Source organism: Yersinia alsatica, assembly GCF_025133195.1.
Lineage (GTDB): Bacteria > Pseudomonadota > Gammaproteobacteria > Enterobacterales > Enterobacteriaceae > Yersinia > Yersinia alsatica.
The window spans coordinates 1,384,115-1,441,785 of the sequence record NZ_CP104006.1 but is presented as its reverse complement, the minus strand read 5'-3'; the positions used below and the strand labels follow the sequence as shown (position 1 = coordinate 1,441,785).

Below are 57,671 nucleotides of genomic sequence, written 5' to 3'. Positions count from 1 at the left end.
CGGGCAGCGGACAACAAGATGATGGCTTCGTCGCTAAAAATAGTTCAACCGGCACCAAAACCGATACCCCACTGATCCGCACTCCGCAATCCGTTGCCGTTATTACCAGCCAACAAATGCAAGATCAGGGCGCAACCTCAGTGGCTCAGGCATTGCGCTATACCGCAGGTGTGGTACCTGAATATCGTGGCGGCTCCAACATGAATGACGAAGTTATCATTCGTGGTTTCGGCTATGCACCGCGCTTTCTTGATGGCTTAAGTTATAACTCTCTGGGTGGCGCTCGTCGTGGTGGTCAAATTGATCCCTGGCTGCTGGAGCGAGTTGAAGTCATTCGTGGCCCCGCATCCGTGCTGTACGGCCAGGTCAACCCAGGTGGCCTGATCAATATGGTCAGCAAGCGCCCGACCGCAGAAAGTATTCATAAGGTACAGGTCGGTGCCGGTAATAATAGCCTGGCAGAAGCCGCCTTCGACTTCGGCGGTGTATTGGATGATGAAGGGAAAGTTCTCTATCGCCTGAATGGGATTGGCAGAAAACAGGACGATGCGGTTAATAGCTATAAACAAGAGCGTTTTGCTATTGCACCGGCATTAACTTTTATCCCGAACGAAGACACAACCTTTACCCTACTGACCAGTTATCAGAAAGAGCCCAAAGCCGGCTCGCGTAACTTCTTGCCAGCAACCGGCACCGTGTTTGGTACTGCGTACGGCAAAATCCCTTACGATTTTAACGTCAGCGACCCTTCATTTGATCAGTCTGAACGCGAGCAAACTTCTGTCGGCTATGCGCTTGAGCACTACATCAATGACACGTTTAAATTCCGTCAGAACCTGCGCTACAGCTACAACAAGCAAGACTATAAATACTTAGTCTTTATGAATTTACTGGCCGATAACCGCACCATGACTCGTCGTCCACAAATTGAGCGCCAAACCACAGCTGAGTTTGCCGTTGATAACCAGCTGCAAGCCGATTTCTGGACCGGCCAATTGAACCACACGGTATTGACCGGGTTGGATTACAAACGTACTCGTATTGATAGCCAATTCTTTATGGGCACAGTGCAGACAAAATATAATCTGGACTGGGTGTCACCGGTTTATGGCCTGAATATTAAAGACAGTGATTTATCACTTAATAGCAGTGATCTGACCAAGCTCGATCAGGTGGGTATCTATTTACAAGATCAGATTGAACTGGATAAGTGGAACTTCCTGTTATCCGGGCGTTATGACTGGTCGCAGTTGAAAACTCTGAGCCGCAAAACCGTCACGCAAGATCAACAAGATGACCATGCTTTCACCGGCCGCGCTGGGGTGCTCTATGCCTTTGATTCCGGTATTTCTCCGTACGTCAGTTACAGCACCTCATTTGAACCTAGCACCGCCAAAGGCGCACCGGGCACCGGGGCATTGGACCCAGTAACCGCACGTCAGGTCGAGATTGGTCTCAAATACCAACCACCGGGCAGCAGTACTCTGTTGACCACCGCCTTGTATGATTTACGCCAGAAAAATATCAGCCAATACGATCAGGCGCTGGCCTACAACGTCCCCATTGGTGAAGTGCAATCCCAGGGGATCGAAACTCAGTTAAACAGTGAGATTAACGACAATATCAACCTGATTGCCGCTTATACTTACGCCAAAGGGAAAGTTCGCGAAACCAAGACACCGGCGGAATTAGGCAAAATGCCAGCCCGTACACCTAACCATTCCGCCTCATTATGGGGAATGTATACCTTTGATAAAGGTGTCGTCGATGGTTTATCCACCGGTGTTGGCGTGCGCTATATCGGCACCAGTTGGGGTGATGCGAAAAACAGTTTTAAAGTCCCGGCGGTAACGCTGTATGACTGGATGATGCGCTATGAACTGGGGCAAGCTTTACCTGCAATGAAAGGCACCAGTTTGCAAGTTAACGTCAACAATGTGTTTAACAAAGAATATGTTGCCAGTTGCGCACAAACAGCGGCCTGTTTCTACGGTAGTGGCCGTGTAGCTACCGCGACAGTCAGCTATTCCTGGTAAGGTTAACGGATACTTAACTCTCCGCGCCGGTGTAAACTGGCGCGTTTTTTACCGCAAAAACTATTTAAAGATACGTAAATTTTCACCCTTGACCGACTCTCTTTTGGCACTTAGCTTAATGATAAAGTGAATAAATTCAGCCAACTAACGTTTCAGTAACCTTTCATTTCATTCGGTGCAACCGGACAAAACCATTCTAAAAACAGGGGGATAGTCCTATACTCGCTGACAGCATTATTTAATGCCGCCACTTATTCAGGGTAACCATGCCAGCTTTTAAGGGAATACCACAGCTTATGCACCGGATGCGCGCCAGTAAAATGCGCCTGTGCGGTATGCTGCTGGTTGCCTGCTGGCTGATCCTCAATGCACAATTGGCCATTGCGGGCCATCAATGCGATATAACCCCGACCGCCTCACCGGTATTTACCCAGCATCAAGGGCATTTACAGCCGGGTAATGTGCAACACTCAATGCACGCCATGCCATCAATGATGGATATGTCGCATGGTCAGGCGCAAAACTCACTATGTGATAAACACTGCCTGCCAGATTCTATTCAATCTGATAGCGGGATGCTGGTGCTGGCAGCATTGCCGACCCACACCGAATTAGTGTTGGCGAATGTACAACAGACGCCACGTGTTCATCATTTTGACTGGCACAGCCCGCCCATTGTCGGCCCCCCCACTGAAATCGCCTTCTGCCGATTTAGAGAATAGATCCAGACATTTTTAACCACGTTATTCACGCCATTTTGTCGTGTTGTGTTTACTTTATGTTTTGGAGCTATTCCTATGAGTACCTTATCTAACGCTGTCTCCGCTACTGCGGGCATTATGCTCTGCGCTGCGGCGCTGTTCTCGACCCCTGTTTTCGCGGCCTCTACTCCTATGGCTGACAGCATGCCAATGTCCCATGACCACGGGGCGATGATGGCCGATACTGCAACTGCCAACAATGCTGTAACTGACAACCACAGTTACCACTCTCGCGGGCAAATAAAAGCCTGGAATGCCGCCAGTGTTTCCATCGCCCACAGTGCAATTGCGGCCCTGAACTGGCCCCCCATGACCATGACTTTCGACCTGCCGGATAATCTGGTGGCCGCCCCTCTTCCTGTGGGTGCCCAGGTCACATTCAGCTTCCGCCAGACCGAACAAGGCTATCAGCTCACCGCCATTTCAGCCCAGCAACCGTAAGGCGGGAGCCAAAATGAACCCTCAATTTAATCACCCTCAGCAGGTGCGGCCTTCGGCTACCTTGCGTTTGAGATTCGCCAGTCTATTGATGGCGGCAGCATTTAGCCTGCCCGCCATTGGCTATGCCGCCGATATCACACTGGAGCAGGCGCTGGTTTCCGCCGAGCGCTACTCTGCTGAATTGTCGGCTAATCAGCACCAAGTCAATGCCTTAGAAAACATGGCAAGCTCTGCCACCCAATTACCGGACCCCAAACTGAAATTTGGCATTGAAAACCTGCCGGTAGGTGGCAACAATGCCCGCCGTTTTACCCGTGAGGGTATGACGATGCAGCGGGTGGGTATCATGCAGGATTATGTCAGCAGTGATAAACGCCAGAGAAAAGCCGATACCCTGAGTGCTGAAGCCCGTAAAACAGCGGCGGGCAGTGAAACCATTCGTACCCGACTACAAAAAGAGACGGCGCAAGCCTGGCTGGATCTGGCGCTGACCGAGCAAGCAGTGAGTGATGCCAAAATCTTGGTGCAGGAGAGCGAAAAACAGGTCGGGCTGCAACGTGCCGGCGTTGCCAGCGGCGGTACTTTACCCAGTAACGTGTTGGATGCACGTCTGACACTCTCTGCCATGCAAGACAGGCTAACCACCGCGCAACGCGATGTGGCTTTGGCGCAGACCCAACTGACTCAGTTGACCGGTATTGAGGTCCAGCACATCAATGGCCCACTGCCCTCTTTCACCCGCCTACCGGCTGATATCACTGTCTTGCGTGATGCCATCAAGCAGCATCCAGAAATCTTACTCGCCAGCCGTGAGGCCGAAGTCGCCAAAGCGCGCTCGGCACAATCGGCTATTGCCGCCACCCCCGATGTCGGCATTGAAGTCTATTACGCCAAACGTGCGGACGAATATGAAGATATGGCTGGCGTGATGATTACTGTCGATCTGCCGCTGTTCCGCTCACAGCGCCAGGATAAAGACTATGCCGCCGATGTCTCGCGCACGATGGAAGCCAATGACCAACTGACATTACTGACCCGTGACCATCGGGCGCAGCTCGACACTCTGCTGGCGCAGTATCAGGCCACGCAACAACTATGGCAGCGGCAGACTAATGAGGTTTTACCGCTGCAAAAACAACGTGTTGATTTGATGATGGCGCAGTACCAAGCCAATAAAAGCGATTTGAGCTCAGTGCTGGAAGCACGGCGCGCCCTACTCGACAGCCAGCTAAATACCAGCAATGCCGCCCGTGAATTAGCCCGCACCTGGGCCGCCATCCGTTATCTGACCCCGCAGGAGAGCGTGCGATGAAAAAGTTATTTAGTCTGACCTTAGTCGCGGTTGCCGTGATTAGCGGCCTCACTGGCTATCTATTAGGCAGGCCTGCGCCCCATGCCACATCTGCGCTTGCCACTGACGTCCCCGCTGAAAACAGCCGCAAAGTGCTCTACTGGTATGATCCGATGTCCCCCGGCCAACGTTTTGATAAACCGGGAAAATCGCCCTTTATGGATATGGAACTGGTGCCGCGCTATGCCGGTGAAACCGAAGAAGATGGCGGCGTGACGATCAGCGCCCGTCAGCAGCAAAACTTGGGGGTGCGAACCGCCCCGGCAGAGATGCGCGCACTCAACTATCGCCTTGCTGGCTACGGCACAGTGGCGACGGACGAACGTGGTGTGCAGGTTATCGCGGCGCGGGCCAACGGTATTATCGAGCAACTCTATGTTCGAGCCGACCAGCAACCGGTCACGAAAAACCAACCATTGGCTCAGCTATGGGTGCCCGATTGGAGTGCCGCTCAGCAAGAATATCTGGCCATTCGGCAATTAGGCGACAGCTCATTAACCGCCGCCGCCCGTCAACGGCTACAACTGCAATTTATGCCAGAAGAGGTGATTCGTAGTGTAGAGAAAAGCGGCCAACCACAAACTCGAGTGACATTGCGCTCCCCTGCCGATGGTTATGTGAGTAAGTTGGATATTCGTGCAGGCGCACAAGTGACAGCGACCCAATCACTGTTTGAATTAGCCAGTCTCGATCCGGTGTGGATCGTCGTGGATTATCCACAGTCACAGGCCAGTTTAGTCTCTATTGGCAGTGAAATTTCCGCCACCACCGCCAGTTGGCCGGGGGAAACTTTCCACGGTAAAGTCAGTGAATTATTACCCAATATGGATCTCGCCACCCGCACGCTGAAAGCAAGGATCGTACTCGAGAACCCGCAACATAAGTTGAAACCGGGTATGTACCTGAATGTGCAATCGGCACAACCAGATAACCTTGAATCAGTGCTGGCTATTCCGCAGGAAGCTTTGCTGATGACAGGCAACCGCAACCGCGTGTTGCTGGCGCAAGGAAATGGTCACTTTAAGCCAGTGGAGGTCAGTGCTGGACAAACTCAAGATGGCTGGGTTGAGATCAAATCCGGGCTGAGCAGTGGCCAACGGGTGGTGACGTCTGGGCAATTCTTGATTGATTCGGAAGCCAGTTTGCAAAGTGCTCTGCCACAAATGGATGACTTGCCAGAAACCCCAGATCCGGTCATGGATAACAGCACAGCGACCCCCGTCGATATCTATTCAGTACAAGGGGAAGTCAACGCCATTAACGGCGCCACCATTACCTTATCTCATGGCCCAATTGCGGCATTGAAATGGGGAGCGATGACCATGGACTTCCTCCTGCCTCCGGGCGATTTATCACCAGAGATTAGGGTTGGCAGTCAGGTTAATTTCACCTTTACCTTAAGTGATGAAGGGGCACAGATCCGCCACATCAAGCCAGTAAAAACCAATAACAGCACGGATATTCATGGGAGCCACTTATGATTGCTGCCATTATCCGCTGGTCATTACGTAACCGGCTGTTGGTGCTATTGGGGGCAGTGATGATGGCGGCATGGGGAATTTGGTCCCTGCAACAGACACCGCTGGATGCCCTGCCGGATCTGTCAGATACACAGGTGATCATTCGCGTCAGTTATCCCGGCAAAGCACCACAAGTGGTGGAAGATCAGGTGACTTACCCGCTAACCACCACCATGCTGTCAGTGCCCGGAGCCAAAACGGTGCGCGGCTTTTCTATGTTCGGCGACGCCTATGTCTATGTATTGTTTGACGATGGGACCGATCCTTACTGGGCGCGCTCACGAGTGCTGGAATACCTTAGCCAAGTACAATCCACGCTACCAGCCGAAGCCAAGGCCTCACTGGGGCCGGATGCCACTGGCGTCGGCTGGATCTATGAATATGCCTTAATTGATCGCACCGGCAAACACAGTCTGGCGGACTTGCGCGCACTGCAGGATTGGACACTGAAATTTGAGCTAAAAACCGTGCCAAATGTCTCTGAAGTCGCCAGTGTCGGCGGTATGGTGCGCCAGTATCAAGTGGTGTTAGACCCCGAACGGATGCGAGCGCTGAATCTCTCCCATCAGCAAATAGCCAGCGCCATTAGCGACAGCAACCAAGAAGCTGGGGGTTCAGTATTAGAGATGGGGGCCGCCGAATACATGGTGCGAGCCAGTGGCTACCTGAAAACTCTGGATGACTTCAGGAATATTGTGATAACTGCCCGTGATGGCATTCCGATTTTGCTGTCCGATGTTGCCAGCGTGCGTATGGGGCCAGAGATGCGGCGCGGCGTGGCAGAGCTGAATGGCGAAGGCGAAGTGGCGGGCGGCATCATTGTGATGCGCTATGGCAAAAACGCACTGGAAACTATCAATGGCGTGAAAGAGAAACTGCAACAGATTCAGCGCAGTTTGCCCGCTGGAGTAGAAATCGTGCCGGTTTATGACCGCTCACAACTGATAACTCAGGCCATCGATAGCTTGTCGTTTAAATTATTGGAAGAATTTTTAGTCGTCGCCGTCATCTGCTCACTGTTTTTGTTCCACTTCCGCTCGGCGTTGGTGGCCATAATCACCCTGCCATTGGGGATCCTCGGTGCCTTTATTGTGATGCACTATCAGGGGGTTAATGCCAATATCATGTCCCTGGGGGGGATTGCCATTGCTATCGGTGCCATGGTCGATGCGGCGATCGTCATGATCGAAAACATGCACAAAGTATTGGAGCAATGGCGACGGGATCACCCCGGACAAACGCCCGTCAGTCAGGATTATTGGCGCATTTCAGAACAGGCGGCAACCGAAGTTGGCCCAGCGCTATTTTGCAGTTTATTGATAATTACCTTGTCATTTATTCCGGTATTTACCTTACAGGCACAGGAGGGGCGCATGTTTTCTCCACTGGCCTTTACCAAAACCTATGCCATGGCGGTTTCTGCCGGTTTAGCCATCACACTGGTGCCGGTGTTAATGGGCTATTTTATTCGCGGAAAGATCCCTGATGAAAATGCCAACCCTATTAACCGTGGTTTGATTGCCCTTTATCATCCGGTGTTAACCGCCGTGCTGGCGCGGCCAAAAACCACCTTGGCGATTGCGGGCATATTATTACTCGCAACGCTCTATCCGCTCAGCCGTCTGGGTAGCGAATTTATGCCCGCGTTGGATGAAGGCGATTTGCTGTATATGCCCTCGACCTTGCCGGGGATTTCCGTGCGGGAAGCTAGCCATTTACTGCAACAAACCGATCGCCTGATCAAAACTGTGCCGGAAGTGGATACAGTATTTGGCAAAGCTGGGCGTGCAGAGACAGCCACTGATCCCGCCCCACTCACCATGATCGAAACCACCATTCGTTTTAAGCCCAAAGATCAGTGGCGGCCCGGCATGACCATGGATAAATTGATCGAGGAACTGGATGCAACCGTTAATATTCCCGGAATTGCTAATCTGTGGGTACCGCCAATCCGTAATCGATTGGACATGCTATCTACCGGGATTAAAAGTCCGGTAGGGATCAAGGTCAATGGTAAGAATGTGCAGCAGATTGAGCAGGTTGCACAACAAATTGAGCAAGTGGTGCGCAAAGTACCGGGCGTAACCTCGGCTCTCTCTGAGCGCTTGGCCGATGGGCGCTATGTGGATATTGATATTGATCGCCAGCGGGCTGCCCGTTATGGCGTTTCAGTCAAAGAGTTGCAATCACTGGTGGAAACGGTGATTGGCGGGCAAAACATCGGTGAAACCATTGAAGGGCGTGAGCGTTATCCCATCAACTTGCGTTACCCGCGAGAAATACGTGATTCACTACAGAAATTACGTGATTTACCGGTCGTGACTGCCAGTGGTGGGCAAGTGGCATTATCAGAACTGGCAGATATCAAGGTAGCTGAAGGCCCGCCAATGCTAAAAAGTGAAAATGCCCGTCTATCGGACTGGGTTTATGTTGATCTACGTGGGCGGGATTTGAAATCAGCCGTCACCGATATGCAACAGGCTGTCGCGCAACAAGTGAAGCTGCCAGAGGGAGTGTCACTCAGTTGGTCTGGGCAGTTTGAATATCTGGAGCGGGCCACCGCGAAACTGAAAATTGTGCTGCCGGTGACTCTGATGATTATTTTCGTGCTGCTGTATGTCACTTTCAGCAGTGTCCGCGATGCCGCCCTGATCATGGCAACGCTACCCTTTGCCTTAATTGGCGGGGTGTGGCTGCTTTATGGTTTGGGATATAACTTTTCAGTAGCTGCGGCGGTGGGCTTTATCGCTTTGGCGGGGGTCGCAGCAGAGTTTGGCGTGATTATGGTGCTGTATCTTAATCAGGCGGTGAAAAAACATCAGCGGCCAGGAATGGCGATGACGGCCAGTGAGATGAGCGCGGCTATTCATGAAGGTGCGGTACTGCGCGTGCGGCCAAAAGCCATGACTGTCGCCACTATTATGGCTGGCTTGCTTCCCATTATGTGGGGAGGAGGAACCGGTTCAGAAGTCATGCAACGTATTGCTGCGCCAATGATCGGCGGGATGGTCAGTGCACCGCTGCTTTCGATGCTAGTTATTCCGGCGGTGTATATGTTGCTGCATAAAAAGGACCGCCAACAGCAGTAAAGATCTCAATAAGCATCATCTAGCCCTCAGTTCTGCCAGGCAGGACTGGGGGTTATCTATTTAGAACCTCATAACTTCTCAGCGCCCCGGTACAACGAAAGGTCAAATTAATCCGATACGCACCCGCCCCGGGAGAAAAACCCGGTTTAATGGGCAATACACCATGATAATTCAGACGAGACGGCCCGCCCCACACCACAACATCCCCTTCGGTCAGTAAAACTCGTTGGCATTTTGCCTCACGAGACAATCCACCAAACTGAAATATTGCGGGTAATCCTAACGAGACCGAAACAATGGGTTGGCGTAAATCCAGCTCGTCTTTATCTTGATGTAATGATAACTTAGCGCCGACTTCGTAACGGTTTATCAAGCACGCGTCGGGTTGAAAATGTGCAAAACCCGCTTCGCGCGCAGCAGAAATAGCTAGCGCCATAAAATGGGGTGGTATAGCGGGCCAAGGATTTGTTGTTAATGGGTCAATTGGACTGTAGCGATAACCCTGTGCATCGCTGACCCAGCCCACCGAGCCGCAATTACTCATGGCAACCGACATTCGATAACCACCGGGGGTAATTAAATGCCGAAAAACAGCAAGTTCGGTAATTGCCGTAACTTCTGCTAACAATAGCGGCGCTTGCTCCTGCGCATAATGATGCAAAACCATTGCCCCCGGAGCCAACTCTTCAGTCCAAGGTTCGCCCGGTAACTGGGAAAACAGATCCATAGTCATAATGGCCCCACTCCAATTCAAGGTATTGCATAATTAAGGCTATTACAGTTTACCTCAATGCTCATAAGGTAGATATGCAACAACAGATTCGCCAACCATGCCACTTAATTAATAACAAAAATCATATTTAACATATTAAAATTAAAAAATATAAAAAAACATGAAAAATACAGAAGAGTAGTAAAAAGTCATCAATGATGATAAAGGATATAATATACAAATAAGAAATAGTGATAACTAAAAATAACAAATATTATATTTACGACCAATACCATCTTGTTAATTAAAATGGCATCATGCAGAATATGCCGAGTTACCATTACAGAAGATTGAGAATTAAAAAAGACAAATCAATAATAAATTAATAATCTTAATCTTGTTATCACATAGTAAAAACCAAATTCCCGATACAAAATATCAAAGAGAAATATTCATTCAGGATAAACTTAACTTACCCACGGCAAGATAAAATCTTAACGTACTCAAAGAATAAATAAACACCTTATACAGGATAGGTAGCAGTCAATATGGAGACAAATGAGATTGTGTTTAAATTAGAAGGAACGGTGCTATTTTCCCCCACACAACGTTGTTTAAATGGTCCTGATGGTTCAGTTGTCATATTGACTGAGAATAACCTGCGATTCTTGCAACTGTTGCTTAATGGGGTAACTGAGAAAGAACAAATTATTAATCAGGTATGGAAAGAACAACGTGGGGCAGTTAGCGAAAGCAGCTACTACGGGCAACTCTATATGCTGCGTAAAGCATTTATTCAAGTCGGGCTTAAAGAGTCTCTTATCCATACTATTCCACGCAAAGGTGTGCGCTATACTGGCTCTGTTAGCCAGGTAGCAGTGGGTGAAAAACCACAAAACTTACAAGACGGTGGTGATCCTGGCTCAATAACAACTATGCCCGAACAACCGCAGGCAAATTCTCTTCCTCTACCGGCAAATAGTATGGTGACAGTGGCGACTCATACTCACACCAAGCAAAGTTTCTTGCAAAGTCATCGTTGGAAAAAATTGATCTCTTTACTCGCCCTCTTTTCTTTCTGCTGGCTCTCATTCCTCTCAGTCTTAGTCATTATTATCTTATTCAATGGAGATAAGCCTAATTATTAATACTCTCATTGAAACAAGCATGATTTTAAAAGATTAAATGATGATGATAAAAATGAATTTCGTAAAAAAAAACCGTTAAATAGCTACCACTACGAACGAGGCGAATATAAAACATATCTATTCGGGTAGTAGCGACATACCTAATCAGAACTTAATATAACGGGAAATTCCCAACACATCTAACAAGGAAAATAAGTCATGATGTTCTCAATCACCAAAGGCTGTGCAACTGTTCAACGTAAATCTCAAGAGTTTCTAAAAAACCAACGAGGTTCTGTTATTGAATATGTGATGATCATTGCATTGGCAGGCGTTTTTATTGGCATGGCAAGACCAACTTTAACAACGCTGGTTGAAAATACAGTGAAACAAGCAGAGACTGCTATTAAAACAGGCACAGCACCTGAAAAAAAAACTAATTAGTACTATCTCATAATATGGCAACTGTATGTTGCCATATTACCTTTCATATATAAGGATATAACATTGGATATTGTTAAGACACTATTAACCATATCGTTAATGATGCAGCTTCTGGCTATCTGCTATAGTGATATCCTCCAACGGATTATTAGTAATAATTTTGTTATCACTATTGCATTCAACGCGATAGCCTTGGGTTTTACTACACACAATACAGTTAATATTATCATTCCATTATGTGCATTGTTGGTTGGTTATATCATTTTTCATTTCAGCGTTATTGGTGCTGGTGATGTTAAATTAATAATTGCACTACTATTCTCTTTAAATTATTTAGAATCATTAAATTTCATTATTTACACTGCAATTATGGGTGGCGTCGTCATGATTATAGGTATGATAATTAATAAAAAAGATATTCAACAGAGAGGTGTCCCTTATGCTGTTGCTATTTCCAGTGGTTTTTTATTATCTCTATTTAACTAGTTGTGAAGTAAGCTATTTCAGCATAGCGAGAGGTGATTACTATGAATCGTAAATTTCTTTTATTATTTTCAATTCTTATTATCGCAATAGGAATTACTGGCATATTGACAAGTGTTGGGGATAATGAAAAAGAAACCAATAACTTAATGAAACAAAATAAAGAAAAAGAAGTCATCATTTCACTAGTACAAGCAGCGCGTGATTTATCTGCAGGAACTCTATTAGACAAGGCTGATTATACTATGAAAAAAATAGCAGTCCCGGAATCAAGCGTTCTAATGAAACATGACATATCCGAAGTGTCCAACATTAATAGTTATTTGCTGAAAAGTAATATTGTTATTGGATCTTATATTACTAAAGATATGTTAATTTCACCTGATAATGATGAATTTATCCATTTGAGCCTACAAAAAGATCAGATTATTTATAAATTCAGTATCTGGCAGCAAGATGAATATTTGTTAAACACATTAAAAATTGGTGATAATATTTCATTACAATTAAGAATTCTTGAAACTGATAAAAATAAAGGCGTGAGAAGCGAAATAACCATTAATACAAAAAACATGAATAATAACAGCAACTATTCATTAAATGAAATTATATCCAATATGAAAGTAGTAAGAATAAAAAAGTACTCTGCGGAGGAATTATCAGAAAAAAACAACAAAAATCAAAAGACTAATGAAACGCCAAAAGGTTATATTTCCGTCATAATAAAAACTAAAGATCTTAACCGAATACGTCTAGTCGAAAAATCAGGTGATATATTTTTAACACCAAGCCATAACATCGAAGATAACACCAAACATAGTAATTTATATGAAATTATCCCTAAACTTCGTACAACAAGAGAACTGAGAGGATGAAAAAAAAAGGATTAGTCTATATAAGTTGGCATTTTTTGTTCGCCACTATAGCTTGCTTGATAACAGCACAAGGAGCAAATGCCAAACCAGTGTATCTATCTGCTGGCGAGTCATACATTATTAATACGCAAGATGAAATAAATACAGTTTTTGTTTCTGCTGCAACCATCGCTGACTATGAACTTATTGGTAAAAATAGCGTTATTGTATACGCTAAAAATGAAGGAAGGGCAGAGTTTACTTTGTTCAATCATGACCATAAGGTAATCACTAAATCCGTTGTAATGGTTAATAATATTATTACTGTAGCACATAAAAGAATACAGGCTGAATATCCAGGCAGCGATATAGATATTAATAAAATAGGCAACAGTTACATTCTGACTGGAGCCGCAGAATCAGAAGAGGCTAAAGATACCATTGCTAACATTATTGGTGAAGCTATGGGGAGTAAAAAAATAAATAGCAACAACCAGTCCTTTGATAGTAGTAACTATGCAGGAATTATCAATAAAATTAAATTATCCCAGTCTAATCAGGTGAATGTAAAACTGACAATTGCAGAAGTCACCAAAGATTTCACTGAAAATATAGGGATAAACTGGAGCACTATCGGTGAATCTGTCGGTTCTTTTCAATTATTTAAATTTAATGCAAAAGGAATTAGTACATTAGTTCATGCTATTAACGATGATGCTATTGCTCGCGTTTTAGCCGAACCTAACCTCTCGGTATTATCAGGTGAAAACGCATCTTTTCTCGTGGGGGGCGAAATACCCATTGTCAATACGACGCAAAATAGTACAGGGGTTAATTATAAAGAATTTGGGATAAAATTAAATATCGGTGCCAAAGTTAATGATAAAAAACGTATCCGTATCACTTTAAATGAAGAAGTTAGCAGCATAGGTAAGACATTCAATGTTAATGGTGGAGACTCTTATCCTTCCATAAGAACACGTAAAGCTGCGACAACACTAGAATTAGGGGATGGCGAAAGTTTTATATTGGGTGGCCTCATCAGTAGGAACGAAAGAGAATCACTTAAAAAAATACCATTAATGGGTGATATCCCGTTATTAGGCGCATTTTTTCGTAATGCGCAAACCGAGCAAAGTCAAACTGAACTGGTTGTCATCGCCACGGTAAATTTGGTCAATCCCGTTGCTGAAAAAGAAGTCGAATTGCCTGATTTTATGCATACCTCAACACTTGAACGATTTTTTAACTTTACACACATACTGGAAATAAAAAGACAGAAAGTTGCCAGGGCATTTTTACGTAAAGGAGGATTTATTAAATGAAGTTATTAATAATAGGTAGCATAATAATTTTCTCAAGTACAACTCATGCAGCGCTAACAATCCAACCGAGTGATAATGAGCGATCATATATTCTAGTAAATAACTCACATTCAAAAACAAATACTTTATTAAATCACAAAAATAGCATTTGTGACATAAAACAGAAAGTCTGTAATTATAGTGTTAATGACTATCGTCACTTTAAAGACAGTGAAATGGGATGTGCTGTAAACAATAATAGGAAAAAATCCATTAAAGACGGTGGCATATGCAATTAATCCTAAACAAAGATTTAATAAACAAGAAAAACGGTAAAACAAAAAACACCATTGCAATTATATCTCAACGTGCATGGCTAATAGAAAAAGTATCTGAAAAAATACGGCTAGCTGACTTTAATAGTATTAAAGAGATCGATAAAGATATATTTATTACACTATCAGTTAATTTACCTGAACAAACTATCGGTATGATTATTGATATCGGAAATAATGATAATATAGAGAAAATACTAAGTTTAATAAAGAGTCATACACCGCGAGATTGTTGGTGTTTATTAGTTGGAGATATTGATTCAATTAGTATTGCACAACAGTTCACAGAGCGAGGGATATTATATTTAAATATACAATCACAATCATCAGAGATAACACAACTGTTACTTAAAGGTATTCAGATAGAATTAGAACGAAAAGCTTTTTTTATTAGTGTCCTTGGATGTAAAGGAGGTATTGGTACTACACTGCTTAGCTATCATTTAGCTAATGAGATTAATCAAATAAAAAAATCCCCAACTCTATTGTTACAAGGTAATCAGGGTTCTCAGGATCTTGACCTCATGACCGAAAAAAAGATGAATGCAGAGCTAACCGAGTATCAGAAAAATTTTGACCTCATGTTCTGTAAAGAGAAAAGATTCAGCGAGCTTGATGCTCGAACAAATAAAAAGCACAACTTTATTGTATTCGATCAATCTGTTCATAATGCATCAAAAGAAAATATAACAGAATATATTGAACAATCAAATTGCATCATTATATTACTTGATAATAGTATGATATCAGTTCGTGTAGCTAAAGAGTTTATTGGCATATATGACCGTTTCAAACGAGATAATAGGAAAGTAATTCGATTAATAGTGTGTCTAAACGAAAGCAGGCCAGTGACAAAGAATATGTTAGATACTGCTGACATACAGTTATTATTAGATCGCCCTATCGATATACATATACCTTATATACATAAAACAAAAAGTTCACTAAGTGACCAAAATTACTTTGGTAGAAGAAAAATAAAAATAAACACCTTGGCTAAAAATACATTAGGTATAAAAGTTGATTCCTCAATACGAAGTCAAGAATGGAAAGATAAAATAATATTATCACTAAAAGGTATTAAATAAATCATGAAAGTATCATTAACTATTCAAGAGTTGATCCGTGAAAAAATGCTGGCTAATATTGATATAGATGAAGTAGAGCATCTTGTTGATGACTACAATAAACTTAGTAACCTATTAACTCAGACATTTTATGAATTATTTAATGATAATGAATACCAGATAACCACTCAGGATCAGAAAAAAATTATTGCAATGATTGCTGATGAAATTACTGGCTTTGGGCCGTTAAGGGAGCTGATGGAGGATGATTCTATCAGTGACATTATGGTGAATGGCCCAGATAAAATATTTATTGAACGTTATGGATTGATATCCTTAACTGATAGCCGTTTTATTAATAACACTCAGCTGACGGATATTGCCAAGCGTTTAATGCAAAAAGTCAATCGTCGAATTGATGAAGGCCGCCCCTTGGCGGATGCTCGCTTAGTTGATGGTAGCCGGATCAATATAGCAATAAGCCCTATTGCTCTGGATGGTACAGCACTTTCTATCCGCAAGTTCAGCAATAACAAGCGGAAATTAGAAGACTTAGTTGATATGGGTGCAATGAGCAGTGATATGGCTAATTTTCTGATCATTGCTGCCGGTTGTCGAGTCAATATAGTCATCTCTGGCGGTACTGGCTCAGGAAAGACCACACTCCTTAACGCCTTATCAAGATATATATCTAAAAATGAAAGAGTGATTACCTTAGAAGATGCAGCAGAGTTAAACCTGGAGCAGCCCCACGTAGTGAGGATGGAAACACGACTAGCAGGACTGGAAAATACCGGACAAATCAGTATGCGAGATTTAGTCATAAACTCACTAAGAATGCGGCCGGATAGAATTATTATTGGCGAGTGCCGAGGTGAAGAAACTTTTGAGATGCTTCAGGCAATGAACACGGGTCACAATGGCTCGATGTCAACCCTGCATGCAAACTCCCCCCGGGATGCTATTGCCCGTTTGGAAAGTATGATCATGATGGGACCAGTTAATATGCCGTTATTTACTATTCGGCGAAATATAGCGTCGGCGATCAACATTATTATACAAGTTTCACGAATGAGTGATGGCACCAGGAAAGTTCGACATATTAGTGAAATCATGGGAATGGAAGGTGATAACATCATATTACAGGATGTTTTTTCATTTAAACCAGATACAGGGCGCGACGAACAGGGTAAGATTCAAGGTGAGTTTATTAATCATGGATTACTGAGTCGCTCCTCCGTTAGAATAAATGCGAGTATCTATAACTTATCAGATGAATTAAATAGCATATTTTCTGTGGCGGAATAATGATTTACTATACAATAATTTTTTCTGGCATTTTATTGCTATTATTAACTAATTTAAAATGGATTAAAATAAAAAAGTCCATTATTAATACAAAAAAAACCAGCATCAAGAAAACCGAAAAAAAATATTTCCTTATTTTATCATATAGAAAAATATATATAGAGTGGATGCAGTACTTACACAATATAGTTAAAGATAAAAATAAACTTCATATGTTTATCCCTATAGCCTATGCAATATTAATTTATACAATCAACTTTTTCACTCTTAAATTAAATATTGCTATTACTTTTATTTTTATATTTGGCAGTATCATATATCTCCAAATAACTCTATCAAGAAAGAGACATTACTCTCTTTTTAAAAAGGATTTTCCAGAGGTTCTCTTAATGATAAATATGGCATCAAGTAGTGGGGCCAGTATTAATCACATACTAGAACGCTGTGGACAAGAAGTTAGCGGGCCATTAGGCAATGAGCTTATTCTTATTTGTCGTAGGTTGAATCTCGGTGAGTCACCAGAAACTGTTTTTTATGATGCCTATCAACGTTTTAATTATCCTGAGTTTTATTTTCTCACCATGATTATTTTACTTAATATCCAACAAGGTGGACAATTAAGAGAATTAACTAGCAGATTATCCCAGGTAATATCAAAAAATAAAACGACTGAGCAGAAAAAATCTGTACTTACGGCTCAAACTCGGATGTCAGTAAATATTATATCTGCCATGCCGTTTGTATTCTCTTTTTTACTCTATTTTATTGATTCTAGTAGTATAGAGTCAATTTGGGATCACTCAACAGGAAGAATCATCTTTTACTATATAATTATTAGTGAAGCCATTGGGATTTTTATAATAAGAAAAATGCTAAGGAAGACACTATGAAAATATTTTTTATTTTGTTAACTATTTTAGGAATTTATTTTTTTTCCAGAATAAAATCAAGGGAAAACAAAATATCCATATATAATAGAGTAAATAACAACGATAAGTCACAAGAAAAGAGAGAAAATAAAAATGAAATAAACAATCAACACAAAGACATTTCCCAACTTATAAAAATGCCATTAATTCTTAATAATAGTATTTATTCTAAATTACTTATTTTATTAGCTAGTTCTATCATTACAGCTATGTTGTCATTAACAAATATAATAGCTATTAATCTTAATACCTTCTTTACTATTGGATTAATAACTTTATTAGCTACTCTATATCTTCCGAAAATTATTATGAAGGATATTATCACCAGAAGAACTGAGTCTGTACTTAAATCACTGCCTTTCTTTATTGATATTACTGCAGCCTGTGTTCAATCTGGTATGACAATTGATAATTCACTAAGTTATGCAGCAAAAAAGTTTAAATTGATAAATTCAGATTTAAGTCTGATCATGCTTAAGATGATAAAGCGAGCTGAAATAAACGGGCTAGAGTTAGCAATTAAAGAGCTTCATCAGTCTTCTAGAGCAGTAGAAATAAGAATGTTTTGTAGTGCTCTTCAATACAGTATTAGTTTTGGCTCAAGTGTTTATGATCAGTTGATCAACTTATCTCAAGACATAAGAGAAATACAATTATTAGTAACAGAGGAGAAAATTAGTAAGTTATCAGCAAAGCTAACCTTTCCACTATTTCTCTTTATATTAATTCCATTTGTCGTTTTAGTTATATCACCTAGTATATTGGAGATACTCGCATATGTACAAGAAATTTAATACGACCATTATTGTTTCAATTTTCACACTGCTAATAAATGGTTGCTCTTGGAGCGATAATATGAGTAAGAATGAATTTACTTATCGTGAAAGTATTTTGACTAAAGCAAATAATTATAGCGGGTTAATTACCTTATACCGTAATAAATTAAAAATAACAGAAGATGATGATATCAGATTAAAATTAGCAAATGCTTATTATATGTCCGGCGATAGTAAATCTTCTCTATATTATCTCAAACCAATAGCGCATAAGCAGAGTGACTCTATCCATTTATTGCAAGCCAAGAGTCTTATCAACGAAAATAATAATGCTGAAGCTCACATTGTTGTAAATAAACTATTGGCAAGCTCACCCAATAATGCTGAGGCTCATAATATGGATGGCATTATATTAGCAAGTAATGGTGAAATAGCTAAAGCTGAAAGTGCCATTGAGAAATCAAGAGCTCTATTTATTTCAGATGAGACAGCGATGAATAATCTTGCTGTTATCGCCATACTCGACAATCGTTATACGGATGCAGTAAGAATACTATTACCAAACTACCTTGCAGGTAAAAGAAACAGCCTAATGTTACATAATTTAGTATTTTCATTAATTAAATTAGATGATAAAGAATATGCAAAAAAAATAATCATTGCTGAAAAAATGACTAAAGATGCAGATGAGCTGATATTAGCGTTAAGCCAAGTTAATAATCCTTATCAAGATAAAATTTCTGGCAAGCTAGAATAATGAGTAAAATAACTCACTCTTTTATTCACTCAAGAAAAGGCTCAATTACTATAGAATTTATAATAGTGTTTTTTTTATTTATAGTGATGCTGTTGTTTAGTGCGGAGATTACTCGCCTATTTTATACCTCTGCCAGTTTAGATTTAGCTATTTCCGAAGCTGTAAAATCAGCTAAAAATAAACAGAGAAATGACAGTGACAGTTATAATACTATATTGAAAAAAAGATTGTTATCACAGCAGGGAGTATTAGGTACTTTTATCACCGATGATAACTCAGTAAAAACAAGTGTTATTTTCAGTCTAAGCATTGATGATATTATCAATAATAATATGTCAGGTGATAATAAATCACCATTAGCAAAATATACTGTCAGCTATTTATATCGTCCCGTCTTTTTCCCTATTCCATCAATTTGGGCTAATAGTCTATTATTACGAGAGGTTATTTTTGCACAAGAAATATAAATCAAAGAATATCATTATAAATACCTGTGGTGCAATGATAATTGAGTTCTCCTTGGTTTTTTTAATCATTGCACTTTTTATAAAGTCAATGATATCCATAGCCGAACATTACTCAACCATAGGAAAATTAGATCGTATTTCATATTCATTAGCAGGAATAATTAGAGAGAGATCACAGTTATATCATGGTGATAATATATTAACTCAGCAACAAGTTAATCAATTAAAAGATCTTGCTGAAAGCATGCTATTAAACTCCAATATTCCCAGTCATGATTTGGCACTAAGAGTAGAAACAATACATTTTAAGCAACCCCAGTTACCTGATATTGAAAATAGGGTAAGTGATGATATCAAAACCTTATCATTTAGTGTGGGTTCCTGTGAGCCAGACTCTCCCCTGAGAGGGTTAACACATTTATCATCCTTTAGTAATGCAGGAAGATGGATCCCCCTTTATCAAGTCACATTATGCTTTCCCGCTGCATCTTGGTACAGCACGCTATTAAACCAAAATGGACCAGCTATTGCCATAAAGTCATCTTCTATCACTGTGGAACGGTTATTAGATAATATTTCACACACAACAACAGAATAGTAAAGGCTATTTATGCTAAAAAAAAATACACTCTATATAAAGTTAAATACATTTTTTATTTTTATAAAAAATGAAAACGGCGCTATATTATTGTCATTTATTTTCTTTCTGCCTGTTATTATAGGATTACTTTTTTTATCTTTTGAAATTTCTCATTTTATACAAAAAAAGGCCCGGCTCTCGGATGCTATTGAACAGGCAACATTAGCACTGACCATTGACAATGATGAACCACCTGATGGCGATAATATAAAAAAAGAAGAAAATAGAAATTTTGTCATAGCTTATGCAAAAGCATATTTACCCAATGAGACATTTTCAAAACCAGCAATAAATATAACCAGTCATTCAGACCATATTAAGTACCAGGTAGACATGACGATACATTACCCTACCAAAATATTAAATAAAATATTTCAGAAAGTCTCTTCTGAAGTTAGCATCAATGATAATTCTCGGGCCATAAAGTATATTGCTAAGGCTGCAGAACCAACCGATGTGGTATTTGTCACTGATTATTCAGGCTCTATGAAATTTAAATTCTATGATTCCAACAATGAACAAGTAAAAATAGAGGCTTTAAGAAAAGTATTTAATAATTTGTATAAAAAAATACAAAAAAACGACAATATTAATATCATTGGTTTTGTCCCGTTCTCATGGGGAACTAAGATATCTACTAGCCATATTGTTAATGACGAGGAAGTCGAAAAATATTGCCACTTCCCATTCGTTCCAAATGCAGCAACTCCCAATTTTGATTACTTAAAAAAATACACACTTTCTAGATTAAAACAATTTCCAGGGTTAGAAAATCTTGATAGTGTTGACAATATAAAATATGGTGAATGTCTAGATAAAGATCACAAAAAAATTAAAAATGAAATTAACGAAATATTAAAAGGAAACGTAGAAAAAAAGATATCTGAATACCTTGATACGTCATGTAAAATTAGTGAATCCCAAATTATACGTGAAGTTATTGAGAGTAATATTGATTACACTGCAACGATTAAATCAATAGGACTCGTTAATAAACCCGACCAGCTAATGAATATTAAACTCTCGGATTTACTTAATGGCAGCATATGTTTGAAAGGGTCTAGTGCCATTACTTTTGGCCATGAGATTACAAGCCTGTCACAAATATCTGATGTGTTAAACGCCGCCCCTTTAGGGGGGACATTAGTAAGTTCAGGCATTTTGGCTGCAAATAATATATTTCAGAATGCCTACAGTAGCAGGGATAAATTAATGATTATCCTTTCTGATGGTAATGATAGTAATGATGATGAAGACAAATCCTCAAAAAAAGCCAGAAATGAAAATTACTTTTATATTACTCAGAAGCTCATTAATATGGGAATGTGTGAGAGAATTAAAGATAATAATATTAAAATGGTATTTATTGCTATTGGATATATACCCAAAGAAGATATAGATTGGAAAAAGTGCGTCGGAGAAAAGAATTTTTACTTAGCTAAAAATGTCTCTGAACTGAAGCTAAGTATTAACCAGGCATTAGCCAGGATTGATACAGAAGTGGGCCGTAATATACCGAAGAACTGATATCAGGCGCGGTAATCTCCACCGCGCCTGCCATTGACTATTTTGCGGCACCCGCCGCTTCCATACCGACTAAGCCAACTTTGAGATAACCCGACTTACGCAGTGCATCCATCACACTCATCAAGGTTTCATAATCCACCACTTTATCTGCCTGGAAGAAAATAGTGGTTTCTTTATTAGCTTGGGTCACTTTATCCAGTGCGGCCGCCAATGTATCGCGGTCAACCTGCTGGTCACCGACATAAAGTTGGTTATCCGCTTTAACGGTCAGAAATACCGGTTTTTCTGGCCGTGGCTGCGGTACTGCTGAAGATGCCGGTAAATCGACTTTGATATCAACAGTGGCCAATGGTGCAGCCACCATAAAGATAATCAGTAATACCAGCATGACATCAATAAAGGGTGTCACGTTAATTTCGTGCAGTTCACCACTTTCATCGAGGTTATCGTTCATCCGCATAGCCATAAATCACCCCGCACGCAATTGGTGAGGCAGCTTAGGTGACTTTGCTTCAGCGCTGCTATTCAAATCAAGGTCACGGCTCAGCAGTAACAAAACCTGCGCGGCAACATCCCCAACCTGTGCACGGTAAGAGCCAATCAGACGAGCGAAAATATTATAGATAACCACAGCTGGAATTGCAGCGACCAAGCCCAGAGCTGTCGCCAGCAAAGCTTCGGCGATGCCCGGCGCAACAACCGCCAAATTGGTGGTCTGTGAGTGAGCAATGCCGATGAAGCTGTTCATGATGCCCCAAACCGTACCGAACAACCCGACAAAGGGTGAGATTGCACCAATTGTTGCCAGGAAGCCGTTGCCTTTCCCCATTTGGCGACCGATCGCCGCCACTCGGCGCTCTAAACGGAAAGCGGTACGCTCTTTAATGCCGTTATTGTCGTTTGATTCTGCCGATAGCAGGCGCTCGTTTTGCGCTTCACGTAGTAATAGGCCGCTGATACTGTCGGTGGAGAAAGCCTCTGCCCGCTCAGATGCAGTATCAAGATCCGTTACCGCACCGATAACTTCATGCTCTTGCTGTAAGCGACGACGGGCGCGGAATAATTCAGTACCCTTGGAGAACAAAATGGTCCAGGTCACGATGGATGCCAATACCAGACCAATCATGACACCTTTAACCACCGCGTCAGCATGCTGATACATACCCCAGACAGAGAGGTCCATCGCCAGACCTTGCGGTGCTGGAGCCATCAACGGCTGAACCATCGGCGCAGGTGTGGCGGCTTCTGTATTGGCCGGTGTGGCTGCTACCGGAGTAATTTCCGGCGTTGGTAACGGTGTTGATGTTGCAGTTGTTGGTGTCGCAACAGATGCAGCAACTGCGCCACTGTTGCCAGGCGCGGCGAATGCATGGCCGGCTAAACCTGCCACCAGCAATAATGCCATCGCGCCTTTCATCACTCGGCCTTGCACGAATGATTTATCTTTAATCTCTTTGCCAGCTGTTTTCACGCTGTGCCTCCACCCAATATGCATATCAATTTAAGGACGAAATCAGCTGCCGATCATATCAAACAAATGGGGGATTGATAGTAATTATCATTAGTATTTGAGCCTATTTTTTGAGAAAAAATAAGAATTCCCCTGATATCAGGGACAACGCAGCGTGACAATCGAATAACTATTCTTGGCTGTACAGCTTGAGTGACATGGAATGTAAAGTTTGAGGCGGTTACTCTCTAATTATTATTCCTTAATAAATACCCTATTTCGCCACTTACACAGCATTTTTCCATGATAAACCCACAAAAAACAGCGGGTCACCCTCTTGAGTTTTTTTCATGGTAAAAGCCGCTCTCACAGCACAATCATCATGCTAACGTAAGAAATACATCCCAATAATGAATGCAGTCCAAAGAATAATGGACTCAGATTATAAAAAGGTGACAACGCAATCATGTCTGCAAATAAACCTACGACAGAAAAACTGGAAACAACCTTAGTTAGCGCGGGCAGAAGTAAGAGATTTACCCAAGGCTCGGTTAATACCGTTATCCAACGGGCATCTTCGCTAGTTTTTGACTCAGTGAAAGCAAAAAAGCATGCCACCATTAATCGTGGAAATGGCGAGCTATTCTATGGCCGTAGAGGCACGCTGACCCACTTTTCCTTGCAGGAAGCAATGACGGAATTGGAGGGGGGTGCCGGTTGTGTGCTTTATCCTTGTGGGGCCGCTGCCATTAGCAATGCCATTTTGTCATTTGTCTCAACCGGTGATCATGTGCTGATGACCGGTTCTGCTTATGAACCCGCACAAAGTTTTTGCGATAAAATTTTATCGCGCATGAATGTGACCACCACCTATTTTGATCCGATGATAGGGGCCGAAATAGCCGCGCTGATTACCCCGCAAACTAAAGTGGTGTTTCTTGAATCACCCGGCTCTATCACCATGGAAGTGCAAGATATTCCAGCTATTGTGAAAGCCATCCGTGCTGTGTCTCCCGAGATGATTATCATGATGGATAATACTTGGGCAGCCGGTGTGCTGTTTAAAGCATTGGATTTTGACATTGATATCTCCATCCAATCAGGTACTAAATATATTATTGGCCATTCCGATGCGATGCTGGGGATTGCAGTTGCCAATGCTCGATGTTGGGAGCAGCTGCGGGAAGACTCTTATCTGATGGGGCAAATGGTTGATGCCGACACCGCCTATCTTGCCAGCCGTGGTTTACGCACTCTCAGTGTGCGGTTAAAACAACATGAAAAAAGCAGTATTGAAATAGCGAACTGGCTGGCTCAACGCCCAGAAGTAGCTGCGGTCTATCATCCGGCGCTACCTAGCTGCAAGGGCCATGAGTTTTACCAGCGGGACTTCACGGGCTGTAATGGTTTATTTTCTTTTGAGTTAAAAGAAGAGCTCACTCAGCAGCAGTTAGAAGCTTATCTTGACCACTTTACCCACTTCAGCATGGCTTTCTCATGGGGCGGTTTTGAGTCCTTAATCCTGGGTTATCAGCCAAAGGATATCCGTGCAATCCGCAAGTTCGAAGCAGAGGGAATAAAAGGAACTCTGTTCCGTCTTCACATCGGCCTGGAAAATGTACAAGACTTGCAGAACGATTTGGTGGCAGGATTTGAGCGCATTAAAGCAGTGGGATAATCGCTACTGCACAACCTGATTTGTTAATGCGCGGTGATAATGGCCGCGCATTAATCCTCTCTTACACAAATAGTATCAACGACACGTATATATCCGCCCAAAAATTTAATTATTGAGGATAAGATCAATGTGGATCTGCGCCATTACGGATACACTGTGTAAGACCTCACAACAATATCCTCACACGATAGGCAAACAGGAACAGAAATGGATGTATTACGCGAAATCCTTCATGCCTTATGGCAGCAGGATTTTAGTAAACTTGCCGACCCGAATGTGATTTGGGTCATTTATGGCATTCTCTTTACCACCCTCTTTTTAGAAAATGGTTTACTGCCGGCTTCTTTCCTCCCTGGTGATAGCTTGTTGCTATTGGCGGGTGCATTAATTGCCAAGGGTGTCATGGGATTCTTACCCACAATGATAATTTTGACCGTTGCCGCCAGCCTGGGTTGTTGGTTAAGTTACCTGCAGGGGCTGTGGCTCGGTGATACCAAAATAGTAAAAAGGTGGCTGTTGCAACTGCCCGTTCATTATCGACAGCGTGCACATAATTTGTTTGTTCGCCATGGTTTAGCGGCCTTGATTATCGGCCGGTTCTTGGCTTTTGTGCGGACTTTACTGCCAACACTGGCGGGTATTTCAGGTCTGAACAGCACACGTTTTCAATTCTTTAACTGGCTCAGTGGGCTGCTGTGGGTAGGCAGTGTCGTGGGGTTGGGCTTTGCTCTTAGCCATATTCCATTGGTTAAGCATTATGAAAATCAGGTCATGACGGCGCTGATGATTCTGCCGATTGTCTTACTCCTGATGGGGCTGGTCGGCACACTGGTTTTGGTTTGGTGTAAACGTAAGAGTGTCACTGAGTAGCGGCCCAGTGCTGGGCTTGTTAGCTAAACGGCGCGCTATGCGCCGTTTTTTGTCAGCGTAAAAGCGGGCGCTACATCAACTAGCGCGCAGCTTGGCAAGCTCTTCACTGGGCGTCACGCCAAAATAGCGTTTAAACTCACGGCTAAACTGCGAGGCGCTTTCATACCCCACTTTATTGGCTGCGGTGCTGGCTTTTAGCCCATCGTGCAGCATCATCATTCTGGCACGGTGCAGTCGGTAAGATTTCAGATATTGCAGGGGCGAGGTGTTAGTCACGGCTTTAAAATTATGATGAAACGCCGAGACACTCATATTCACATCTGCGGCTAATTGTTCCACATTCAGGTTATCGGCAAACTGATTTTCGATACGCCGCAGTGTCTTGGTAATTTGATTGAAGTGCCCATGGCGGTTAACCAATGCCTGCAACGCCCCACCACACTGACCACACAGCACATAGTAGATAATTTCCCGCACAATTTGTGGGCCAAGTACTCTGGCATCACGTGGATTAGACATCACATCCAGCAGGCGCTCAGTGGCGCACAGCATCTCTTCAGTTAATGCCGATGAGTTGACGCCGGACGTATTACCGAAAGGTTTATCCAGCTCATCATCACCAATATCTATAATTAGATCCTGTAGCATCTGGTTATCTATATGAATATAAATTCCAGCCAGCGGTATTTCAGGGCTAGCAAAGGTTTCACATTCAAAGGGCAGAGGCACGGTCAGAATAAGGTAGTTTTTCGGGTCGTACTGAAACACTTTACTGCCCAGATAACCGACTTTATGCCCCTGAAATATAATCACCACACTGGGGGTGTACATTACAGGTGTGCGCGGCTGATGCACCGTGGAGTACAGAATCTTCACCTTGGGTACAGCGGAAGGGGTTAAGCCATTGCCCTGCGCCAGACCAGCAATTTTTCCAGCCATCTGTGCCTGAATATCAGTAACCTCAACCATGGTGCCTCACCTGCTTCTGTTATCTAAAACAATCTGACATAAATTATGCAGTATTTCGGGCATTTTCTACAGTGATTTGGAGAAATAGGCAAGAGCTAGGCAGAAATGTGCATTGAGGTATAGCATCAGGTTACCGACAATGGCTACCAATAAAATTAGCAGCGTCATCATTGCTGTTTGTTCATCACCCAAAAGCTGGAAGACAAATCATCATGCAAAATTTTACCCTTCATACCCCAACAAAAATCCTGTTTGGTACTGGTCAGATAGCGCAACTAAGTAAAGTGATTCCTGCCGATGCGCGCATTTTAATCACCTACGGTGGCGGTAGCATCAAACAAAATGGCGTGCTTGACCAAGTTCATCAGGCACTAAAAGGCTTTGATTTTATTGAGTTTGGCGGTATTGAGCCAAATCCGACCTACGAAACCCTGATGAAAGCCATTGAGGTTTGCCGCAAAGAGAAAATTAACTTCCTGCTCGCTGTTGGCGGCGGTTCAGTGCTGGATGGCACTAAATTCATTGCCGCTGGTGTCAATTATCCACAAGACCCATGGCATATTCTGGAAACCATGGGCCGCGATATTACTGAAGCCATCCCTATGGGCTCAGTGCTGACCTTACCTGCTACTGGCTCTGAAGCTAACAATGGCGCAGTTATCAGCCGCCGTAGTACCGGCGATAAACAGCATTTCTTCTCCCCACATGTGCAACCGCTGTTTGCTGTGCTGGACCCTGAAGTCACTTATACCTTGCCACCGCGTCAGGTCGCCAACGGTGTGGTCGATGCTTTTGTTCATACTATTGAGCAATATCTGACTTACCCAGTGGATGCAAAAGTACAGGATCGTTTTGCTGAAGGTCTGCTGTTAACACTGATCGAAGACGGCCCAAAAGCCTTGAGTGACCCGAAAAATTACAATGTGCGTGCCAATATCATGTGGAGCGCCACCATGGCATTAAACGGCCTGATTGGTGCTGGTGTCCCGCAAGACTGGGCAACACATATGCTGGGCCACGAACTGACTGCACGTCATGGGTTGGATCATGCCCAAACATTGGCGGTGGTATTGCCTGCACTGTTGGTCGCCAAGAAACAGCAAAAACACGCTAAATTACTGCAATATGCAGAGCGCGTCTGGGGTCTGCGTGAAGGGACTGAAGAACAGCGTATCGATGCCGCGATTGAAGCAACCCGTCATTTCTTTGAAACCATGGGTGTGGCAACTCGCCTGTCCGCCTACAAACTGGATGGCAGCTCCATTCCGGATCTTATCAAAAAATTGGAAGAGCACGGCATGACGGCGCTGGGTGAACACGGCGATATCACTTTAGCCGATAGCAAACGTATCTACGAAGCCGCGGTCTAATAAACACAGCTATAGCGACTAAACTTATCACATTGGTTATATAAATAGGCTGGTACAGCCCAAATCTATACCCAACGAAAATGGCGTTGCAGGGAGCGGGCTTCTTGCAACGTCAAGCACTAAGGGTATTCAGCTAAGGAGATAAACATGGCAACACAACCCATTATCAAACTGCACGATGGAAATCTGATGCCACAACTCGGCCTTGGCGTTTGGCAAGCAAGTATTGAAGAAGCACAGCTTGCTGTCAGCAAAGCGCTGGAAGTGGGCTATCGTTCGATCGATACGGCGGCTATTTATAAGAATGAAGTCGGTGTTGGTCAGGCGCTGAAAACCGCTAACATTCCCCGTGATGAGGTATTCATTACCACAAAACTGTGGAATGACAGCCAGCGTAATCCAAAACAAGCTCTGGAAGAGAGTCTGGAAAAGCTTCAGCTCGATTATGTGGATCTCTATTTGATCCATTGGCCAGATCCTACACAGGATCGTTATGTCAGTGCCTGGCGTGAGCTTATCACCTTGAAAGAACAAGGTTTGATCCGTAGCGTGGGGGTTTGTAACTTCACAATTCCTCATCTGCAACGGCTAATTGATGAAACCGGCATTGCCCCGACCGTCAATCAGATTGAGCTACATCCGCTGCTACAGCAGCGCCAAATTCATGCCTGGAATGCTACACATCATATTGCTACCGAATCCTGGAGCCCACTGGCACAGGGTGGCAAAGGTGTGTTTGATCAGGCTGTTATTCGTCAACTCGCCCAGAAATACAACAAAACGCCGGCACAGATAGTCATCCGTTGGCATCTGGACAGTGGGCTGATTGTTATCCCGAAATCAGTCACTCCCGCGCGCATCAGAGAAAACTTTGAAGTGTTTGATTTTAAACTGCACAAAGATGAACTGACGGCAATTTCGAAGTTGGATAGCGGTAAACGGCTGGGGCCAGACCCGGATGTTTTCGGGTCTGACAGCTGATTCAGCTTAGTGATGCTTAGTCTTGCCTCTGGCGGTGCCAGCAGGTTTATTTACCGGCGCTCTGTTTGCGCCGGTTTTGTTTGCACCCGTTTTATTTGCGCCAGTCTTGTTTGCACCAGTATGGTTTGTACCGGTTGGTTTAACTGACGGTTTAGCCGCAGACGCGCTATTGGCTGCCAGCGGTGTTTTAGCCGCAACTCGCCCAGTAGGCTGGCGTTGACGAGTGATTGAGGTGTGTTTGGTCAGCGCCGGGGTATGCTGGCGGAATGCGCGCCGTGCTTCACGCTGCTCTTCGAGAGTTGGAGCCGGAACCAAACATTCACGGCGGCTACCAATCAAATGTTGCAGTCCCATATCCTCTAATGCCGCACGAATCATCGGCCAGTTAGCCGGATCATGATAACGCAGCAATGCTTTATGTAACCGCCGTTGGCGATCACCTTTAGGAACAACCACATCCTCACTCTTGTAATCCACTTTCCCCAGCGGGTTCTTACCGGTGTAATACATGGTGGTGGAGTTAGCCAGCGGTGATGGATAGAAGTTCTGCACCTGATCCAAGCGGAAGCGGTTTTTCTTCAACCAAAGTGCCAAATTAACCATATCTTTATCTTCAGTCCCCGGATGCGCGGAGATGAAATACGGGATCAGATACTGCTCTTTACCGGCCTGCTTAGAATAGGTATCAAACAGCTCTTTAAAACGCTGATAGCTTCCCATTCCCGGCTTCATCATCTTGGAAAGTGGCCCTTCCTCGGTATGCTCCGGCGCTATTTTCAAGTAACCGCCCACATGGTGGCTGGCTAATTCCTTGATATAGCGCGGATCTTCCACCGCCAGATCATAACGAACCCCAGACGCAATCAGGATCTTTTTGATCCCTTTCAAATCGCGGGCGCGTCGATACAGAGAGATGGTCGGCTGATGGTTAGTGTCCATATGTGGGCAGATTTCAGGATACACACAAGAGGCACGGCGACAGGTTTGCTCGGCACGTGGCGACTGGCAACGCAGCATATACATGTTTGCCGTCGGGCCACCAAGATCAGAGATAATACCGGTAAAACCGGGTACTTTGTCACGAATTTCTTCAATTTCACGAATAATGGAATCTTCGGAACGGCTCTGAATAATGCGCCCTTCGTGTTCGGTAATCGAACAGAATGAGCAGCCGCCATAGCAACCACGCATGATATTGATCGAGAAACGAATCATGTCGTAGGCTGGAATCGGTGACTTGCCATAAGCCGGATGCGGTACTCGCTGGTAAGGCAGCGCAAAAACACTGTCCATCTCTTCGGTGCTGAGCGGAATCGCCGGTGGGTTGATCCAAATATAGCGATCGCCATGTTTTTGCATCAAAGCCCGCGCACAGCCGGGGTTGGTTTCATGATGTAAAATCCGCGACGTGTGGGCATACAACACTTTGTCTGCTTTCACTTTTTCATAGGATGGCAGCAAGACATAGGTCTTCTCCCACGGCTTTGGTTTCGCCGCCCGCACCGTCACCGGCTTGGCTTCGGGTTCCGGCACAGTATCCGTGGCACAGGGTAAATCATCGCCATAAGGATTAGGAATAGCTTCAATACGGCCCGGTTTATCCAGACGGGTAGAATCTACCCCACTCCAGCCCGGCAATGCACTTTTGCGCATCACGACGGTATTACGCACATCCTGAATATCTGCAATTTTCTCACCATTAGCCAAGCGGTGCGCCACTTCAACCAGCGGCCGCTCACCATTGCCATACACCAGCATGTCAGCTTTCGCATCCACGATAACCGAGCGGCGCACAGTATCTGACCAATAATCATAATGAGCAATACGGCGTAAACTGGCTTCAATACCGCCGAGCAATACCGGCACATGGCTATAGGCTTCTTTGCAGCGCTGGCTATACACCAAGGTGGCACGGTCTGGCCGCTTACCACTTTGATTATCCGGCGTATAAGCATCGTCATGGCGTAATTTGCGGTCAGCGGTATAGCGGTTAATCATCGAGTCCATATTACCCGCAGTGACTCCGAAGAACAGATTCGGCTCACCCAAGCGCATGAAATCGTTTTTATTTGTCCAATCTGGCTGAGCAATAATTCCCACGCGGAAGCCTTGAGCTTCTAACATGCGGCCAACAATGGCCATGCCAAAACTGGGATGATCCACATAAGCATCCCCAGTGATCACAATGATGTCACAGCTATCCCAGCCTAATATGTCCATTTCTTCGCGAGACATCGGTAAAAATGGCGCAGTGCCATAGCATTCAGCCCAATAAGGCTGATAAGAAAACAGGTCACGCTCTGGCTGGATCAGGCTGGTACTCATGGCAACACTCTTTGATTGGGGAAAGTTGAGGTGGTTCGGGTTAAGAAATCATCACCGGGCGGCGATTATACGCATTTATCCATGAAAAGAGGAAGGATATCTATTTTGTATGAGGGAATCAGTGATTCAGTTCGGTTGATATAAGATTGTCGCTAATCTTATATCAACCGAAACCCGATCCGGTTAAGGGCAGTAAAACTTTAACAACCGAACTTGCCCGCCCAAACCTTAACCAACCGTCGGTGCTGCCTGTGTCACCAACTGCCCTGCTGAACCACGGTCTGCCATCTCAAGGGTCTGGCTGTGGAACAAGAACGGGAAATGCGCGGAAGAAACCTGATTGAAATACACCAGTAACTCCACATCGCCATCAACCCAAACCGTGTCTTTCCAGCCGCGATCTTCCGCCATTGCTGGCGCGCCATTCACATTCTTCACTAGGAATGAAACGCCCTGAATATGGAATGCTTGTGGCATATCTGCATGCAACGTCCAGCGCTCCCAAGTACCTTGTTGGGCTTGAGCATCAACCCGGCTCATATCCCAGATAGCCCCATTAATACCTGGCAAGTCATCGCCCAAGCGGAACTCACGGGAACGCACCACACTGCCGTCCAAAATCTGGTCGGACAGCAGACGCATTGGCAGATTATCAGTCACCAACGGTAATAAACCGGTCGGTTTTAGTGTCAGCACCAAGGTGGAAATCAAAATGCTTGATGGCTCAAATAGCCCACGCAGGCGGTCCATAATCCCGGCGGATTCGCCAGCGGTAATCGACACTTCGCTGCCTTGCGACATATCAATCACCACTTCACGTCGCTCACCCGGCGCGAGTGACAGTTGCTGTACGGCAACCGGAGCCGGTAAGAAACCCTGATCACTGGCAACAACATGAAGTGGACGCCCATCACTGAGTTGCAAGGTATAGCGACGAGCATTGGAAGCATTCAATAAACGTAAACGCACCCAACCACGAGAAACCTCAACAAACGGGCTTTGCACACCATTAACCAGCAATGTATCCCCAATAAAACCGCCTTTAGCGGGTGGGTCATATTGCGGGACACCAAAGTTATCCAGCCGTTTATCCTGAATAATAATCGGGAAGTCATCCACCCCATAGTGACTCGGCAGCGGCATTGCTTTGCTGACTTCATCTTCCACCAGCCACATACCGGCCAACCCGTTATAGACATGGGGGGCCATGCGGTTCGGGGTATTAGCATGATACCAACAGGTTGCGGCGGGTTGTCGCACCGGTAATACCGGCGACCAATCACTCCCTGGGGAAATCATGCGCGCAGCACCGCCCATCAAGGTGCCGGGCACTTGCAACCCACTGATCGTCATGGAGACCGGCTCAGTCAAACGGTTACTGTAAATGAGTTTAACGTCATCACCGCTGAAAACCCGGACTGTCGGCCCCAGATACATCCCGTTGATACCCCATACAGCGGCTTTTTGCCCACCACTGAATGCCCAATGTGCCCGTTGTAAAGTCAAAAACAGCGGTTGACCACGACGAGATTCCAGTATGGGAGGAACAGGTAAAGAGGGTTGTTGGGTACTATTAGCCTGTGCCCTCAATGGCAACGAGCCCGCGCCTAGCGCTAAACCCGTAGCCTGAATGAACTGGCGACGACTGAGTGACATATCTTCTCCGTGAAAACCACAATCAAACTTACTGCAAAATTTTGCCTGACTGCGAATAACGCTGAAGGACGGCAAAACGCTCACGACCAGAGTCGTTTAAATGAAAACTCACAATTTACTTCAAGCCAAATAATCAGCGCAGAATAACGAATTTATCTACACCAATAGATTATTTTTTAGCTGCGGCCTCTTGGGCTATTTCTGCATCGAGTTGCTCAATTTTAGCCAGCATCAAATTGCGGCAATGCTCCGACAACTCGCGCACGCGATCTTTGCCATAGCCGCTGGTATCAACTGGCGGCATGATTTCTACGATGACTTTGCCATTCGACCAACGATTTAAGTTGATATGGTTAGTACTGGAAACACAGATTGGCACAATCGGCACACCAGCGGCGATAGCGGCATGGAAAGCGCCGGTCTTAAACGGCAATAAGCCACGGCCACGGCTGCGAGTCCCTTCTGGGAACATCCAGATAGAAACATTTCTTTTTTTAACCTGTTCAACGACTTGGGCAATAGTGCCATGCGCTTTAGCACGGTTATCACGATCAATCAGCAGGTTACCGGTCAGCCAATATAATGGGCCAAATAAAGGTACCCACAGTAAGCTCTTTTTGCCCACCGTGACGGTGCCTGACTGAACCACATTCGACATCGTGACCATATCGTAATTATTCTGATGGTTAGCGATGTAAATGCAAGTTCCGTAATTCGCTGCTTCTGGGGGAATTCGCTGCTCAACGGTAATCCCAAACAGTACTGACATCCGGCCAAAGAGATGAGCAAACGTCGCCAGATTACGTGGGTTTCGTGGGCTAAACAGGCAATAAATTGAGCCAAAGACACACACTAGAAAACAATATAAAACAGCCAGCACAGTGCGCAAAATTAATAGCATAACAACCTCTTAAACACTTACTTATAGACACGTAATCGGCGCTAGTATAACGGCTTCCAGGCAAAACACCGCGCAGATTCCTAACCATAATGATGTTACGCGACAGCGCACGCAAATTGCGCACGCCGCCTGTTACATTGACTCGCTGTGATTCTAATTACGTTGAATATTACTCTTCACTGTCTGTGGGTATTGCCCGTGCAGGCGCATCAACATCAACACGATCAATACGTTGCAAACCACGAGGTAGCGGTGAACCTTTCCGGCCGCGTTCAGCACGGAATTTCTGCAAATCCTCTGGTCGCAAGGTTAGCTTACGTTTACCGAAGTGAAGTGTAACCGACGTTTGCGGCGGCAAAACAAATAGCCACACCAGACGATCTTTGCCCGCTGCGGCATCTGCCGCCGGGATTGAGACTATCTTATTACCCTTACCTTTTGATAACTCAGGCAGATCTGCAACTGGGAACATCAGCATACGACCAGCGGCGGTGATGGATAACAGCATGTCATCCGGCCCATAAATTTCCAATGGCGGTAATACTTTGGCATTTTCCGGCAAAGTAATCATCGTCTTACCGGCACGGTTCTTGGCAACCAAATCATTGAAAGTACATACAAAGCCATAACCGGCATCTGATGCCATCAATAATTTCTGGCTATCTGGTGCCATCAATACCTGTTCAATGGTTGCACCCGGCGGCGGTGTGAGCTTCCCGGTCAACGGTTCACCTTGCCCGCGTGCTGATGGCAGTGTCAGTGGGTCTAAGGCGTAACTGCGGCCGGTTGAATCAATAAACACCACCGGTTGGTTACTCTTGCCCCGCGCTGCGGCGCGGAAACTGTCACCCGCTTTATAACTTAAGCCAGACGGATCAATATCATGGCCTTTGGCACTGCGCACCCAACCCATTTCAGACAACACAATGGTTACCGGCTCAGAAGGCACAATATCATGCTCACTCATGGCCTTAGCTTCACCACGTTCAGTCAACGGTGAACGACGATCATCACCATAGGCTGCGGCATCTGCCTGAATTTCTTTCTTAATCAAGGTATTCAGTTTGCGTTCGGATGCCAGTAATGCCTGTAATTGATCACGTTCTTTGGCTAACTCATCTTGCTCACCACGGATCTTCATCTCTTCCAGTTTGGCTAAATGGCGGAGTTTCAGTTCGAGGATCGCTTCAGCCTGAGTTTCAGAAATCGCGAAGTGCTGCATCAGCAGCGGTTTTGGCTCATCTTCAGTACGAATGATATGAATAACTTCGTCGATATTCAGGAAGGCAATTAATAAACCTTCTAAAATATGCAGCCGTTTCAGCACCTTTTCCAGACGATAATTCAGGCGGTTACGTACTGTTTGACGACGGAATACTAACCATTCGGTCAGGATCTCCAGCAACCCTTTGACTGATGGACGATGATCCAGGCCGATCATGTTCATGTTAATACGGTAACTTCTTTCCAGATCCGTGGTGGCGAACAGATGGTTCATCACTTGATCCAGATCGACGCGATTAGTACGCGGAACAATTACCAGACGTGTTGGGTTTTCATGATCAGATTCATCACGTAAATCTTCAACCATCGGTAATTTTTTGGCGCGCATTTGGCTGGCAATCTGTTCCAGCACTTTGGCACCCGAAACCTGATGAGGTAAGGCGGTGATGACCGCGCTGCCATCTTCTTTCTTCCACAATGCCCGCATACGCACGGAGCCACGGCCATTCTGGTAAATCTTACGAATTTCATCACGTGGAGTAATGATTTCTGCTTCAGTTGGGAAATCAGGCCCTTGCACGAATTCCAGTAACTCATCCAGAGAGGTCGCTGGTTTATCAATAAGCGCAATCACCGCTTGTGCAATTTCGCGCACATTATGTGGTGGAATATCGGTTGCCATGCCGACAGCAATACCGGTCGTCCCATTGAGCAAAATGTTCGGCAGGCGCGCAGGTAGCATTTTCGGCTCTTGCATGGTTCCGTCAAAGTTCGGCACCCAGTCAACCGTGCCCTGCCCCAACTCACCCAGCAAAACTTCAGCATATTTGGATAAACGAGATTCGGTATAACGCATTGCGGCGAAGGATTTAGGATCATCCGGTGCTCCCCAGTTCCCTTGACCATCAACCAATGGATAGCGATAAGAGAATGGCTGCGCCATCAATACCATAGCTTCATAACAAGCACTGTCGCCGTGTGGATGGTATTTACCCAACACGTCACCCACGGTACGCGCAGATTTTTTAAATTTTGCGCTATTGTTTAGCCCCAGTTCGGACATTGCGTAGACAATGCGCCGTTGCACCGGTTTCAAACCATCGCCGATAAACGGCAACGCCCGATCCATGATGACGTACATGGAATAGTTCAGATAGGCGTTTTCAGTAAAGGTGTGCAGCGGTAAGCGTTCTGCACCGTCATGAGTCAAATCACTCATTACTCAATTATCCTCAGACTCTGGTGGCAATCACTGTTCGTCAAGATAGACACCGCAAGTTCATTGTAGATTTCTGCCCGCGATAGTACCTCATCTGCGGGGTTACTGTCACAACCCACAGATAATCTCAATCTTTCATCTCTGTAACATTGCCCCGCCTTTCTATCACCGGGGTAACAAAACGATATCATCATGTAGCCTACCGCTGCTTTTCCCTTCATATACTGGCTATGCGCTGGACTTCCTTCCACTTTTTCACTTTCTCGATACGGTTGTCGGAACCACAGCGTGCCAATCAACACACAGAGACAATATCGTTTCGCTTGCAGTCGAAGTAGGAGAATACCCATGGCCTCACCCAATATTTTGCTGTTACGCATCGATAACCGGCTGGTTCACGGCCAGGTTGGCGTGGCATGGTCCTCATCCCTGGGGGCAAACCTGTTATTAGTCGCCGACGACGGTGTCGCACAGGACAAACTTCAACAGCAAATAATGTCGATGACAGCTGAGTCTATGGGGCTGGGGATCCGTTTCTTCTCCATCCAAAAAACCATTGATGTCATTGGTAAAGCTTCTGCTGAACAGAAAATTTTTATCGTCTGCCGCACACCGGACGAAGCTCGCCGCTTGGTCGAAGGCGGGGTACCTATTCGCGATGTGAATGTCGGGAATATGCACTTTTCAGAAGGCAAACGCCCACTGACCAAAAAAGTGTATGTCGATGATAACGATCTGGCCAACCTACATGCAATTCAACAGCATAACGTAAATGTCTTTATTCAGGACACACCGAGCGACGGCAAAGATAAAGTCCAGTAAATAGCCGCCGCATCAGGGTATAGCAATACGGTATGACGAAAACCGACAGTACCCTGCCCTACAACGCCTTTGGTGACGGAATTATTTATGCATGAAATAACAATGATGCAAGGTATTGGGCTGGCAATTATGGCCCTGATTGTCGGGATCGATTTCTGGTTGGAAGCGCTGTATATCTTCCGCCCGTTAATCGTCTGTACCTTAACGGGTGCTATTCTCGGTGATATCCAAACAGGTTTGATTACCGGTGCTTTAACTGAACTGGCCTTTACTGGCCTGACGCCAATTGGGGGTACTCAACCGCCAAACCCGGTGTTGGCGGGGATTATGACCACCGTTATCGCCCACAGTACCGGGGTTGATGCGAAAACAGCAATCGGACTCGGTCTGCCCTTTAGCTTCCTCATGCAATACATCATTCTGTTCTATTACTCAGCATTCTCCTTCTTTATGCAGAAAGCAGATTTGTATGCAGAAGAAGCGGATGGCGCGGCTCTCGGGCGGCTAAATTTGTTGTTAACCGCGATAGTGGCGGTGACTTACGCCGCCGTAACCTTCCTTTGTGCCTATGTCTCTCAGGGGGCGATGCAAAGTCTGGTGCGCTCAATGCCGGTGTGGTTAACCCACGGATTTGAAGTGGCGGGCGGCATCTTACCTGCAGTTGGTTTCGGCTTACTGTTGAAAGTTATGATGAAAACGCCGTTCACCCCTTTCTTTATCATTGGTTTCCTGTTTGTCACCTTTATACCGGTACAAAATCTGTTACCTGTCGCGCTACTGGGGACGGCTTTCGCTGTCTACGAATATTACAACCAACAGAAGAAAGCCGCCGCTGCTGCTGCACCTGAGGAGATGAATGATGGAATCTAACACCTTGCCCACTACCACAGATGCCAGCGCAGAACCGACCACCAAGTTGACACGCCGAGATATCACGCGGTTAGGTTTCCGTTCGGCACTGTTACAGGCCGGTTTTAACTACGAGCGGATGCAAGCCACCGGTTTTGCCAGCGCCCAAGTCCCACTGTTGAAGAAGATTTATGGCAATGACAAAGCTGCTCTGTCTGCCGCCATGAAAGACAATCTGGAGTTTATCAATACCAACACCAATGCCGTTGGTTTCCTGATGGGGTTACTGATTTCACTGGAGGAACGTCATGAAAGTCGCGACCTGATTAAGGGGCTGAAAGTGGCACTGTTCGGGCCACTGGCGGGTATTGGCGATGCTATTTTCTGGTTTACTCTGCTGCCAATTGTCGCCGGGGTATGTGCCTCTTTTGCTAGTCAGGGCAGTGTGTTAGGGCCAATTATCTTCTTCGTTGTCTATCTGGCGCTATTTTTACTGCGCGTGGTGTGGACCCATCTGGGCTACACCTTAGGGGTCAAAGCCATTGATAAACTGCGGGCCAGTTCGGGGGCAATTTCCAGAGCTGCGACCATACTCGGGGTGACAGTCGTCGGTGGATTGATTGCTTCGTATGTTCACATCACGGTAGCGGCAAAAGTCGCGGTGACGGCTGGTCATGAAGTCTCTATTCAGGAAGCTTTCTTTGACAAAGTCTTCCCTAATCTGCTGCCCATGGTTTACACCTTGCTGATGTATTACTTGCTGCGGGCCAAGAAAGTCAGCCCGGTAACACTCATTCTGGTGACATTTGTGTTGTCTATTGCCTTGTCATGGCTCGGCGTGTTGTAACTCAGCAATCCGTTTCAATCTTTACTGCGCTGGCTAATTGCCAGCGCCCAAGGACCTTTTATGGTAAGCATTATCATCACTGGCCACGGGCATTTTGCCAGTGGGTTATATAACGCCCTAGAGCAAATCATTGGCCCCCAACAACAAATTATTGCTATCGATTTTCCGGTCGGCATGAATACTCAACAGTTAGACCAAGCATTACAACAAGCACTGGATGCATTACCTGTGGAGCAGGGAGTCGTGTTCTTCACCGATTTACTGGGTGGTTCCCCTTTTCGCAGCGCTGTCCAATTGAGTGTGCAGCAACCTCAGTTTGAAGTTATTGCTGGCACCAATATGCAGATGCTGGCAGAAACAGTGTTAGATAGAGATGAAATCCCCACTGCGAGCGAGTTTGCCCAGCAAGCACTGGCTGCCGGGAGCAGAGGAATCGTTCATTTTGTGCTTGAGAGTGACACACCAGATAATGAGAGCAATGAGGAACCGGAAGGAATCTAGGAGTAACCCTCTGATATGTTGTGATTTCCCATTTTAAAGAAGGGCACTTCGCCCTTCTGCTCCATGAAAGCTGCAATAATCGAACCTGCAATATCCCTCTATAAACTCAGCCACTTTATTTGATGCGCCACTCTTAAGATTTCACCGCGATTAATGCAGTATTCAACTGTTGCACAGCCTGCTGCGGTGTCTGCTCTGGATGGGTAAAAAAGTAGTTCAGGACGTGGAAAAAAATCTCTTTAGTTTGGGCATCTGTCGCCATTGAATGCGCCATACTTGGCAGCAATTTCCCCGATGCTTCAGCTTGGCGGAATGCTTTGCTCGACTGCTGGGCACAAGAGTCAAAATCCTGCAATGAAACATCCATCCGCGCGGGGATTGAGCCTTTTAATTTATTAAAAGTGACCTGAAACTGCTTATCCATCAAGACGTCAGCTAAATGGCGCTGCCCGGATACCATAACCGGATTACCATTCTGCTGCAAAATAGCAAAGCTGTCGGTGTTATAGATGAAGTAGCCCTGAGTCCCGGGAGCCAAGGCACACAGAAACTCTTTGCCGGGGTGGTCACCATCTTGCATCATCTCCCCTTTGGCCCAGTCGCCCATAATCATCATGGCTGCTTTGCCACTGCGCAGCATTTCTACCGATTCATGCCATGGCCGATTGGCAGCATCTGGATCGATATAACTTTTAATTTGGCGAAACTTTTCCAGCACCTGCACCATCTTCTCACTCGTGATAGCACTGCCGCGTTGCTCCATAAATACCTGACGGTAGAACCCCCCGCCCTCCATGCCTAGTAGGAGATTTTCAAACACCGTGGCATCCTGCCATGCTTGCCCACCATGTGCTAGTGGAATGTATCCCGCAGCTTGTAGCTTATCTGCCACAACAAAAAACTCATCCCAAGTGGTAGGGACAGCTAATTTCAATTTGGCGAAGGGTTTGGGGTTAATCCACATCCAATTGATACGATGTATATTTACCGGCACCGCAACATATTCACCACGGTATTTAATATTAGCCTCAATCGCCGGGGGTAAAACTTTATCCCATTCAACAGTTTGCTCCGGTGTATAAGGGCTGGAGAGAAAGCCCAATCTGGCCCACTCCTCTATAGCCTTACCTTCAAGCAGCGCTGCTCCGGGCGGATTGCCAGCAATAGCGCGAGTTTGCAGTACACTGTATGCGCTCTCTCCCGCGCCACCTGCAACAGCAAAATCTTGCCAGTTGTCTCCTTTTTCGGCCAATGCCTGTTTGACCGATTCAAGTGCGGCTTGCTCACTGGACGAGGTCCAATAATGCAGAACTTCAACATTAGCGGCGGTGGCATGGGTCGCGACCGACAACAAGAAAATAAGAGATAGCGCCTTCAACATAGGTAATAGACTCAGTTATAACGTTGTAAACGGACTTCCACTATCAGACCACTGCCGGGATGATTGCGTAATGTCACCTCGCCACCATGTGCTCTGGCAATGCTGCGCGAAATGGCAAGCCCCAATCCGCTGCCACGGTTATCTTGCTGTAAACGGTAGTAAGGTTTAAACACTTTCTCCCACTGATCCTCCGGGATCCCCGGACCAAAATCACGGATAAACAACATGATATAATCCCGATGATCTGACAAAGTTATCTCTACCTGCTGACCATAATTCAACCCATTTTCGACGATATTATTCAGCAGGCGCTTAATCGCCAGTGGGCGACCAAAAATGGGGCTGGCTTTGCCAGATACACTGACATTGAGATAGGCATCCATCATTTTTCTTAGCAAATTCATGATATCGATGGATTCAAGATTCTCATGTAAATCAGTATCTTTCATACTCTGCAGCGCGCCTTTAACCATCATTTCCAGGTCAGCGACATCCTGCTCGAACTTTTTCCCCAATCTTTCATCTTCCAGCATTTCTACCCGCAAGCGCAGCCGAGTAAGCGGCGTTTTCAAGTCATGGCTGATCGCGGTAAACAGCATCTCCCGATTATGCAGATAAGCCCTTAGGCGGCTTTGCATTTGATTGAAAGAACGGGTTGCCGTCACTAACTCTGCACTGCCTTCCTCCGGCAATGGCTCGCTGTCCAAGGAGCTGTTAAGTTCAAGCGCACCATGGGCTAACCGCGCCAAAGGTTTCAGTTCACGGCGAATCAGCCACCAAGTGAAAAGCAGCACCAACAGCAAACTACACAGCGTAAAACCAACCTGACGTAAACTAAATAGCGGGCTTTCTAACTGATCGTAAGGGGGCGGCAGAGGAGCGGCGAGAAATAGCCATTCATTGGCATTCAGTTGTAATTGAATAACCAATACCGGCGCATCTTTATGGGAGGTGGTGATGCCAAAACGTGCCCATGCCGGAGGCAGATTTTCCACCAGAACCCCGGCATTAAACACTTTAAGTTGATCCGCGGGGGTCAGAGAGATGATTGCCGCTTGTCGCTCTCCTAATTGTGTCCGCAGCTCCTGTTTTGCCTGTGAGACTATCGTTCTGGCGGTTTGGCTCTCCAGCAGTTGTACTTCGTCCAATACATGATTATTGATTGAAATAAAAAACTGAGAACCCCCGAGCGCCAGTTGCTGCTGCAATACCAAATGGCGGTAATTGTGCGGCAGAGAAGACATAAAGTTGTAGCTGGTCAGCATCCCTTGCACCAACCCTTTAATGGTACTTTCCAGGCTAGCCTGATTACGCAGACTGAACTGACGATACCAAATGGATCCGGAAATACTTTCAGCTAACAGCAGTGCAATCACCAACATGCATAGCATGCGGCTCAGTAGTGAGCGAGGCCAAAGTGGCCGGAACATATCTTGTAGCCAGCGGACATAACGACCCGCATCAATATTCACGAGTCACATCGCAACACAGCATGTAACCCTGATTGCGCAGAGTGCGCAGTAGCAGGCGCTGGCTATCTTGCAGGCGCTGACGTAACCGGCTGATTTGTACATCAATCCCACGCTCTAAAGGGTTATTTTCCCGCCGACGAGTGATTTCAGAAATCTGGTCCCTATCGAGGATCTGGTTAGGATGACGTAAAAATAGCGAGAGCAACGTAAATTCAATTCCGGATAGCGGTTCACTCTGCTTATGTGGATCAATAAGCTCTCGCCGGACTAAATCCAGTTTCCAGCCGTTAAAACATAAAAAACGTGCTTCGGTACCGGGGCTTTGCACGATTTGATTGCGACGTAATAACGCCTTAACTCGCGCCAACAACTCACGAGCACTGAAGGGTTTAGCCAGATAGTCATCAGCCCCCAGCTCCAATCCAATCACTTTGTCACTTTCATCAGACGCCGCAGTCAGCATGATGATCGGCACCGCCGATACTTGCCGCGCTTTACGGCAAAGCGTGAAGCCGTCATCCCCCGGCAGCATGACATCCAAAATCACTAAATCCACAGACTCTTGCTTCAACGTGGTCAGCAAGTGTTCACCGTCAGGTAGCGAAAGCACACGAAAATTCGCCTTGGTGAAGTATTCCGTCAGCAAGCTGCGGATCTCTTCGTCATCATCAATTACAAGCAAAGTATGAGGGGACATAATGGCGCTGACCTGAATAAACGAGCGTCGCTGATAGGCAAGCAGTGTACCGCTATAACTCTGTTGGCAGCTATATGCTGCGCGGTATTAACTGCATTCTGAGAGCTGCTTCAAAACTGTTGATCTGCGGTTTCGGTTATATAAAATTCAATGCGCGTTGCTTCGCATATTTGCGGCTAAAACGATTCAACCAAAGAGCTTTGTTGCTTTTTAAGCAACAGTGTTATGCATTATTGGGCATTTTTCTCTGGTACTGAAACCGTTAGCATACTCAGCATTCTGAGTTAGGTAGTTTCAAAACTCCCGCTTCAAAAGGATTATATTAATGAGTAACGTACTAATTATTAATGCAATGAAAGAGTTTGCGCATTCCAAAGGTCTGCTAAATCTCACTCTCACTAATGTAGCTGCTGGTTTTCTTCAGGAAAACGGCCATCAGGTTAAAATCACGACTGTTGACCAAGGTTATGATATTGAAAGTGAAATTGAAAACTATCTGTGGGCTGATACGGTTATTTATCAAATGCCGGGTTGGTGGATGGGTGAACCTTGGATTTTGAAAAAATATATTGATGAAGTCTTCACCTATGGCCATGGTCGCTTGTACCAAAGCGATGGTCGTACCCGCTCCGATGCCACCAAAGGTTACGGCTCCGGCGGTTTGATTCAGGGTAAAACCTATATGCTTTCAGTGACCTGGAATGCCCCTGTAGAAGCCTTTACTGATCCAAAGCAGTTCTTCGAAGGTGTCGGTGTTGATGGCGTTTATCTGCATTTCCATAAAGCCAATCAATTCCTTGGCATGAAGCCATTGCCAACATTTATGTGTAATGATGTGATTAAACAACCTGATATTGAAGGTGATATTAGCCGTTATCGTCAGCATCTGGCTGAAAACTTTAACAATCAGGCGGTTTGATTTCCCCCCCCACAAGCTGGATCATCACATAAGTTGGGACAATAATGATTACTGTTTTTGCCGAGATAAAAGTTAAACCGGGCCGCCGCCAGGCGGTATTGCAGGCCATTGAGAAGCTACAACCTGCCGTGCTGGCAGAAGAGGGCTGCGGTGGCTACGCCCCAATGATTGATGCGCCGACCCAGCTTGACTGGCAAAAGAAGTCGCCAGATTCTATCTTCATGATGGAAAAGTGGCAGAGTGTTCAGCATCTGGAGCAACATTTGCAGATGGAACATATGCATCAGCATCGTGAAGTAGTTAAAGACGATGTGCTGGATGTCATGATTTATATTCTAGATAACGCTTAGTCTGCGTTGTTGAAGTTGCAGTACCTGCGCTGCAACTTCACTTAATTTAGCGAGGGCGAGATTACAGCGGGTTAGCGGCTATCTTTAAGCCAATGGCTCGTTTTGATCTGCTCACTGACATAATCCAGAAAACAGGTAATTCGCGCCGCAAGCTGGGTATTACGATAGTAAACCGCATTGATTGGCTGCCAGGTTTCCAGAATTTGATCGGCCATGACCTCGACTAAACGCCCGGTCAATTGATCTTCTCGGGTCATAAAATCAGATAATTCGACTATTCCCTCGCCCTGTAAAGCCAGTAAGCGCAGTGTCTCACCACTGGATGCCGCTAAATTAGGCGTGATTGACGAACGCCCGCCCGGCAAGTGGGGCAGCGACCACTGGTTAAGAAACTCCGGCTGAGTAAACCCAAGCAAGCTGTGATTTGCCAGTTCATCAATGGTATGAGGGGTGCCGTGGCGTTGTAGATAATCAGGGCTGGCAAGGATGCGTACGCGGCTGGCTCCGAGCAAACGGGCATGGATAGTCGAGTCACGCAGCGCGCCGATACGAATAGCGATATCGGTGCGTTGTTCAAGTAAATCGATATTGAGGTCGTCGGTATTCAGCTCAAGAATAATTTGCGGATATAACGCGCGAAAACCGCTGATCATCGGCACAATCACATGCTGCATAAAAGGTGCCGCCGCATTGACACGCAGCCGCCCGGCAGGTTTTAAGCGCCGCAGGGCAATTTGTTCTTCGGCATCATCCACAGCACCCAAAATCTGCCGCGCATGGCTGAGGAACAACTCGCCCTCTTCTGTTAGCTCTAATCGCCGGGTGGTACGGCGCAACAATGTTGTAGCGAGCTTTTGTTCCAGCCGGCTCAAGGCGCGGCTGATACCCGATGTTGTCTGGCTGCGCTGTTCCGCAGCCGCCGTAATTGAGCCGCAGTCAACGACCGAGGTAAAAGCCTGCAACTCTTCTAACGTCACTTTCATCGATCAAACCTCGATTTCAGCGGTATCCCCTTTCTCTTGCAGCCAATTGCGGCGATCTTCGGAGCGCTTTTTCGCCAATAGCATATCCATCATTGCCATGGTCTTATCAATATCATCATCACCGATAGTCAACTGCACTAAGCGGCGAGTGTTCGGGTCCAAGGTGGTTTCACGTAACTGCAACGGGTTCATTTCGCCCAGCCCTTTAAAGCGCTGCACATTTGGCTTACCGCGTTTGCGTTTTAGTTGCTCCAGAACACCGGCTTTCTCTTCTTCATCCAGGGCATAAAATACTTCTTTACCCAAATCGATGCGGTATAGCGGCGGCATTGCTACATAAACGTGGCCATTGCGTACCAGAGCACGGAAGTGGCGCACAAACAGCGCGCAAAGCAGCGTCGCGATATGCAAGCCATCGGAGTCCGCATCCGCAAGGATACAAATTTTACCGTAACGTAATTGGCTCAAATCTTCGCTGTCGGGATCAATACCAATAGCGACTGAAATATCATGAACTTCCTGTGAAGCGAGGACTTCATCTGAAGAGACTTCCCAAGTATTCAGGATTTTCCCTTTTAGCGGCATGATCGCTTGATATTCGCGGTCGCGCGCCTGCTTGGCAGAACCGCCAGCGGAGTCCCCTTCCACCAGAAACAGCTCCGTCATGCTCAAGTCTTGCGAAGTACAATCAGCCAGCTTGCCGGGTAATGCTGGGCCGCTAGTCAGTTTCTTACGCACCACTTTTTTGGCGGCTCGCATGCGACGTTGGGCGCTGGAAATAGCCAGCTCAGCCAACTGTTCTGCGGCTTGCACGTTCTGATTCAGCCACAGGCTAAAAGCATCTTTTACCACGCCGGACACAAAAGCCGCGCACTGACGTGAGGAGAGTCGCTCTTTGGTCTGGCCGGCAAATTGTGGGTCCTGCATTTTTACTGACAATACGTAAGCACAGCGCTCCCAGATATCGTCCGCCGAGAGTTTGACGCCGCGTGGCAAGATATTGCGGTATTCACAAAACTCGCGCATGGCATCAAGCAAGCCCTGACGTAAACCATTAACGTGGGTGCCGCCCTGCATGGTCGGAATCAGGTTAACGTAACTTTCAGTCAGCAGCTCGCCGCCTTCCGGTAACCATAATAGCGCCCAGTCGATAGCTTCGGTATCACCGGCAAAAGAGCCAACAAACGGCACTTCTGGCAGTGTAATCAAGCCATTCACCGCTTCCATCAGATAGTCGGTCAGGCCGTCGGCATAGCACCAACGCTGCTCGGTATTATTCACCTGATCTTTAAAGACGATTTCTACGCCCGGGCACAGTACTGCTTTAGCTTTCAGCAAATGCGACAAGCGGGACACAGAGAAACGCGGGCTGTCGAAGAAAGAAACATCTGGCCAGAAATGCACGCTAGTGCCGGTATTACGTTTACCGCAGGTGCCAATGACCTGTAAATCCTGCACTTTATCGCCATTTTCAAAAGCGATACTGTAGATTTGACTATCACGACGTACGGTAACTTCTACCCGCTTGGATAAGGCATTAACAACTGAAATACCGACGCCGTGTAAACCACCAGAAAACTGATAGTTTTTATTAGAGAATTTGCCGCCTGCATGTAAACGACACAAAATCAGTTCAACCGCAGGAACACCTTCTTCTGGATGGATATCAACCGGCATCCCACGGCCATCATCAATCACCTCAAGTGATTGATCGGCATGCAAGATCACATCAATGCGGCGAGCATGTCCTGCCAGAGCCTCATCGACGCTGTTATCAATCACCTCTTGACCAAGGTGGTTTGGTCGCGTGGTATCCGTGTACATTCCCGGACGACGACGCACTGGTTCTAAACCGCTGAGTACTTCAATGGCATCAGCGTTATAGCTGGATTCAGTCATGGTTTGATTAATATTCGGCTAATGGTTGGAAGGCTAGACATGCCCGACAGACCATCATGGCCTGCGGTACAATACCCACTGTTTGGGTGGAGCTTAAACCACCAGATATCAAGCGGTTGCTAGCCCTAAAAAAGTCACAATCGGGGAGAAATAATGATCAAAGCCAACAAAGGCGTGATTCCCACCTGATTCTACTGTTTGCCGACAAGGGGTGTAATAGGCAACCGCTTGACGGTAGTCGAGGATCTCATCCCCGGTTTGCTGCAATAACCAGAGTAAATCCGGTGATGCCAGCTTTTCAATCTGCATGGCTTTCAGATCATAAATATGTCGAGACTCTAACACATATTGTTGCCCGGTGTAGGGGTTCTCATTCTCGCCCAGATAATCGTTGAGCAGCTCAAATGGACGCACTGCCGGGTTAACAACCACCGCAGGAATACTAAAACGCTGGGAAAGCCAGGTGGCAAAATAACCGCCAAGGGAGGAGCCAACAATACCAATGGATTGCCCGGCTTTATCCATCACAATGCTCTCCAGCATTTCTGCTGCCTCCGCCGGATAAGGCGGTAATTGTGGGGTCAGCATCTCAATGTGAGGATGGTGCTCCTGCAACCAGCTTTTAAACGTGGTGGCTTTCGCTGAGCGGGGGGAGCTATTAAAGCCGTGAATATATAGAAGCGTACTCATCAATAACCATCCGAGTCCATGTCCGGGCAGAACTCATCACTGGCTAACCGACGAACCTCAGTTTCAAGTATTCCATCAGGCAGTAAATCGAGATAGCGCCATCCCGGGGCCACAGTATCAAGCGTAAAATTAGTACAGTGTGGTTTGAACTGCACACAAGTAGAAGGGCTGGCGAGCAAGCGCTTACCATACCAATCGAGATCCAAGTCCTGATGAATATGGCCGCACAGCAAAGTGGTAACTCGCGGATAGCGCGTCAGCACCGCCGCGAGCATATGGGCATTACGCAGGCTGTGCTGATCGAGCCAGGTACAACCAGACGGCATTGGATGATGGTGCAATAATACCAAGGTATAGCGTTCTGGATGTGCCACCAGACAACGCTCCATCCACTCCAACTGATAGTCACTCAGTTCACCGTAAGGAACACCAAAAACTTGGCTGTCTAATAGCAGAATTTGCCAATGCTCACCGACCAGAACATGCTTTGAAGGCGCAATACTCGCATCCGCCAAGGCATCAACCATAGCGGGTTGAAAATCATGATTACCGGGGAGCCATACACAAGGTGCAGGCAAGCGTGAGATGCCCTTAGCAAAATTCTGATAAGCAGCAACAGAATGATCCTGAGCCAAATCACCGGTCGCAACAATGAGATCAAATGGGCGCTGTTCAGCAATAATCGCATCCAACACAGCGCGATAGCTGCGGGATGTGTTTACACCCAGCAAGGTCTCATGTTCCCCCGCAAAGAGGTGGGTATCTGTTATTTGTAAAATTCTGGCCTTGGCCCCACTTGCCATAGGCAGTTTAAACAGGCTTTCCAAATGGTGTCCTTGTTTTTGCACCCTTCCCAACCAGATTTATCAGGTATCTTTACCCTCTGTCGGTCAGGCTATAAGTCTGTCTAACAAACCGGAACTGCCACTGCTCCATGCGCCAAACAATAGCGCAACCAGTCAGCAAGAAACTGGTTAATTTGATGCTTTTCGTCCCGCTGATGCAACTTTTTATTCGGATAATCATAACTTGCTTTGAAGCGGGAGATCTGCTGACTGGCACACACTTCCGCGACCTGCGCATCATGATAGAGCCGCACCACCATAGAAGGCAGGCTCCAGTGACTGACAGCGGGTTCAGTCTGAACTATCTCAACGACAGAAGTGTAGCGGGTCGATTCAATAATTGTCAGTTGATAACTGGCGCCATTAACCTGATAAGCCACGCTTTCACCCACTTCATCGACGCGCGGTATCAAACGACGCAATTGCGCGAAATTAGTTTCGCATACTCGCATCATTTCAGGAAAATCAGGGGTGTAGCGCTTAACCATTATTATGCTCGCTTTTTTTACGACTGCCATTCTTCTCTCAGGGACTGATGGTGCAACGCCAACCATTGTAATGCAATGATCGAAGCTGCGTTATCAATAGCACCTTCTTCAACCCAACGACAAGCCTGCTCGCGGCTGACAACATGAACCCGAATATCTTCATTTTCATCCGCCAGCCCATGAATACCACTCGCGGTAGTTGCATCGACTTCACCCACCATAATGGATAAACGCTCACTGGTCCCACCAGGACTGGCCAGATAACTGAGCACCGGCTTACAGCGGCCAATATGAATTCCCGCCTCTTCCTCAGCCTCACGACGCGCCACGTCTTCGACACTTTCGCCGTCTTCAATCATCCCGGCTATCATCTCTAATAACCAAGGTGATGGGCTGCTGTCAATGGCGGCAATCCGCAACTGTTCTATCAGCACGACTTCATCTCGCACCGGGTCATAAGCTAATAACACTGCAGCATGACCGCGCTCAAAAATTTCGCGTTTAACCTCCCCACTCATTTCGCCATTAAACAGACGATGGCGAAACCGGTACAAATTCAGTGAAAAAAAGCCACGGTACAGTGTTTCACGTGCAATAATTTCCACATCATTCTTGTCGAAGGTCACCGGTGAGGGCTTTGCTGAAGATGGTGCTGATGTCATTGGATGCTCTCCTTACTTAAGTATCTAGCCTGAATTGTGATTTTTGATGACACCTAAATGACATCATACAAGGCCGATAACGGTGCAATCATACTTTTATTAGTCATGCTTTTTTATTAAAAGTATCACCACGTCATGGACTTCACGCCATATCCTGACAGACTTAACGCAGGCTACAAGATTTTAAAATAACAGGCATCATTAGTTGATAAAAATCGGCTAGTAGATAGAAATGAGTTTGCGAGCTGAGATTGGCGGTTTTATCGCGGTGGCTTGATAAGCGATAGTTTGATAATAGATTATTTGATAAACATAGCGCGAGACAGATTAGTTGTCTGAATACTCATTTAGGTTTGTGATAGATTTAAGTAAATTTAGGCGAGATGGCACAATCAGCCACCTTATCCCATTGGCAGACTCTGATAGAATCGGCAACAATTCGTCTATCGACAGCTACCATAGTAATATTGCCGCACAACTGCTGCACAACAAGGACTGCAAATGAAGAAACTGCTCCCCCTTCTTATCGGGCTGAGTCTGGCTGGTTTCAGTACCATGAGCCAGGCAGAGAACTTGCTGCAAGTTTATAAGCAAGCCAGGGATAGTAACCCGGATTTACGCAAATCAGCGGCTGACCGCGATGCTGCATATGAAAAGATTAATGAAGCTCGCAGCCCGCTGTTACCACAGCTTGGTTTAGGCGCAGGTTACACCCATACCAATGGTTTCCGCGATGCTTCTGATAGCCCTGATAGCAATGCGACGTCAGGCTCACTGCAACTGACCCAAACTATTTTCGACATGTCCAAATGGCGTGCGCTGACCTTACAAGAAAAAGCCGCAGGTATTCAGGACGTTACGTTCCAGACCAGTGAACAACAACTGATTCTGGACACAGCAACAGCTTATTTTGCCGTCCTGAACGCCATTGATACTCTGTCTTATACTGAAGCACAGAAGCAGTCTGTCTATCGCCAGTTAGACCAAACAACCCAGCGCTTCAATGTGGGTTTAGTCGCCATCACTGACGTACAGAACGCCCGTGCCAGCTACGATACAGTATTAGCGGATGAAGTAACTGCCCGTAATAACCTGGATAATGCGCTGGAAAATCTGCGCCAGATTACCGGTGTTTATTACCCTGAGCTGGCATCACTGAATGTGGACCGTTTGAAAACTGAACGCCCGCAAGCCGTCAATAACCTGTTGAAAGATGCTGAAAAACGTAACCTTTCGTTGCTTTCTGCCCGTTTGAGCCAAGATTTGGCGCGTGAGCAGATTAAATCAGCAGAAACTGGTTATATGCCAACTATCGATTTGACTGCATCATCTTCAATCACCAATACCCGTTACAGCGGTGGTACACCAAGCACTCAACAGGTGAACAATGATGCGGGTCAGAACAAAATTGGCGTGCAACTGAGCTTACCGTTGTACAGCGGTGGGGCGACCAATTCTGCGGTAAAACAAGCACAGTATAATTTTGTTGGGGCCAGTGAGCAGCTAGAAAGTGCCCACCGTAGTGTGGTGCAAACCGTACGTTCCTCATTCAATAACATCTCAGCCTCAATCAGCAGTATTAAGGCTTATGAGCAGGTCGTCATTTCTAACCAAAGCTCATTGGATGCAATGGAAGCCGGTTACCAAGTGGGGACTCGTACTATTCTGGATGTGTTGACTGCAACAACTAACTTGTATCAGTCGAAGCAGCAACTCGCCAATGCGCGTTATACCTATTTGATTAATCAGTTAAATATCAAATCTGCATTGGGTACGCTGAACATGAACGACCTAATGGCGCTGAATGGTGTACTGGATAAACCAGTCCCAACTTCAGCCACCAGCCTGGCGCCGGATAATGCTAACCAGAATGCTTATGCTGATGGTACTGGCACTCAGTCAGCACCACGTGCCACTACAGTGAGTCAGCCGACTACCGCAGCGACACGTAACGGTAATCCATTCCGTAACTAATTTTTAGTGATTTAAACTCTCCGGGCGCAGTCTCAAAAAGCTGCGCCCGACTTATTTTCCCCGATTCCATCATGCTGCTACCCAGCATTTTTCAGCAATGAAAAAAGCGCGGTAACCCCCAGCTTTTCGTATAACTTTGTAAAGTCTCCTCCTCACTGTCCCTCACGCTTTAATTTCATACACATTTCCCCTATTCTTAGGGCACTTACTGGGAATGGGCATTGAACGCCCGGAAATGAGACAAATAATGATGAAACGGACTCAAAACATCAATCAAGAGACTTTCCGTAAATCCTGGCGCAGTTACCGCCTTGCGCCAGTAGCTTTAGCCGTCAGTGCCGTATTTATGCTGGCTGGCTGCGAAAAAACCGATGAAACCGTCTCTTTGTACCAAAATGCTGACGATTGCTCTCAAGCAAATCCATCAAAGAGCGCGGAATGCACCACCGCTTACAATACCGCGTTGCAGGAAGCGGCTAAAACAGCGCCTAAATATGCGACTCGTGAAGACTGTGTTGCTGAATTTGGTGAGTCACAATGTACTCAGGCTCCAGCTCAAGCGGGCATGGTGCCTACATCGTCATCTTCTTCTGAAACCACAGCAGCAGCAGCACCACAGCAAAGTGGCAGTATGTGGATGCCATTAATGGCCGGTTATATGATGGGCCGGATGATGGGCGGCGGAGCAAGCCAGCCATTATTCACCTCTAAAGCCCCAAATAGCCCAGCCAATGGCAAGTTTGTCGATGCGACCGGTAAAAACTTTGGTTCAGCGACCACTGGCCGCACCATGACGGTACCGAGAACCGCCATGGCACCGAAGCCTGCCGTGACAAATACCATCACCCGTGGTGGTTTTGGTGAGTCAGTAGCTAAGCAATCTTCTATGCAACGCAGTGCAGCAACATCATCTAAAACCAGCACGCGCAGCATGGGTGGCTAAGGTCTGATTAATGAAACGTTTAGCGATTAGCGAACGCCCGGACTGGCGCGAAAAAGCCACCGAATTCGGTTTCCGTTTCCACACCATGTATGGCGAGCCGTACTGGTGTGAAGATGCCTATTACGAATTCACTCTGGCACAAATTGAAGAGCTGGAAGATACCACCGCAGAATTGCATCAAATGTGCCTGCAGGTGGTTGAGAAAGTGGTCAATAGCGACCAACTGATGGCAAAATTCCGCATTCCTAAGCATTGCTGGGATTTTGTCCGCAGCTCGTGGCGAACCAACCAGCCATCGCTCTATTCCCGGCTTGATCTGGCCTATGACGGTGTGAACCCAGCAAAATTACTGGAAAACAATGCGGATACCCCAACCTCATTGTATGAAGCCGCCTTTTTCCAATGGTTATGGTTGGAAGACCAGATCAACGCAGGCAATTTAAGTCAGGATTCTGACCAGTACAACAGCATGCAAGAAAAGCTGATTGAGCGTTTTGCTGACTTGCGTGATAACCATGGTTTTAGTCTGCTGCATCTAGCCTGCTGTCAGGACAGTGAAGAAGATCGCGGCACCGTGCAATATCTGCAAGATTGCGCACTGGAAGCCGGTCTGCCGACTGAATTCATGTTTATGGAAGAGATCGGCTTAGGAGAAAAAGGGCAATTTACCGACCTGGATAATCAGGTTATCAGTAATTTGTTCAAGCTTTATCCGTGGGAGTTTATGTTCCGCGAAATGTTCTCCACAAAGTTGGAAGATGCCGGCGTACGTTGGCTGGAACCGGCATGGAAGAGCATTATATCCAATAAAGCGTTGCTCCCTTTGCTGTGGGAAATGTTCCCTAATCACCCTAATCTGTTGCCTGCTTATTTTGCTGAAGATGACCATCCTGCGATGGATCATTATGTCACCAAGCCGCTATTCTCGCGGGAAGGTGCCAATATTCAGATAGTAGAAAACGGCAAAGAAGTGGCACGGGTTGATGGGCCATACGGCGAGGAAGGCATGATTGTTCAGCAATTCCATCCATTGCCTAAGTTTGGCGACAGCTATACCTTGATTGGCAGTTGGCTGGTTAACGATCAACCCTGTGGTATTGGTTTGCGTGAAGATCGCGAACTGATCACCCAAGATCTATCGCGTTTTTACCCCCATATCATTTTAGGGTAAAAGCACGCCATTAAAGTAAGGGAAAGCTTCGGCTTTCCCTTAACATTTCTAGCACGTTGCTTTTATTGTTCGGTGACTGGTGGGATTACTGCCCCAATAGCTCAACGTAGCACTCGAGGGGACCGATAGCTAGGCAGCAAGAGAGTGAATCCCGCTGAGCTGACTCAAGTCAGGGATTCGGGTGAAAGAGCGTAGCTAACAACGCTATAACGTCAAGGGCGCAGGGTATTTAGCCGACTTGTACCGACAACATACTCAACGACCCCATCTCAATCCCATCTGTCGGAATAGAAATCGGCTCTTTACCATCCCAGCTCCCCAAAACATATAACAGTGGCAAATAATGCTCGGGTGACGGATTAGATAGCTCAGCCCCTTCATGCTGCATAAAGTTGACCAATGGGTGATTATCACCTTGATAACTCAGGTTATATCGTACAAATTGGTTGAAGGACTCTGCCCATGGATACGGGCTACTTTCCCCTTGCCATCTGACCATACGCAAGTTGTGTACCACGTTACCGCTGGCGACAATCATCACGCCCTGCTCACGTAGCACCGCCAGTTTACGGCCTAATTCATAGTGATATTCTGCCGGTTGCGTGCCATCGATACTCAGTTGCACAACAGGAATATCAGCCTCAGGATACATCTTAATCAATACCCCCCAGCTCCCGTGGTCCAATCCCCATTCGCTGGTGTCGGCTCGCACGGCAATCGGTGCCAGCAATTGCTGAATTTGCGCCGCCAGTGCCGGGGAACCCGGTGCCGGATACTCGGTATCAAACAGTGCCTGTGGGAACCCACCAAAGTCGTGAATAGTCCGCGGTTTCTCCATAGCGGTTACTGCGGTTCCAGGAGTATACCAGTGGGCAGAGATCGCCAAAATCGCCTTAGGGCGTGGTAATGACTCACCCAGCGCACGCCATGCCTGAGTATAACTGTTTTCTTCCAGCACGTTCATCGGGCTACCGTGGCCGAGAAACAGTGCAGGCATACGAGAGGTGTTCATAAAAAATCCTTACTGTTAATAAAAAGGGTGGCGTTAAACCATAAGCAGTAGATTACGCGCTTTTTTTTCATTACACAGCCGGATAACAATGATGAAGATATTCAATAAATTTGAATGGATAAAATAGGAGGGAAAATACGTTGAAGAGGCTTTAGTGATGGAAAATAACCGGGCGGCGACCTATTCAAGAGAATAGTGGCAACCCGGCCTGTAAACCACTTTATCGGCTGGCAATATCAGCAGATATCGCCATCAGAAATCAGCTGGCTTTTTTGGCTTGGGACTGAAGATACTCAGCTAAGTCATCAATTGTCACGACTGGCATATCATGCAATTTGGCGAACTCAATCACTTCTGGCGCATGTGCCATGCTGCCATCATCATTGGTCAGTTCACACAATACACCGGCAGGTTTGAAGCCAGCCAGTGTGGCTAAATCGATGGATGCTTCGGTGTGACCACGGCGAGATAATACGCCACCCGGTTGACCGCGTAATGGGAATACGTGGCCTGGACGATTAAGGTCAGCAGGTTTAGCGTTATCAGCAATTGCAGCACGGATAGTCGTCAGACGGTCAGCAGCAGAAACCCCAGTTGTCACGCCTTTAGCCGCTTCAATTGTCACGGTAAATGCAGTTTGGAACTGGCTGGAGTTATGGGAAACCATCATGGGCAAATCAAGCTGTTGGCGGCGTTCGTCAGTGATACACAGACACACAATGCCACTGCCGTGGCGGATAGTCAGCGCCATTTGCTCAACAGTCATTGCTTCAGCGGCAAAAACCATATCGCCTTCGTTTTCACGACTTTCGTCATCCAACACCATAACACCACGGCCATTACGCAGAGCGTCGATAGCACGTTCTACACGCTCAACAGGCGTGCCAAAATCTGATAAAAGGGTCTGATTCATGGTAAGAAACCTCATTAAAATTATGGATTACCAGAATCAGGGCGGTCTTGAGGAGTAATTGGCCAATTTTTCTATATCAATTTCTCTATATCAATAGAAATAGCCGAAATAACGCAAGCGAGCCATAGGCCCGGCAAATACCGTTACTCTCTCCCATCCGGACTATAACCGTCGGCCCCGGAATTACACCGGGTCTGCTGACCTCTACCCCGCTCTCTTTAACCAGAGAAACAGCGTGAGCGCTCGCGGGCTTTTGCACCACGACACAGGAATGCCGCAACACAATTTACCGCCGGTGGGGACTTGCACCCCGCCCTGAGAATAAGCCCTATGACTATAGCGCTATTGATTCGTTGGAGCAATTACCAAAATGGTGATGTGCGGAGGTTTATACAATTAGCATCAGGCATTACACTAGAGGAGGTAACTACACATCTAATTAGGGAAACACCATGATTGACCCGAAAAAAATTGAACAAATCGCCCGCCAGGTGCATGAGTCTATGCCGAAAGGTATTCGCGAATTCGGGGACGATGTCGAAAAGAAAATCCGGATGGTGCTGCAATCGCAGTTAACCCGCCTGGATTTGGTTAATCGTGAAGAGTTCGACGTGCAAACTCAGGTATTGCTGCGCACCAGAGAAAAGCTGGCTTTGTTGGAACAACGGATGGGCGAGCTGGAAGCCAAATTCAACAGTGCGCCAGTTGCTGTTGATACTCCTCAAGCTGTCGACGACAAAACGGGCGAGTAATATGCCCCGTTATGACTAGGGCGCCCTATGGCGCCCTTTGTTTAGTGCTGTATCACTGATACCCGCGTTCGGGACATTAATATCCATAACAGCGCAAACATCAGTAAGGCGTATAAGCTTTTCCAGCCAATCATGACCAGTAATACACAGCACAGAATACTGCCAATCACTGACATCACTCGCGAGCGCCCACTTAGCAAGCGAATCCCTGCCAACATGCACAACAAATAGATCAGTACGAAAATACCGTTGGCATAAACAATGAGTATATCCAAGGGCAAAGATAGCCAGTAAATCAGCAGCGCGAAGGCCAGACAACTACCGACTACCGCGGTGAGAGCATTCACCGGTGTTTTCCCGGCAGAGAGCTGCGCCAACTTACTTTGCGGGCGAACCTGAGCTTGCGACCACACCATGCGAGCAAAGCTTTGGGTATAAATATTCACACTGGCAAAGCAGGCTAAATAACCAATGATGCAGGCGACCCACAGCGCATGCGCACCAAACAATTGAACCACAATCCCCGGTAATGAAGCTGCAGCGGCTTGTTGCTCGCCATAGGCATGGAAATGCAGCACTGCCACGGTACATCCCCAGTAAACGGCACCAGCAACCAGTAGCCCAACCATTAGGGCACGAGGGAAATCACGTTCAGGATGACGAAATTCTGTTGCCAGATGCGCGAAAGCTTCCAACCCAACAAAGCACCAGAACATCACAGCCAGCGCACTGAACATATTTGGCGGGGAAATATCGTGTAATGCCGGCCAAGGTATCTGTGATGGGTGAATATCCCCCTGCCACCAAATTGCCACCACCAGCGCGATCACCAGCAAGGCAATCAAAGTTTGCACATTGGCACTGGAGCCAGCACTACGGGTTCCCAACAGCCAGATGACCAGCAAAGTCACCAATTGCACCATCAAGAGC

The 57,671-nt window shown here is 46.0% G+C and carries 53 protein-coding genes and 1 riboswitch (2 of these 54 running past the window's edge); of the genes, 33 read left to right on the top strand and 20 right to left on the bottom strand.

What is annotated here, in order from left to right:
* The 6 genes from N0H69_RS06320 to N0H69_RS06295 form a co-directional block, all read left to right on the top strand.
* Positions 1 to 2,036, top strand: partial view of a TonB-dependent siderophore receptor gene (locus N0H69_RS06320; protein WP_050108541.1) — the 3' portion only. 181 nt of this gene lie to the left of the window's left edge; only the last 2,036 of its 2,217 coding nucleotides appear in the window; its start codon lies off the left edge, out of view; it ends in the stop codon at positions 2,034 to 2,036.
* Between the two features lie 296 nt (positions 2,037 to 2,332).
* Positions 2,333 to 2,758: a hypothetical protein gene (locus tag N0H69_RS06315; RefSeq protein WP_050123413.1), complete on the top strand. Its 426-nt coding sequence runs from the start codon at positions 2,333 to 2,335 to the stop codon at positions 2,756 to 2,758.
* A gap of 75 nt (positions 2,759 to 2,833) precedes the next feature.
* The gene (locus N0H69_RS06310; RefSeq protein WP_050150778.1) at positions 2,834 to 3,238 is read left to right on the top strand and encodes a copper-binding protein; all 405 of its coding nucleotides are present in this window, start codon (positions 2,834 to 2,836) and stop codon (positions 3,236 to 3,238) included.
* A gap of 13 nt (positions 3,239 to 3,251) precedes the next feature.
* The gene (locus N0H69_RS06305) at positions 3,252 to 4,550 is read left to right on the top strand and encodes a TolC family protein (RefSeq protein WP_050108547.1); all 1,299 of its coding nucleotides are present in this window, start codon (positions 3,252 to 3,254) and stop codon (positions 4,548 to 4,550) included.
* Positions 4,547 to 6,070, top strand: a complete 1,524-nt coding sequence (locus N0H69_RS06300; protein WP_050150776.1) for an efflux RND transporter periplasmic adaptor subunit — start codon at positions 4,547 to 4,549, stop codon at positions 6,068 to 6,070. The genes N0H69_RS06305 and N0H69_RS06300 overlap by 4 nt, the downstream gene beginning before the upstream one ends.
* On the top strand, positions 6,067 to 9,198 hold the full coding sequence (locus tag N0H69_RS06295) for an efflux RND transporter permease subunit (RefSeq protein ID WP_050145731.1): 3,132 nt from the start codon (positions 6,067 to 6,069) through the stop codon (positions 9,196 to 9,198). Before N0H69_RS06300 ends, N0H69_RS06295 begins: the two co-directional genes overlap by 4 nt.
* Before the next feature lie 52 nt (positions 9,199 to 9,250).
* Here the strand turns inward: N0H69_RS06295 and alkB are convergent, their stop codons facing one another.
* Positions 9,251 to 9,931, bottom strand: a complete 681-nt coding sequence (alkB, locus tag N0H69_RS06290; protein WP_050150774.1) for a DNA oxidative demethylase AlkB — start codon at positions 9,929 to 9,931, stop codon at positions 9,251 to 9,253.
* Positions 9,932 to 10,458: 527 nt separating this feature from the next.
* Here alkB and N0H69_RS06285 point away from each other — a divergent pair.
* From N0H69_RS06285 to N0H69_RS06225, 13 genes are all read left to right on the top strand, one after another.
* The gene (locus N0H69_RS06285) at positions 10,459 to 11,058 is read left to right on the top strand and encodes a winged helix-turn-helix domain-containing protein (protein ID WP_050150772.1); all 600 of its coding nucleotides are present in this window, start codon (positions 10,459 to 10,461) and stop codon (positions 11,056 to 11,058) included.
* A 198-nt stretch (positions 11,059 to 11,256) separates the two neighbouring features.
* Positions 11,257 to 11,481, top strand: coding sequence for a hypothetical protein (locus tag N0H69_RS06280; protein ID WP_050150770.1), 225 nt, complete (start codon positions 11,257 to 11,259; stop codon positions 11,479 to 11,481).
* Positions 11,482 to 11,580: 99 nt separating this feature from the next.
* A complete protein-coding gene (locus N0H69_RS06275) occupies positions 11,581 to 11,967 on the top strand; it encodes an A24 family peptidase (RefSeq protein ID WP_050150939.1) in 387 nt (128 codons plus the stop codon).
* Between the two features lie 41 nt (positions 11,968 to 12,008).
* Positions 12,009 to 12,839 (top strand): SAF domain-containing protein, encoded by an 831-nt coding sequence (locus N0H69_RS06270; RefSeq protein WP_050108560.1) that lies wholly within the window; start codon positions 12,009 to 12,011, stop codon positions 12,837 to 12,839.
* Complete coding sequence (locus tag N0H69_RS06265; protein ID WP_050150769.1) at positions 12,836 to 14,143, top strand: type II and III secretion system protein family protein; 1,308 nt, start codon at positions 12,836 to 12,838, stop codon at positions 14,141 to 14,143. Before N0H69_RS06270 ends, N0H69_RS06265 begins: the two co-directional genes overlap by 4 nt.
* Positions 14,144 to 14,411: 268 nt before the next feature.
* Positions 14,412 to 15,545, top strand: coding sequence for a CpaE/TadZ family protein (locus N0H69_RS06260; RefSeq protein ID WP_050150766.1), 1,134 nt, complete (start codon positions 14,412 to 14,414; stop codon positions 15,543 to 15,545).
* A 3-nt stretch (positions 15,546 to 15,548) separates the two neighbouring features.
* Positions 15,549 to 16,832, top strand: coding sequence for a TadA family conjugal transfer-associated ATPase (locus N0H69_RS06255; protein ID WP_050108568.1), 1,284 nt, complete (start codon positions 15,549 to 15,551; stop codon positions 16,830 to 16,832).
* Entirely contained in the window at positions 16,832 to 17,722 is an 891-nt protein-coding gene (locus N0H69_RS06250) for a type II secretion system F family protein (protein WP_050123378.1), read from the top strand. The genes N0H69_RS06255 and N0H69_RS06250 overlap by 1 nt, the downstream gene beginning before the upstream one ends.
* Positions 17,719 to 18,555, top strand: a complete 837-nt coding sequence (locus tag N0H69_RS06245; protein ID WP_050123376.1) for a type II secretion system F family protein — start codon at positions 17,719 to 17,721, stop codon at positions 18,553 to 18,555. Before N0H69_RS06250 ends, N0H69_RS06245 begins: the two co-directional genes overlap by 4 nt.
* Positions 18,539 to 19,294 (top strand): tetratricopeptide repeat protein, encoded by a 756-nt coding sequence (locus tag N0H69_RS06240; RefSeq protein ID WP_050150764.1) that lies wholly within the window; start codon positions 18,539 to 18,541, stop codon positions 19,292 to 19,294. The genes N0H69_RS06245 and N0H69_RS06240 overlap by 17 nt, the downstream gene beginning before the upstream one ends.
* Positions 19,294 to 19,761 carry a TadE/TadG family type IV pilus assembly protein gene (locus N0H69_RS06235; RefSeq protein WP_050150762.1) on the top strand — a complete coding sequence of 156 codons (468 nt, stop codon included), beginning with the start codon at positions 19,294 to 19,296 and terminating at the stop codon, positions 19,759 to 19,761. The genes N0H69_RS06240 and N0H69_RS06235 overlap by 1 nt, the downstream gene beginning before the upstream one ends.
* 34 nt (positions 19,762 to 19,795) lie before the next feature.
* Complete coding sequence (gene tadF, locus N0H69_RS06230; RefSeq protein WP_050150760.1) at positions 19,796 to 20,359, top strand: tight adherence pilus pseudopilin TadF; 564 nt, start codon at positions 19,796 to 19,798, stop codon at positions 20,357 to 20,359.
* Positions 20,360 to 20,371: 12 nt separating this feature from the next.
* Positions 20,372 to 21,928, top strand: a complete 1,557-nt coding sequence (locus N0H69_RS06225; protein ID WP_050150758.1) for a pilus assembly protein — start codon at positions 20,372 to 20,374, stop codon at positions 21,926 to 21,928.
* Between the two features lie 37 nt (positions 21,929 to 21,965).
* Here the strand turns inward: N0H69_RS06225 and exbD are convergent, their stop codons facing one another.
* The gene (gene exbD, locus N0H69_RS06220) at positions 21,966 to 22,394 is read right to left on the bottom strand and encodes a TonB system transport protein ExbD (protein WP_050108580.1); all 429 of its coding nucleotides are present in this window, start codon (positions 22,392 to 22,394) and stop codon (positions 21,966 to 21,968) included.
* Between the two features lie 3 nt (positions 22,395 to 22,397).
* Entirely contained in the window at positions 22,398 to 23,399 is a 1,002-nt protein-coding gene (exbB, locus tag N0H69_RS06215; protein WP_072077430.1) for a tol-pal system-associated acyl-CoA thioesterase, read from the bottom strand.
* 445 nt (positions 23,400 to 23,844) lie between these two features.
* Here exbB and metC point away from each other — a divergent pair, with 445 nt between their 5' ends.
* Both metC and N0H69_RS06205 read left to right on the top strand, forming a co-directional pair.
* Positions 23,845 to 25,056: a cystathionine beta-lyase gene (gene metC / locus N0H69_RS06210; protein WP_050123366.1), complete on the top strand. Its 1,212-nt coding sequence runs from the start codon at positions 23,845 to 23,847 to the stop codon at positions 25,054 to 25,056.
* Between the two features lie 207 nt (positions 25,057 to 25,263).
* The gene (locus tag N0H69_RS06205) at positions 25,264 to 25,926 is read left to right on the top strand and encodes a DedA family protein (RefSeq protein WP_050108584.1); all 663 of its coding nucleotides are present in this window, start codon (positions 25,264 to 25,266) and stop codon (positions 25,924 to 25,926) included.
* Between the two features lie 75 nt (positions 25,927 to 26,001).
* Here the strand turns inward: N0H69_RS06205 and N0H69_RS06200 are convergent, their stop codons facing one another.
* Entirely contained in the window at positions 26,002 to 26,895 is an 894-nt protein-coding gene (locus tag N0H69_RS06200; RefSeq protein WP_050108586.1) for an AraC family transcriptional regulator, read from the bottom strand.
* 212 nt (positions 26,896 to 27,107) lie between these two features.
* Between N0H69_RS06200 and yqhD the strand changes: the two genes are divergently transcribed.
* Complete coding sequence (gene yqhD, locus N0H69_RS06195; protein ID WP_050123365.1) at positions 27,108 to 28,265, top strand: alcohol dehydrogenase; 1,158 nt, start codon at positions 27,108 to 27,110, stop codon at positions 28,263 to 28,265.
* Between the two features lie 147 nt (positions 28,266 to 28,412).
* A complete protein-coding gene (gene dkgA, locus N0H69_RS06190) occupies positions 28,413 to 29,246 on the top strand; it encodes a 2,5-didehydrogluconate reductase DkgA (RefSeq protein WP_050150756.1) in 834 nt (277 codons plus the stop codon).
* 6 nt (positions 29,247 to 29,252) lie between these two features.
* Here the strand turns inward: dkgA and N0H69_RS06185 are convergent, their stop codons facing one another.
* From N0H69_RS06185 to parC, 4 genes are all read right to left on the bottom strand, one after another.
* Positions 29,253 to 31,571 carry a YgiQ family radical SAM protein gene (locus N0H69_RS06185; RefSeq protein ID WP_050123364.1) on the bottom strand — a complete coding sequence of 773 codons (2,319 nt, stop codon included), beginning with the start codon at positions 31,569 to 31,571 and terminating at the stop codon, positions 29,253 to 29,255.
* A gap of 228 nt (positions 31,572 to 31,799) precedes the next feature.
* Complete coding sequence (ftsP, locus tag N0H69_RS06180) at positions 31,800 to 33,227, bottom strand: cell division protein FtsP (RefSeq protein WP_050123363.1); 1,428 nt, start codon at positions 33,225 to 33,227, stop codon at positions 31,800 to 31,802.
* Positions 33,228 to 33,396: 169 nt separating this feature from the next.
* Positions 33,397 to 34,128: a 1-acylglycerol-3-phosphate O-acyltransferase gene (locus tag N0H69_RS06175; protein ID WP_050108596.1), complete on the bottom strand. Its 732-nt coding sequence runs from the start codon at positions 34,126 to 34,128 to the stop codon at positions 33,397 to 33,399.
* Positions 34,129 to 34,297: 169 nt separating this feature from the next.
* Entirely contained in the window at positions 34,298 to 36,571 is a 2,274-nt protein-coding gene (gene parC / locus N0H69_RS06170; protein ID WP_050108598.1) for a DNA topoisomerase IV subunit A, read from the bottom strand.
* A 348-nt stretch (positions 36,572 to 36,919) separates the two neighbouring features.
* Between parC and agaB the strand changes: the two genes are divergently transcribed.
* From agaB to agaF, 4 genes are all read left to right on the top strand, one after another.
* Entirely contained in the window at positions 36,920 to 37,393 is a 474-nt protein-coding gene (gene agaB / locus N0H69_RS06165; RefSeq protein WP_004390117.1) for a PTS galactosamine transporter subunit IIB, read from the top strand.
* An 87-nt stretch (positions 37,394 to 37,480) separates the two neighbouring features.
* The gene (agaC, locus tag N0H69_RS06160; protein WP_050108601.1) at positions 37,481 to 38,263 is read left to right on the top strand and encodes a PTS galactosamine transporter subunit IIC; all 783 of its coding nucleotides are present in this window, start codon (positions 37,481 to 37,483) and stop codon (positions 38,261 to 38,263) included.
* Positions 38,253 to 39,089 carry a PTS galactosamine transporter subunit IID gene (gene agaD / locus N0H69_RS06155; protein WP_050108603.1) on the top strand — a complete coding sequence of 279 codons (837 nt, stop codon included), beginning with the start codon at positions 38,253 to 38,255 and terminating at the stop codon, positions 39,087 to 39,089. The genes agaC and agaD overlap by 11 nt, the downstream gene beginning before the upstream one ends.
* Positions 39,090 to 39,149: 60 nt before the next feature.
* Complete coding sequence (gene agaF, locus N0H69_RS06150) at positions 39,150 to 39,590, top strand: PTS galactosamine/N-acetylgalactosamine transporter subunit IIA (RefSeq protein WP_050108605.1); 441 nt, start codon at positions 39,150 to 39,152, stop codon at positions 39,588 to 39,590.
* A 133-nt stretch (positions 39,591 to 39,723) separates the two neighbouring features.
* On the opposite strand, the gene N0H69_RS06145 is transcribed toward agaF, so the two are convergent.
* From N0H69_RS06145 to N0H69_RS06135, 3 genes are read right to left on the bottom strand one after another with little or no spacing between them, the layout of a single operon-like run.
* On the bottom strand, positions 39,724 to 40,971 hold the full coding sequence (locus N0H69_RS06145) for an ABC transporter substrate-binding protein (RefSeq protein WP_050150754.1): 1,248 nt from the start codon (positions 40,969 to 40,971) through the stop codon (positions 39,724 to 39,726).
* Positions 40,972 to 40,982: 11 nt separating this feature from the next.
* Positions 40,983 to 42,443, bottom strand: coding sequence for an ATP-binding protein (locus N0H69_RS06140; RefSeq protein WP_230676817.1), 1,461 nt, complete (start codon positions 42,441 to 42,443; stop codon positions 40,983 to 40,985).
* Positions 42,433 to 43,140, bottom strand: coding sequence for a response regulator (locus N0H69_RS06135; protein WP_050108609.1), 708 nt, complete (start codon positions 43,138 to 43,140; stop codon positions 42,433 to 42,435). The genes N0H69_RS06140 and N0H69_RS06135 overlap by 11 nt, the downstream gene beginning before the upstream one ends.
* Positions 43,141 to 43,465: 325 nt before the next feature.
* On the opposite strand from N0H69_RS06135, the gene N0H69_RS06130 reads away from it, so the two are divergent.
* Both N0H69_RS06130 and N0H69_RS06125 read left to right on the top strand, forming a co-directional pair.
* Positions 43,466 to 44,059: an NAD(P)H-dependent oxidoreductase gene (locus tag N0H69_RS06130; protein ID WP_050150751.1), complete on the top strand. Its 594-nt coding sequence runs from the start codon at positions 43,466 to 43,468 to the stop codon at positions 44,057 to 44,059.
* A gap of 44 nt (positions 44,060 to 44,103) precedes the next feature.
* Positions 44,104 to 44,409 carry a putative quinol monooxygenase gene (locus N0H69_RS06125; RefSeq protein ID WP_050150749.1) on the top strand — a complete coding sequence of 102 codons (306 nt, stop codon included), beginning with the start codon at positions 44,104 to 44,106 and terminating at the stop codon, positions 44,407 to 44,409.
* A 71-nt stretch (positions 44,410 to 44,480) separates the two neighbouring features.
* Here the strand turns inward: N0H69_RS06125 and N0H69_RS06120 are convergent, their stop codons facing one another.
* From N0H69_RS06120 to nudF, 6 genes are all read right to left on the bottom strand, one after another.
* The gene (locus tag N0H69_RS06120) at positions 44,481 to 45,392 is read right to left on the bottom strand and encodes a LysR family transcriptional regulator (RefSeq protein ID WP_050108615.1); all 912 of its coding nucleotides are present in this window, start codon (positions 45,390 to 45,392) and stop codon (positions 44,481 to 44,483) included.
* A gap of 3 nt (positions 45,393 to 45,395) precedes the next feature.
* Entirely contained in the window at positions 45,396 to 47,291 is a 1,896-nt protein-coding gene (gene parE, locus N0H69_RS06115) for a DNA topoisomerase IV subunit B (RefSeq protein WP_050077094.1), read from the bottom strand.
* A 108-nt stretch (positions 47,292 to 47,399) separates the two neighbouring features.
* The gene (yqiA, locus tag N0H69_RS06110) at positions 47,400 to 47,981 is read right to left on the bottom strand and encodes an esterase YqiA (RefSeq protein WP_050108617.1); all 582 of its coding nucleotides are present in this window, start codon (positions 47,979 to 47,981) and stop codon (positions 47,400 to 47,402) included.
* Positions 47,981 to 48,808 (bottom strand): 3',5'-cyclic-AMP phosphodiesterase, encoded by an 828-nt coding sequence (gene cpdA / locus N0H69_RS06105; RefSeq protein ID WP_050108619.1) that lies wholly within the window; start codon positions 48,806 to 48,808, stop codon positions 47,981 to 47,983. The genes yqiA and cpdA overlap by 1 nt, the downstream gene beginning before the upstream one ends.
* An 80-nt stretch (positions 48,809 to 48,888) precedes the next feature.
* Positions 48,889 to 49,314, bottom strand: coding sequence for a DUF1249 family protein (locus N0H69_RS06100; protein ID WP_050108621.1), 426 nt, complete (start codon positions 49,312 to 49,314; stop codon positions 48,889 to 48,891).
* 17 nt (positions 49,315 to 49,331) lie between these two features.
* Positions 49,332 to 49,976 carry an ADP-ribose diphosphatase gene (gene nudF / locus N0H69_RS06095; RefSeq protein ID WP_050108623.1) on the bottom strand — a complete coding sequence of 215 codons (645 nt, stop codon included), beginning with the start codon at positions 49,974 to 49,976 and terminating at the stop codon, positions 49,332 to 49,334.
* A 501-nt stretch (positions 49,977 to 50,477) separates the two neighbouring features.
* Between nudF and tolC the strand changes: the two genes are divergently transcribed.
* From tolC to N0H69_RS06080, 3 genes are all read left to right on the top strand, one after another.
* Entirely contained in the window at positions 50,478 to 51,950 is a 1,473-nt protein-coding gene (gene tolC, locus N0H69_RS06090; RefSeq protein WP_050108624.1) for an outer membrane channel protein TolC, read from the top strand.
* 250 nt (positions 51,951 to 52,200) lie between these two features.
* Entirely contained in the window at positions 52,201 to 52,893 is a 693-nt protein-coding gene (locus tag N0H69_RS06085; RefSeq protein ID WP_050150937.1) for a DUF1190 family protein, read from the top strand.
* A gap of 10 nt (positions 52,894 to 52,903) precedes the next feature.
* Complete coding sequence (locus tag N0H69_RS06080; protein WP_050108630.1) at positions 52,904 to 54,064, top strand: glutathionylspermidine synthase family protein; 1,161 nt, start codon at positions 52,904 to 52,906, stop codon at positions 54,062 to 54,064.
* A 229-nt stretch (positions 54,065 to 54,293) separates the two neighbouring features.
* On the opposite strand, the gene ygiD is transcribed toward N0H69_RS06080, so the two are convergent.
* A complete protein-coding gene (gene ygiD, locus N0H69_RS06075; RefSeq protein ID WP_050150747.1) occupies positions 54,294 to 55,076 on the bottom strand; it encodes a 4,5-DOPA-extradiol-dioxygenase in 783 nt (260 codons plus the stop codon).
* Between the two features lie 259 nt (positions 55,077 to 55,335).
* Positions 55,336 to 55,989 (bottom strand): 3,4-dihydroxy-2-butanone-4-phosphate synthase, encoded by a 654-nt coding sequence (gene ribB, locus N0H69_RS06070; RefSeq protein WP_050108635.1) that lies wholly within the window; start codon positions 55,987 to 55,989, stop codon positions 55,336 to 55,338.
* A 141-nt stretch (positions 55,990 to 56,130) separates the two neighbouring features.
* Positions 56,131 to 56,316, bottom strand: a riboswitch (FMN riboswitch).
* A 125-nt stretch (positions 56,317 to 56,441) separates the two neighbouring features.
* Between ribB and ubiK the strand changes: the two genes are divergently transcribed.
* Positions 56,442 to 56,741: a ubiquinone biosynthesis accessory factor UbiK gene (ubiK, locus tag N0H69_RS06065; RefSeq protein WP_050123354.1), complete on the top strand. Its 300-nt coding sequence runs from the start codon at positions 56,442 to 56,444 to the stop codon at positions 56,739 to 56,741.
* A 41-nt stretch (positions 56,742 to 56,782) separates the two neighbouring features.
* Here the strand turns inward: ubiK and yjeH are convergent, their stop codons facing one another.
* Positions 56,783 to 57,671: the 3' portion of an L-methionine/branched-chain amino acid transporter gene (gene yjeH, locus N0H69_RS06060; protein WP_050108639.1), read on the bottom strand. It continues 359 nt past the right edge of the window; the window shows 889 of its 1,248 coding nt (coding positions 360–1,248); its start codon lies off the right edge, out of view — the gene reads right to left on this strand; the stop codon is at positions 56,783 to 56,785.

Bases quoted from the DNA above. Each gene is read 5' to 3' on its own strand.
- N0H69_RS06100 (WP_050108621.1), bottom strand. From the start codon at position 49,314: ATGGTTAAGCGCTACACCCCTGATTTTCCTGAAATGATGCGAGTATGC.
- exbD (WP_050108580.1), bottom strand. From the start codon at position 22,394: ATGGCTATGCGGATGAACGATAACCTCGATGAAAGTGGTGAACTGCAC.
- ygiD (WP_050150747.1), bottom strand. From the start codon at position 55,076: ATGAACACCTCTCGTATGCCTGCACTGTTTCTCGGCCACGGTAGCCCG.
- ubiK (WP_050123354.1), top strand. From the start codon at position 56,442: ATGATTGACCCGAAAAAAATTGAACAAATCGCCCGCCAGGTGCATGAG.
- N0H69_RS06175 (WP_050108596.1), bottom strand. From the start codon at position 34,128: ATGCTATTAATTTTGCGCACTGTGCTGGCTGTTTTATATTGTTTTCTA.
- N0H69_RS06120 (WP_050108615.1), bottom strand. From the start codon at position 45,392: ATGAAAGTGACGTTAGAAGAGTTGCAGGCTTTTACCTCGGTCGTTGAC.
- N0H69_RS06185 (WP_050123364.1), bottom strand. From the start codon at position 31,571: ATGAGTACCAGCCTGATCCAGCCAGAGCGTGACCTGTTTTCTTATCAG.
- N0H69_RS06225 (WP_050150758.1), top strand. From the start codon at position 20,372: ATGCTAAAAAAAAATACACTCTATATAAAGTTAAATACATTTTTTATT.
- N0H69_RS06080 (WP_050108630.1), top strand. From the start codon at position 52,904: ATGAAACGTTTAGCGATTAGCGAACGCCCGGACTGGCGCGAAAAAGCC.
- metC (WP_050123366.1), top strand. From the start codon at position 23,845: ATGTCTGCAAATAAACCTACGACAGAAAAACTGGAAACAACCTTAGTT.
- N0H69_RS06130 (WP_050150751.1), top strand. From the start codon at position 43,466: ATGAGTAACGTACTAATTATTAATGCAATGAAAGAGTTTGCGCATTCC.
- N0H69_RS06135 (WP_050108609.1), bottom strand. From the start codon at position 43,140: ATGTCCCCTCATACTTTGCTTGTAATTGATGATGACGAAGAGATCCGC.
- agaF (WP_050108605.1), top strand. From the start codon at position 39,150: ATGGTAAGCATTATCATCACTGGCCACGGGCATTTTGCCAGTGGGTTA.
- N0H69_RS06245 (WP_050123376.1), top strand. From the start codon at position 17,719: ATGAAAATATTTTTTATTTTGTTAACTATTTTAGGAATTTATTTTTTT.
- N0H69_RS06145 (WP_050150754.1), bottom strand. From the start codon at position 40,971: ATGTTGAAGGCGCTATCTCTTATTTTCTTGTTGTCGGTCGCGACCCAT.
- ribB (WP_050108635.1), bottom strand. From the start codon at position 55,989: ATGAATCAGACCCTTTTATCAGATTTTGGCACGCCTGTTGAGCGTGTA.
- N0H69_RS06315 (WP_050123413.1), top strand. From the start codon at position 2,333: ATGCACCGGATGCGCGCCAGTAAAATGCGCCTGTGCGGTATGCTGCTG.
- N0H69_RS06200 (WP_050108586.1), bottom strand. From the start codon at position 26,895: ATGGTTGAGGTTACTGATATTCAGGCACAGATGGCTGGAAAAATTGCT.
- ftsP (WP_050123363.1), bottom strand. From the start codon at position 33,227: ATGTCACTCAGTCGTCGCCAGTTCATTCAGGCTACGGGTTTAGCGCTA.
- nudF (WP_050108623.1), bottom strand. From the start codon at position 49,976: ATGACATCAGCACCATCTTCAGCAAAGCCCTCACCGGTGACCTTCGAC.
- N0H69_RS06235 (WP_050150762.1), top strand. From the start codon at position 19,294: ATGAGTAAAATAACTCACTCTTTTATTCACTCAAGAAAAGGCTCAATT.
- N0H69_RS06295 (WP_050145731.1), top strand. From the start codon at position 6,067: ATGATTGCTGCCATTATCCGCTGGTCATTACGTAACCGGCTGTTGGTG.
- N0H69_RS06300 (WP_050150776.1), top strand. From the start codon at position 4,547: ATGAAAAAGTTATTTAGTCTGACCTTAGTCGCGGTTGCCGTGATTAGC.
- yqiA (WP_050108617.1), bottom strand. From the start codon at position 47,981: ATGAGTACGCTTCTATATATTCACGGCTTTAATAGCTCCCCCCGCTCA.
- agaC (WP_050108601.1), top strand. From the start codon at position 37,481: ATGCATGAAATAACAATGATGCAAGGTATTGGGCTGGCAATTATGGCC.
- dkgA (WP_050150756.1), top strand. From the start codon at position 28,413: ATGGCAACACAACCCATTATCAAACTGCACGATGGAAATCTGATGCCA.
- N0H69_RS06310 (WP_050150778.1), top strand. From the start codon at position 2,834: ATGAGTACCTTATCTAACGCTGTCTCCGCTACTGCGGGCATTATGCTC.
- yqhD (WP_050123365.1), top strand. From the start codon at position 27,108: ATGCAAAATTTTACCCTTCATACCCCAACAAAAATCCTGTTTGGTACT.
- N0H69_RS06270 (WP_050108560.1), top strand. From the start codon at position 12,009: ATGAATCGTAAATTTCTTTTATTATTTTCAATTCTTATTATCGCAATA.
- N0H69_RS06280 (WP_050150770.1), top strand. From the start codon at position 11,257: ATGATGTTCTCAATCACCAAAGGCTGTGCAACTGTTCAACGTAAATCT.
- N0H69_RS06255 (WP_050108568.1), top strand. From the start codon at position 15,549: ATGAAAGTATCATTAACTATTCAAGAGTTGATCCGTGAAAAAATGCTG.
- N0H69_RS06240 (WP_050150764.1), top strand. From the start codon at position 18,539: ATGTACAAGAAATTTAATACGACCATTATTGTTTCAATTTTCACACTG.
- agaB (WP_004390117.1), top strand. From the start codon at position 36,920: ATGGCCTCACCCAATATTTTGCTGTTACGCATCGATAACCGGCTGGTT.
- N0H69_RS06305 (WP_050108547.1), top strand. From the start codon at position 3,252: ATGAACCCTCAATTTAATCACCCTCAGCAGGTGCGGCCTTCGGCTACC.
- N0H69_RS06275 (WP_050150939.1), top strand. From the start codon at position 11,581: ATGATGCAGCTTCTGGCTATCTGCTATAGTGATATCCTCCAACGGATT.
- tadF (WP_050150760.1), top strand. From the start codon at position 19,796: ATGATAATTGAGTTCTCCTTGGTTTTTTTAATCATTGCACTTTTTATA.
- parE (WP_050077094.1), bottom strand. From the start codon at position 47,291: ATGACTGAATCCAGCTATAACGCTGATGCCATTGAAGTACTCAGCGGT.
- N0H69_RS06125 (WP_050150749.1), top strand. From the start codon at position 44,104: ATGATTACTGTTTTTGCCGAGATAAAAGTTAAACCGGGCCGCCGCCAG.
- parC (WP_050108598.1), bottom strand. From the start codon at position 36,571: ATGAGTGATTTGACTCATGACGGTGCAGAACGCTTACCGCTGCACACC.
- tolC (WP_050108624.1), top strand. From the start codon at position 50,478: ATGAAGAAACTGCTCCCCCTTCTTATCGGGCTGAGTCTGGCTGGTTTC.
- N0H69_RS06285 (WP_050150772.1), top strand. From the start codon at position 10,459: ATGGAGACAAATGAGATTGTGTTTAAATTAGAAGGAACGGTGCTATTT.
- N0H69_RS06260 (WP_050150766.1), top strand. From the start codon at position 14,412: ATGCAATTAATCCTAAACAAAGATTTAATAAACAAGAAAAACGGTAAA.
- alkB (WP_050150774.1), bottom strand. From the start codon at position 9,931: ATGACTATGGATCTGTTTTCCCAGTTACCGGGCGAACCTTGGACTGAA.
- N0H69_RS06205 (WP_050108584.1), top strand. From the start codon at position 25,264: ATGGATGTATTACGCGAAATCCTTCATGCCTTATGGCAGCAGGATTTT.
- N0H69_RS06085 (WP_050150937.1), top strand. From the start codon at position 52,201: ATGAAACGGACTCAAAACATCAATCAAGAGACTTTCCGTAAATCCTGG.
- N0H69_RS06250 (WP_050123378.1), top strand. From the start codon at position 16,832: ATGATTTACTATACAATAATTTTTTCTGGCATTTTATTGCTATTATTA.
- agaD (WP_050108603.1), top strand. From the start codon at position 38,253: ATGGAATCTAACACCTTGCCCACTACCACAGATGCCAGCGCAGAACCG.
- N0H69_RS06265 (WP_050150769.1), top strand. From the start codon at position 12,836: ATGAAAAAAAAAGGATTAGTCTATATAAGTTGGCATTTTTTGTTCGCC.